A 47,341-nucleotide genomic window follows, 5' to 3' on the forward strand; every position below is an offset into this window, starting at 1 on the left:
GGTCGACGTTCAGGCCGCGTTCGGCCATCATCTCCTCCGGACGCGCAGGCCGAGATTGTAGGCCAGATACCAGCGCAGGCACAGCAAGATCACTGATCGGTCGAAATGACAGCCTTTGAACATACAAGCGCGCTCCCGAAAAAGAGAGGGCTTCGTGCCAGATATGGCTGCCATTCCGTTTGCGACAGAATCACCGAGCCTCCATCATTAAGTTCCGCCAGTTCAGCGGAAGGCCGACGCTTTCGCGCTCGCCGGAGCTGACCACTGCATACATTGCGCGATTCATACTTGGCACGGCGATGGGCAGCACGTGCAGAACAGCGAGCAACAAGAAGAGTCCGCATGTAGCATTGTTCCACAGTGGGACAGGAATCCACGCTGCGATAAGCAGAAGAACTGCCATGAGCGGAACGTCGTAGGAAAGCGGAACGCCGGTGAAATACCCTTTTGTGGACATCCCGAAATTGCTGAAATAACTTAATCGCAAAGCACCAGCGAGTATTAGAGCGAGCCCCGTTACAAACGGCAAGACACCGCCTGTTCCGATTTGCATGAGTACCGCAGCCGGAATGACGGCGCCGTACAGGAGATCAGCAAATCCATCCAGACTCTTCCCCATACTGGCCGTCTCTGCTGACCGGTTTTTCGTTCGCTTCGCGACCACTCCGTCGAAATGGTCTGCTAAGACCGCCCAGAGCGCTGCTGCGATTGCAAGCTCCGGTTTGCCCGATTGCGCAAAATAGAGCGCGGTTCCTGATGCCAGGAGGCCAAGCATCGTGATCTGGTTTGCGCGGTCTGAAAGATAGATAATCATTGGAAGCCGTCCGATCCTATCTCGACGCGATTTGATGCCGGAGAAGGCGATCCGCATAAGGGTGAGAATATGTTCTCCGCAGTCCTTAGATCGGCCTCGCTGTCTATCTCGTACCATCGCAGCTCATCGCAGCGGGCAGCCGCAAGCCGGAGGCCGCGGCTTTCGATAAGATGAGCAAGAAACTCCTCCATGTAAGCCTTGATCGCACCGGAACCGATGAGATCATCAAGGGCAGGCACGATTATCGTGCGCAGTGTCGCGTCGGAGAAGCGCATGAGATTCACTGTCTTGAAGAGAGCCGGGCCGCCGGAAACCAGGTCCGCAGCTGTTTGTTTAAGCCGAAACTCGGAAATAAATCCGCCTTCGGACAAAATTACTGCAGAGCCCTCCATCGACGGATGGAAAGGCGCTACTGCGGCTGAATTCGCCGCGTCATCTATCGTCAAGCGCCGAAGCGCGTCTTCCTCAAAGAAGACGTCGCCCTCAAGAAGATAGCAGTCTCCCGAGAGTAACGCGTCGCGTGCCAGCCAGAGTGAATAGGCGCTGCCCGTGCGGTCGAAGACCGTCGACTCGACATAATTGATATCGAGCCTACCGAAGCGTCGGCCGCAGGAATATTGGATCGCGTCTTTGCGATAGCCGACAACGATCGTCACCTCCCTTACGCCGACTGCCTCGAGGTTCTGCAAGGCGTTGTGAAGGATCGGCGTGCCGTTGACTTCGACCAGCGGCTTCGGCCGCAGATCGGTGAGCGGACGCAGGCGCGAGCCAAACCCGGCGGCAAGAATCACCGCCTCTCTCGGACCAATTGCAGTCATGGGTCTAAGCCCTTCTATTTTGCTTGCTGCGACGATTCTTTCGGTTCCAGCCGTTAAGGACGCCGACCACACGCTCGAGGCCCACCTCGAGTTGCTTCGGCGGAACGCCATAGGAGAGCCTGAGCCCCATGGGATCGCCGAAGGCAGTGCCTGACACGCCGGCCACGCCGGCTTGGGCGAGCAGCGCGGCCACGATGTCGTCGGCTGTCCTGGCGTCATCATTGGCGAGCGTCGGCCGCAACAGGCCGGACAGATCGAGATAGAAATAGAACCCGCCCTGTGCTTCAGGTATCGGAACGCGCTGCAGCTCGGAGAGGGCAGTAAGCCCAGCCTGCCGCGCCGCCGTCAATCGACACTTGAGCCGGGCCTCAAAGGCGCCATCTCCCTCACGGAGGTGGTGCAGCACTGCATGCTGGGCAACGACATTCGGGTTCGATGTCGTGTGCGACTGAAGCGCCTTGACAGCCGAGATCAGTTCTTTCGGCGCAGCGAGATAGCCAACGCGCCAGCCGGTGAGGGCCAGGCTTTTGGAGAAGGCATTGACGATCACCGTCCGGGCCCGGACCTCGGGGGTCAGTGACACAACCGGATGATGCCGATGGCCATCATGGGTGAAAGGGCCGTAACATTCATCGAAGATGATCCAGAGGTTTTTATCCATCGCCAGCTGGGCGATGCCCGAAAGAGTCTCCGCGTCGTAGACGGCGCCGCTGGGGTTGGCGGGCGTGTTGACGACGATGGCCCGGGTCAGCGGCGTGATGACGCGTTGGATGTCGTCGATCCGTGGAACGTAGCCGTTTCCTCGCGTGTCGATATGGACTGGGGTGCCGCCGGCGATCTGGATCTGCGCTGGGAATGTTGTCCAGTAGGGCGCGGGAATGATGACCTGGTCGCCGGGATTGATCAGCGTCATCGCCACGTTGAAAAGAGCCTGCTTGGCGCCGTTCGTCACAGCGATCTCGTGGGCCCGCCAGAGCTGCCCCGTTTCGACCGATACCTTCCGTGCCAGCGCCTCGCGCAACTCCATCGAGCCGATGGTGTCAGTGTAGCGGTTCAGGCCTTGTCGAATCGCCTCGATCGCTCCGTCCCGGATCGTCGGGGCCAGATCGCTCCAGATCTCGCCGGCCGTGAGATCAACAATCTCCATCCCAGCATCAGCGGCAGCCTTCGCCGCGGCGCGGGCGGCCGCGGTTCCCGACGATTTAAACAAGTTTGTCCGTTGCGCCAACATGCGCGTCTCCATCCATCCTTTTCGAAGGAACCTCTCGCTGCGGTCCTTGGCCGTCCACTGCCCGCGGAAGGTATTTCTCTTTTGCCGCTGAGAGCTCGCCGTAGTTCATCAGTTCAAACAGCTCGTCGAGCGTCGCGACTTCACCTTCGACACCGGCAATGCTCTCCTCCTGGATGATGCGGTCGCACACCTGACGCATCGCCGAAATCGCGGCGCGCAGGTTGTGGTTGGCCCAGATGACCGTGGAAATACCGGCCGCGCGATAATCAGCAACGGGCGTACGGTAGTATTTTGTCGGTACGATCACGACGGGCAGTCGGTTCTGCCAGGCTCGCGTGAAGGTGAAGATCTCCTCCGCATCGGACTTGCAGGAGTGAATCAGGATCGCATCGGCGCCAGCGTCCGCATAGGCGTGCGCTCGTGCAAGCGCCTCCTGCTGACCGTATCCGGCGATCAGCGCCTCGATTCGAGCGACGAGAACGAACTCCGGATCCGGAACCTGATCCTTGACCGCCTTCAGGCGACCGCAGAACTCGCCGATCTCCGCCAGCGGATGGCGGTCCCTGACGAAGGAGTTCATCTTCGGGAACGCCTTGTCTTCGAGGCAAACGCCGCTCGCGCCGTGCTGCCGCAGCTTGCGAGCGACCAGACGGGCATTGTTGAAATTGCCGAATCCGCTATCTCCGTCGACAAGGATTGGAATTTCCGCTGCGTCCGCCATCCGTTCCACGACGTCGACCACCTGGGTCCAAGAGGCCTCGTTCGCATCGCGGTAGCCGAGGCTGGAGGAGATCGAGAGGCCGGACGCCCAAAGCGCCTTGAAACCGGACCGCTGCGCGATCGCCGCGGAGAGCGCGTCATGGGCTTCCATAAGGAATGACGGTCCGTCACGGATGCAAATGAGATCACGAAGCGTAGAGACATCTTCGCTTCTATTGCCGCCCGGATTCCGCAGGTGACGCCCTTTTTGCGATAGTGAACACACCCGACGCAGATGTGGCATGCTGCTTTCCTCCCTTCGTTCCACCGATCGCGATATCACCACGACGTCACATCGGTCGGCAGCTCTGCCGCCATCTAGAAGGAAGCATCAAAAGTCGTGCCAACTGAGCAGGAAAGCCTCAGAAAAAGTGTTCTCGATACTATTCAATAACTTGAATGATGGTGAGAGCAGGAGCCAAGCCGAACAACCTGTGTCGCTCACTCGACAACCCGGCAGTAGTGTCGGTTGCCCACCGCCTTCCCAGTTCCCAGGCCCTGATGCCTGCCTTTTTTGCTGCCGGCTCGTTTCCTCGGCGGCATCCAGAATGGCCCGGGTCCGGCGCGGCACCGCTTGGCCAAGGGCTGGCACTTCAGGGGCTGCGCATCTCGGCGACCTCGCGCATTTCCGACAGATCGAATGACGGAGCGTCTTTCGACCTCCTAGCCCTCGCATGGAAAATATTGATCTTTTTTCGGTCCCTGTTACTCAGTTTGTTACACAGCAACACAAGCTCCGTTTCCAAGTAATCTATTCAGAGCAACGCTCCTATCGGCGGTCCCAGTAGCCGGCGCAATCGCGCCGATAACCTCGACAATTGGGGCATGTAAGGGTATTCCGTTGAGCCCGAAATCGCTGTCATAGTTCACGCGCACATGCTCAAAATCCCGCAGACGGATCTCCTTGAAAAAGGCTCTACTGCTTCGCGCGAGCGCCTCGAGCTACCAGCCAAACTCTCTAGACCGCGTTGATGCCCCGAAAAGAGCAGAGGGAAGCGGGTAGATGGCCGCTTTACGCAGCATTCTGGCGCCAACGCTGATATCCAATATCCGAAAAACGTCCGTTTTGTTCATCATTGCCCGAAGCGGTGAACCATTTTCCTTGCCTTACCGGCAGGCATCATCTTTAAGCACTTGACCTTCAGACGGGCTCCCGTCAACTTCCTGATCGGGGTGGGAATCTTGGCAAGTTCCGCAGTATCTTCAGTATCGGATGCGTCGCGTCCGCAACTTTTCGGTCAACTTGGCCCAGACATCTTCACGGTGTTTTCTGGCGGGAACCGGCTGCTATATGAGCGTGCGATCCTCGCCGTCTACGACGACTTCTACCGGTCCGACCTCCTGTTCCCGACCGAGGCAGAGGTAGTCGGCGTGATCTACAACTGCATCACGAGGGAGCCTAGCCTCTGGGCCGAGGACGAAGCCGCCGTCGATCTCGACCGCCTCGTGACGCGGACCGGTCGGCGGGTCAGGCGTCGACGCGTCCTAGGCGTGGACAATCAAGCCACCGGGACCGCGATCAGCCAGTCCCGGCACATCTACAACCGGATGCTGCAGACGGGATGGCTGGACGAGGCGAGCTATGGCCTCAAGACAACCGTAGAGATGCCGTCCGGAGCGATGCGTCTCGCCGAATTCCTGTGCTCCTTGAAGGAGGGCGGCGCCGAGCAACTCGGCGGCCTTGTGGTGGAGGTGAGGAATGCGATCCGTGCGGTGCGGGAGAAACCGGCGGAGAACGCTCTCGGCCTCAACAAGGCCGCCCATGACTCGGCACGTTTCGGACGCTACATGAGAAGCGTGCTCGCGGCCCTGCGGGAGGTTGATCGGCAGGTGCTCTCCTCGGACACGCTTGCCGAGCGGCTGCGACACTACTTCGAGGACTTCGTCGAGCGGGTGCTCCTGCGAGATTACACGTCCATCTCGACCACGGCGCATCCCTATCGGCATCGGCGGACCATTCTCGCCTCGCTCGACGAGTTGGAGGATTCCGAGATTGACTTGGCCGCCGTAGCCGACGCGTATCTAGAATCCCGGCTCGTTCCCGATGGGCAAGCGGCGCGCGACCTCGTGCAGGAGGACCTGTTCCGGATTCGCCGCGTGTTCGAACGGATCGAGGAATCCTTCGAGGCGATCCAGCAGCACCGGTCCAGGCTCGAGACGCGGCTGCGTAACGTGGTCAGGTACGCAGGGCGCCGGACCAACTTCCTCCAACGCAGCGAGCATGTGATCCAGGGGCTCGACGATGCTCTCTCGCGGGGCATGGACGATCTTGCGGTACGAGGATTGATTGAGCCCCGGATGACCGTGGTTGCGCCCGAGCTCCTCGCGAAGCCGCGCGGCTCGCGGCCGGAGATCGCCGACGCCGACCTTGCCCTTCCGCCGCCAGATCCGATACGCGAATTCAGGCGTCAGCTCGAGCGGGAATACTTGGATCGCCTGACCATCTCGCCGGCAAAGGTTAGCCGTTTCCTCGAAAGACGGGTACGGCCCTTTAGCGAGACCACGGCGGCTTATTTGAGAATCGAGACCGTCGATGATTTCCTGGCCTTCGAAGCCATCCGAGTGATGGTCGCCGGCGGCCTCGGTGCCGACGCCGACTCGCGGCTCGCGAAGACGCTTAAGGACCGGTTCGAGTTCGTGGTGTCCGACGACGCAGTGTCAAACGAGTGGCTGGACTGCGGCGGCTTTCATGTGAAGCGCCTCGACGACAGCATCACTCTCGAGGTCGGGCATGCTGCTTGAGTTCAACGCCCTCGAAAACTCGAACCCGCGCGGTTTCCTAAAGGTCACGCAACTCATCGCACATCTGATGCGAAACCAGTTCGTCCACGTGGAAGACCGTGGGGCCGCGACGCTGCTGGAAACGCTGCACCGGTCGGAACTCGCAAAGCTTGTCGAGGCTTACTTTGATGTTGGCGGCTACCGTCTCGTCCACCGGGAGACCGAGGGCTGGGCGGGGATCTTGCCCGATCCGGAGCGCACGGCGCTGCCGCGGCTGCGCATTGATGAGACGATCGCGTTACTCATCATGCGACGGCTCTGGGAAGAGGCACTCCAACTCGGCGAAATCTACACCAACGGAACCACCCGCACGACACTCAACGAGGCGTATGCGGCCTATCAGGGGATAGTCGCCGGCAGCCGGCGCGCGGCGCTTGCGCCAAACGAGTTCCGCGACGTGCTCCGGATGCTCGAACGCAAGGCGATCGTTCGCCTCGGTGAGTTCGACGCGGACGCGCAGAATATGGATCTCGACATTCGCGCGCTCGTCACTAGCGTCGCCGGCGACGACTTCGTCGCGTCGCTCGAGCAGATCTTGTCGCGTCCAGTCGCCACCACGCCCGACGCAGACGATCAGGTCGTGGGAGGCGAGGCATGATGGAACTGCGGCGCATCGTCCTAGTGAACTGGCACATGATGGTACGGGCCGACCTCGATCTGGCCGGCGATGCGGCCATCCTCGGCCAGAACCGATCCGGCAAGTCCACAATAATCGATCTGATACAGGCGATCATGGCCGGCGGTTCGTCGCGTCTGTACCGGTTCAACCGGTCCGCTGGCGAGAGCAGCGGCCGTTCGGACCGCACGCTCGGGGGCTACTGTCTCGGGCAACTCAACCAGGACATTTTCCTCAGGAACCAGGCTAGAAGCCACATCGCGCTTGTCTTCGAGGACACGGAAAGGCGGCGGATGCCTGTGAGTCTCGGGCTGTCCATTGAGGCCGCCCGCGGACAACAGACAGAGGTACTGGGACGGTTCGTCGCCGAGGGTATTAGCGTCGACACCTCGATGCTGCTGGATATCAGCGAAGACGCGTCCCGGCCGACCGTGTGGCCTGTCGTCCGCCGTCGGCTCGACCAGGCCTGCAGTGAAATGGGCGGTCAGCTTCTCACGCCGGACGACGCCAAGACGTTCATTCGCGAGTACATGCGCGCGCTGTTCACAGGGCGCCGCGCGTCGGATCCCGAGCGGTTTGTCCGCACTTTCGTGGCCGCGCTTTCCTTCACGGACATCTCGTCTGTCGAGCAGTTCGTGCACCGCTACCTGCTCGAGCCCAAGCCGATCGACATCGCCGAGCTACGCGATTCTATCCGCCGCTACCGCGAGATCCAGAAGACCATTGCCGACCTCAATCGAAGATTGGAGGCGCTTCGCGCAATCCGCGCCCAGATAGAGGAATTCGACCGGCTTCTCGCCGAGGAACTTACCTGCCGCGCGATTGGGAGGACCGCCCTGCTGGTCGAAGGATTCGCCAGGCTGTTGACGAATATCGGTGAAAAAAGGTCGAAGGCGCACGAGATTCACGTGGTCATGGAGGATTTTGCGCGGATAGAGGAAGAAATGGAACATCAGACCGAGGCGCTCGCATCCGTCCAGCGACAGCTCGCTGCGACCGGCGCGCAGGGACAACGCGCCATCGTTGAGCAGGAGATTAGAGGGCTGGAGCGGGACCATGCGGGCGTCATGGAGCGCCTCCTGACTCGGCACCTCAGCGCTGCGCGCGCGATCCAACTCCTGGATTTGCGCGACAAGCTGAGCGTCATAAACCCAGGCGAATTGTTCCGTGCGCTCGAGCGCGTTGAAGAGGCCAGCCGTGGGATCGCGCCGCCCGGTTGGCCACGCGATCCGGCGAAGATGGACCAACTGCTGGGTGCAGTCTCAGAAGCCGCGAGCGCCCGGATGGAAAAGGCGACCGACCAACGAGACGAGGCCATCGTCTGGGTCAAGCAACTTGAGGCTGAGGCAGCCGAGGATAGCAAGCAGCTTGCCAACGCCAGACGGGGACAGATCACCCTTAATGCCGCAACTTCGAGACTTATGGAGGCCCTGCGACGCGAAGGCATGACGCCACGCACACTCTGTGAAGTCGCTGACATCGTCGACGAACGGTGGCGCAATGCGCTAGAGGCGCTGCTCACCCGCGACCGCGAGGCCATTATTGTTGATCCAGAGCACGCGTACCGTGCGACCGAGATCCTGCGGCATGGACGCGACGCTTATCCGGGATGCCGCGTAGCCAACACCCGCAAGCTCCAGTCGAGATCCACCGTGCCCGAGGGCGGTACGCTAGCTTCGATGATCCGCAGCGACGATAAGCTGGCCATGGCGTTCGTAGTCTTCAGGATAGGCAACGTTCGGCTTGCGGAGAACCAGGATGAGCTTCTATGCAGCGGCCGCGCAGTAATGGCCGATGGTGCGTATTACGACGGCCTGATCACCGAAATGCGCCGACCGGACGGCCTTAAGATTGGGCGGGCTGCGGCACCACTGATGGAGACCACGCTCCGGGAGCGGATCGAACAGCGTTCGCAGTTTTTGAGGATTCATCTTGAGAAGAAACGCTTCTTCGAGGACGCGATGCGGCGGCTCGAGGATTGCAGCAGACCGGTCGATGAAAAAGACAAGTTGGAAGCGCTCACATTGGCGCTGGGGGATCTGGCAGACAGGCGTGCCGACGCGCGGCGCCGACTCGATCGGATATCGGCCCAGGTCGACCCTGAACTACTCGACGCGGAGAAGCGGTTGCAGGCCTTATTGAACAGCCTCAAGACAGATCGCGATGAACTGATCGATAGTCGCGCGTCGCTCAGAACGAAGATTGAGGAGGTCAAGGAGAGGCTGGGCGCGGGCGAGCAGAGCGTCGGCTCTTACCTGTGCCTCGCCCATCGCCGTCGACAGTTCCGCAGTGTCGTGACCTCCGCGGCACAAATGCGATCGCTCCGACAGCGATATAGGGGGCATCCCGCTAGAAATCCGGCCAGGATTGCTTCCGACATGGAGAAGGCTGCGGACGATGCGAAGCAGGGGTATCGAGAGCTCAGTCACGACATCAGGGCGGCCCTTGGGAGGTATGCCATCGACTTCCCCGACGCACTCGAGGGCTATGCGGACGTGCCGATCATCGGCACGGTGAAACCGTGGGTGTCAGACGGCATTGCGATGCTGGAAGACAACGAACTCATCCGGTACCGCGAGCAAGCGGACGAGGCGGCAGATCGGGTTTCACGTCTCTTCAAGACGACCTTCATTCATGAGCTGAACAGCCGCTTCGGGCAGCTTCATTCGGAGATGGAGAAGCTTTCGGCGGCGCTCCGCACACGCCCCCTTCACGGTGAGATCTATCGTCTGGCGGAGCTCGTCAAACCGGAGTTCGACGACCTCTATCATCTCGCCAAGGACAGTGAGGCCGACGAGCGCGTGCTGGATGCTCTGTTCGGCCGGGCCGAGCCTCGCGACGAGCGGCACGCGCGGGCGCTCAGGCAGATAGAACAGCTTCTCGCCGACGAGTCCTTCGACTTTACCATCTTTCAGGACTACCGCAGCTATTTCACGTACGATCTCAGGATGCGCGACGTCGCCACCGGGCGGACGACGAGCTTCGACCGCCGACGCGGCGTGGCCAGCGGTGCCGAACGCCAGGTGCCGTTCTACGTCGTCATCGGAGCGGCCCTCGCCAGCGCCTACCACGGCGTCCGCCAGGCAACCGCTCCAAGCGATCTTGGAATAGGGCTTGCGGTGTTCGACGAGGCCTTCAGCAAGATGGATGGTCCCAACCAGCGGACGCTGCTCGAATTCTACCGGGCGATCGGCCTTCAGGTCGTCATCGCCGCGCCGACCGAGAAACGCGCGGTCGTCTACGAGAACCTGGACTACATCATCGACGTATTCCGCAGCGGCGACGTTTCCCTCGCCGAATCCATCCGGGTCAAGGACCGCGTCCGCGAGGAGATGCGCGCCATCAACCCCCAGCACGCGACGGATGACGAACTCGCGGAGCGGCTTGGTCTCGAGGCGAAGGCGGCCGAATGAGACGGCGCGGGTTTTCGACCGTCATTTCACTCATCGACGATCTGCTCACGCGGCATGAACGCAACCCCGCCGTGCGAAACCTGATCGCCTTGATTGACAATGACGGCTTCGCCAACATGGACCTGCGGGACGCCTTCGATGAGGAACTCGCAGCGTTAGAGCGAGCAGGCGGGATCGAGCTGGTCCAAACCGGCCCGAAGACGGAGCGTCGGGTGACCGGTGCAAGGCTGAAGGATGCCGGGGTGCTCTACCGCAAGGTCGAACGACGGCCGGCTGGCGAACTGGCATACCGAGCCGTCTCAGAACTGCGGTCGCAGCCGGGGCTGCCGGCCGGCGCCGCCAGTTTGATCGATGACGCCGTCGCGGCCTGGACGCGGGGCGTTTCCCACATCGGAATTCGGAATGGAGACGGGCGAACGCTTGCAAACGTGATCGGCCTCGCCATCGCAGCACGCGGTCGCATGTCGGGCGATCCGCAGGGGGAGCAGGACTTCCGGACGTTCTCGCGGTTGACGGTCGGCGACAGTAAAGCGCTGGAGAAGAATGTTCGGCAAGTCGCCGCAGCAATGGCGAAGATCTTCGTGGGCATGGAGGAGCAGACTCGCCTCGATCCGGAGGAACTGCTTGCCAGCGCCGGTATCAGGCGGTTGCCGCAACCAATCCTGCTGCACGGTGACGTATCGCTGGACGGGCGGTCCTTTCCGGCGATGCCCTATGTCGGAATACCTACCGACTGCGCCGGCGGGATCAGTCTCCTGACGAAGCCCGACTACGTCCTGACGATCGAGAACTTCGCGTCATTCGTCCGGCACATTCGGGAGGTCGCACGGTCCGAACGGGCCCTCGTCATCTATTCCGGTGGCTTCCCTTCGCGACCGACGCTCGCGACGGTCACAAGGCTGGCGGCCCAAGCGCAGGTGCCGACGTTTCACTGGGGAGATATGGACGCCGGAGGGGTCCGAATCTTCCGGCACCTCGAAAGACATCTTGCCGGTGTCGACATTCCGCTGCGCGCCCATATGATGAACGTCGAACTGCTCCGCCGCTTCGGGAGACCCGCACCGGGTGTGGCCGGTCCTGTCGGCGACATGCTCGCAAGCGCGATCGCGGGCTTGGCGGACCTCCTCACCACGAGTGGTCTCGTGCACGAGCAGGAGGAGTTCGATCCCATAAGCCCGATCACGGAGACTCTTGCTACCGCGGAGCTCGGAAAAAGCTTCTAACGCTTGGGTGAGGAGGTGACGGCTGGGGCCGAACGACGGCGCTTCTGCTAAAGTGCCCGACAAATCTCAGGTGGCAGAATGGACGATCTCTCATGGCAAGATCTGCGCCACCTACTAGATAGCCAATTCAGCGGTAGGACTGGAAAATTGGCTGAATTTCTCATTCGCGACATGGTGAAGTTGTTCCGGGATGATCAGTCGCTACGGGAGCATCTAAGGGCTGCAATCTACGATCCAGATACATTCGCTAACATCCGGGATTTTCTAGCTCTGAAGAGATAGACGGAGATGACCGCGGGATGCCATCAGAGCTGGTAGGCGGCACGGATCCGGTCTGCAACATCCTCTCGCGTCATATTCACCTTAAACTGCTCGGGGTTATAATCGACCTCCGCTGTCGCCAGCTCGACGAACGCCCGCATGTCTTTTGCAACGGTCTCGGGCAGCGGATAGCTGGCTTCGGGGCTTAAGACTTGCAGCAGCCGTGCCACGTCGTTGCGATGTTTTTTGATGTTCTTTTCGTCAACCTTGCCGCCCGCATCGCGCTCCCAGCTAAGGTCGAGCCACGCGCGGGCCTTGAACGGGATGATCGCTGCCTCGTTGAGCACCGGGATGCCGCCGGCATCGCGCACCATCGACTTGAGAAAGGCGTAATAGTCCTCGTCGAGCAGGATCGCCGACAGACTCGCGGCCGCTTCGTCGATAGGAAGCGGCGTAAGATGCGAGTCCTCGGCAAGCGTCAGCCCTTCGGGCGACCGCGAGAACAGCTCGAGCATGGCAGGGAAATCTTCGGTCTTCGGCTTCTGGAAGCGGTAGAGGACTTTCTCCCCCTGGCTTCGCTCTCTGATCTCGTACCCACCGTGCTCGACAAAGGCCCAGAAGCGCTCCGCGAAGGCAGCGTCCAGCGCCTCGACGATCAGCACGATGTCGAGATCCTTGGTGGCGCGGAAGTCCAGGCCGACCTCGTTCATGATAAGCTCGCAGGCGGCACCACCGATCAGCACATATTGATGTTCATGGCCCGCGAAATGAGCGCGGAAGCGGTCCACCCCGATCACCATTCAAACCTCTCCAATAGTTCTTCCGCCGCTTGCGCGACGCGTTCGTCCGTGCTCCCCCGAACACTGAGATACAGCGAGAGCCGATCTATGACAGCATCCCGCGCGAGGATCTGCGGGTCGTAGGTCCAGGTCTGAATCTCTAACCGGTCGTCATCGAACGCCGTGGCTGGGCTGAGTGCGAGCCTCTCCTTGAGGCGCTTCCAACGCATCGACAGAATGGCGCGCGTCTGGACCCTTGGCGCCGCCAACATGGTGTAGCGGGCAAGCGCGCTCTCGCCAGCGAGCGGTGCGATTTGGTTTTCGACCCGGCCACTAACAAGGCGAACCTTGCGCACTGGGGATTGCAACCGCTCTTGGATTGCCTCCCATAGTTCGTGACCACCCAGAAGCATGTGCAGACGGCGTTGTCGGCCGACATGGCGAGCCTTTGCAAGTTGGAGTGCCTCAAGCTCATCAAGTGTTCGGCTTATGCTCATGATCGACACATGGAGTCGCTCGGCAAGGTCGGTGAGGTGTTCCTCCTCAAGGGCGATACCCTGCAGGACCGCGAGGAGCACCAATTGCGTAGTAGGGCTGATCTGGTCTGCGGGGGCGATCGCGGTCGTCCGCGCTCGCTCGCGCAGGTCGAGCAATGCTTCCGGGACATAAAGCTGCGCACCCGGCGCGATGAAGCCGATCTGCCGCTCCACCATCTGGCGCCGGACGGCGTTCGGCACATGGTCAAGCAGCAGCAGAATGAGATCGACGCCAAGTTGGCGACGGACAAGATCACGATGCTTGAGGTAATCCGTTGTGGCGCCTTGCCGGGGTTCGCAAATCGCCATGACAACCAGAGTGCGACCGTCCAGCAACCCTTCCCACAACATGTAGCGGTCAAGCACGAAGTGTGGGACGTTTGTAGGCGCTATCGGCGTGAGTTCGAGCCGCCGCCCGAAGGCGTGCTGGACATACGCTTCCGCCGCCTGAGCGAGCGCTTCTAACCGCGCGGCAGGAATTCTTTCTAACACCATGCCCCTATTTAACAGCGCTTCTGTTAAATGTACATGCACTGTTAGGTATGGGTCGCTTTCTACGACACCGGCTCAAGAGAGAATAGGATTTCGACAAATCAGCCGGATCGGGCGCAGTGGATGATCGGCTGGAACGAAATCCTCCAACCGCTTCATCGTGAACAGCTGCTCCATGAACACATCGCTCCCGCGCATCGAACCGCTTCGCCAAGGTGGATCAGTAGTCTATGTTTGGCGTAGGTATTTCAGCAGCGTGCTAGGCGCCCGCCGCCACGTGCGGGCGACGCCGGCATCAACCGGCGGGCAGATGCGCCGAGGGCAACAATCGCGCCTGACGCAGCGCCGCCAGATCAGCCGAGCCGGTGCAGAAGCAGGCGACGGCCAACTGGCGGATGACGATCTCGAAATGTGCGACAACCGCCTCGGTGGACACCGTCGCCGCGCGCAGCACGCCGGCCGCCTGCCCGGCGATGTCCGCGCCCAGGTGGATGGCCTTGGCCACGTCGACGCCGTCGCTGATCCCGCCCGACGCGATCAGCTTCACCGTTGGCAGCGCCCGACGTACCGCCTGCACGCTGGCCGGGGTCGGAATCCCCCAATCGGCGAACGCCATCGCCACTGCACGGTCGGCAGCATCGCGGGCGCGCTCGCCCTCCACCGCGGCCCAACTGGTGCCGCCGGCGCCGGCGACATCGATCACCGCCACGCCCGCCTCGACGAGCGCACAGGCCACCGAGGCGGACAGGCCCGCCCCCACTTCCTTGGCCACGATCGGCACGCCCACGCTGCGCGCGGCGCGAGCGATCTGCGCCAGGACGCCGCGCCAGTCCCGGTCGCCCTCCGGCTGTACCGCTTCCTGCAGCGGATTGAGATGGACGATGAGTCCATCGGCCTCCAGCGCATCCACCGCCCGGCGCGCCAGGTCCAGGCCGTCGGCCTCGCGCAGTTGCGCGGCGCCGATATTGGCCAGCAAGAGAATGTCTGGGGCCAGGCGGCGCAGCGCGCGCGTCAGCCCCTGGAAGTTGCGGGATTGCAGGCTCACGCGCTGCGAACCGACGCACATGGCGATCCCCAAGGCTTGCGCTGCTTCGCTCAGATGCCGGTTGACGGCCTCGGCGCGTGGCATGCCGCCGGTCATGGAGCTGATCAGCAGCGGCGCGCGCATGGTCTTGCCCAGCAGCGAGGCGCGCAGGTCGATCTGCGTCAAGTCCAACTCGGGCAATGCGCAGTGTTCGAAACGGATGTACTCCCAGCCGGCGACCGTGGCCGGCGCCGTTCGCCGATCCAGCACGATGTCCAGATGGTCGTCCTTGCGCCGGCTCAGGGCGGTGTCGCTCATGCTCGCTCCATCGTCCCATCGGGCGACGGCGTTGCGTCGGATCGGACCGACGGCAGCGCGCGCACGCCGCCGTCTCCCGCGCGTTCAGGCCGGCGCACGCTGGCCTCCCCCGCAGCGTCGCTGTGGTAGCGGCTGGTCGAGGTCTGGTAGTACTGCGCGCGGATGGCCGCCATGGCCTCAATCAACCGTCCCCACGGCGCGGGAAAGCGTTCTTGCGCCATCACCCGGTGCAGCATGCGCGTATGGCCGGCCAGCTCGTCGTTGAGGAACTCCACCACAGGCATAGCCGGATAGCGCTGCAGCAGCAGGATCGCCGCGTTGTCGGCCTCGCCGGCCGACCTGTCCTTGTCGCGTCCATGCAGATCGTTCTGCAGGCGCCCTATCGCGGAGATGAGCCGCAGGACCTGGCGAAACGCCGGACGCGCGCGCAAGGTCGCCATGTCCAGCCCCCACAGCAACGACAGGCAACAGAACACGTTCGCGTAGGCGATCGAATCGATGCCGTTGTGCAGGTACTCGGCGTAGGACCAGCGTTCCGCCCCTGCCGCCTGCGCGGGTCCGGCGTGCAGCGCCGCGCAGTAGCACTGGGTATCGTCGAGAAGCTGAGCATAGTCGCGACGATCGTAGGCGAGCGCGGCCAACGAAGCGCGCAGCACAGCGCAGCCCTCGAATCCGGGGAGCACGCACGGTACCCCCCGCCCCAGCGCCTGCTCCACCGCGGCGAGCTGCTCCGGCGCGATCAGGCCAAGGTCGTTGCAATCGTCGAGCCAGAACAGCAGCGCCAGTTCGCGATAGAACGCCACGATCAGCGTTTCGTCCTGCGGATCGCGGCCGGTGCGGGCGCTGGTGTCGCGCAGGCTCGGTTGGATACGCTGCAGGATGTACTGGCCGCCCCTGACCGCTTCCACGGCATGCTCGTCGGCGAACCCGGTCAGGGAACGCCCCCACTCCAGCACCTGCTGCAGCGCGCGTTCGGTCTGGATCATGGCGTCGCTCCTGGTCCCTCGGCCAGGACGCGCCGCCCCCAACGAAGCGCCAGCAACAACCCGGCAAGTTCGGCCACGCGCACGACCCGGGTGGGGCAATACAGTTCCTTGCCGATCCACAGCGGCGTCTGCGGCAGTGCATGCGCCGAATGGCGGGCGAGCATCCACTCCAGCGCACGCGCCACCGCCTGCGCGATGCGCCGGCGCCCTGTCGGCTCTTCGCTCCCGTCCATCACGTGCAACGCGAACAGCGCATAGGCGGTTTCCTCGAATGTGGACGCGCGACCGGTGCCCCAGCCGCCGCCGTCGCGTTGCGCCTGCAGCAGCGCCGCCAGCGCGCGCTCGTCGCGCCACTGGGGGTTGCCTTGCGCCAGCGCAGCGACCGCATGCGCGGTGGGATACAGCCACGAAACGTGCCATTTCTCGTTGTCCCATAGACCGTGCGGGTTGCGATTGGCCTCGACGTAGGCGCTGGTCCCGGCGGCGGGCTTTCCCAACAGTCGCAACGCATGCAGGGCATGGATGTTGGTCGACACCGAGGCATTGCGCTCGCCGGGGAAGGTGACGAACAGCTCGCCGATTTCGAAATGGCGCAACGCATCGACCGCCGGGTCGCGGCCTGCAAGGCGCAGGACGCACAACGCAACGGCGGTGTCGTCCGCATCGGCCGCGAAGTGCAAGGCCGGGCCCAGACCGCGCACGCCCAGGCGGGCGTCGAGCTGCGCGACGATCACGCGCACCGCCTCGGCGAGCGCGGGATGCGCGAACAGCCCGGCCAGATGCAGGGTGTACAGCGACCAGCATGGCTCGAACACATTGATCGGCCAGACGTTGGGCACGACACCTTCGATGCCGCTGCGCGTCGCCCGCGATGCCGCCTGCAGATACGCGTCGGCGCGCCCGACCTGCGGCATGCTCCCCTGTGTCACGGCGTGCGCACGCCACGCGGCGGTGGCCGCCGGACTGATGCCGATGCTGCCGTCGTCATCCGGGCATGCGGTGGTCGGCGACGTCCCCCAGGCTTCCCAGGAGTGCAGCAACGGATGGCCGCTCGGCAACGTCGCCGCCGCCCCCAGCTTGACCAGGCACGCTTGCCGCAATGGCAACAGCGCCGGGTGGCGCGGAAACGCCGCGCCGCCCATGAAGGATGCGGCCTCACCGCACAACTGCGGCAGGATCAGCTCCGCGCCGATCGGCGCGTCTTCCGGCACCGCATGCGCGTAGGGATCGGGCTGGCGCTCGAGGAACCGGGTTGCAGCCTGGACTGCGTCGGCAGCGCCGGGAAGAGGATCGGCACGCTGCAATGCCAGCAACGCCGCCCACGTGGGCGCATGGCGGAACAGCGGGAAGTCCGCGCTTCCCCATCCGCCATCGGCCTGTTGCTGCGCGATGAGCCACGCGTATGCGTCCTGCCGACCGGTGACGTTGCCGTGGAACTGCAGAGCTCGCGCCGTGTCGTAGACGGACGGACCGACGCTGCCACCGTCGCTCATCTCGCTCAGCAGGTGGCGCAATTCGGAAAGGATCTGTTCGGACAGCGCGTTCAAGCGGGATGTTCCTTCTGCAGAAGGTTGGGGAGAACCAGGATCGGGCAGACGCCGGGCACGTCGCCGCAGGCCCGTCGCGGCCCGGCGCACGGGCAGCGCCGGACGGTCGCCCTGCTCCGGCGCGGCGACGCGCCCCGATGCTGGCGCCGGTCCGACGCGTGCGCCGCGGCCGTGCTGGGCAACCGCTGCGATCGGCACCGCGGACTCGGACACAGTGCAGCATGCACCGCTGCCGCCGGCCGATCGCAGCAGCACAGGGGCGACTCCATGCGGACGCTCATGCGCAAGGCGCGTGCTTGAACAGATACGCGTTGGCCCGCTGCAACATCTGCGCCAACCGTTCCGCACGCGGCCCCATCGGGGCGATGGCCTCCCCGGCGTCGCGCAACAGATCCAGCGCGAACTGGCGCGCTGCCTGCAGCCCCATGATCGACGCGCAGGTCGGCTTCTGCGCCGCCGCGTCCTTGCCGGGGGTCTTGCCCAGCATCGCAGTATCCGCTGTCGCGTCGAGAATGTCGTCGACCACCTGCAACGCCAGGCCGAAACAGGCGCTGTAGCGATCGAGCGTACAGTACAGCGCAGCGTGCGCGGCATCCTCCGCGATGGCGCATAGCGCGCCCATGCGAACGGACGCGCGCACTAGCGCTCCGCTCTTCATCCGGTGCATCGCCACGATCCTGTCCAGCTCGACGTGCTTTCCGACCAGCGACAGATCCATGGCCTGCCCGCCTGCGGCACCCTCGGCGGACACCGCCTGCGCCAGTTCGCGCACGAGCGCGATACGGTTGTGGCCCGGCGCATCCAGGCTCGCCAGGGTCAGGAAGGCGTGCGCCTGCAACGCATCGCCGACCAGGATCGCAGTGGCTTCGCCGAACTTGACGTGCACGGTCGGAAGGCCGCGGCGAAGCACGTCGTCGTCCATCGCGGGCAGGTCGTCGTGGACCAGGGTACAGGCGTGCATCATCTCGATGGCGGCGCCGACGTCGTCGAGCATGTGCGCCGGCGTGTCGGCCAGTGCGCCGGCAGCCAGACAGAGCAAGGCGCGGGTGCGCTTCCCGCCATGCAAGGTGGCATAGCGCATCGCCGTCATCAGCTCGGTCTCACCGTCGTCTTCGGCGCAGAGAAGACGCGCCAGCGCCTGTTCGACCCGCTTTGCACCGTCCTGCATCCAGATCTCCGGCAGCAGCCTGCCGGACGCGCCGCGCGCCTGCGCGCCCAATCCGCCGAGCGAGGAAACGCCAGTTCGGTCGTCGTGTAGCGTGGAACCGGTCTGCATGTTGTTCATGTCCTTGTACCTGACACGGCCACGGCGAGCGCCGAGCCGCCGCGGTGTTGCCGGTGTCGCACCGAGCGCGCGCGCCGAGGCAGCAATGCCGGGCGTCGCCGGCGCCGCTGCCTCGCCACACGGGGCGTGCGATTCCAGCTCATGAGAATCCGATGCGGATTGTCATGGACGGATGTGCGGTCGGGTAATAACGCCGGCCCTTTTCGACGCCGCTCAGCAACCGCGGCCGCACCCCAGCCTTGTGCATGGTCAGCGCCAAGGCGACGGAGAACTGCACCAGTTCCAGCCATACCAGGTGGTAGCCGATGCAGACGTGTGGGCCGGTACCGAACTGCAGCATGTCCACCGGCCGGATCGGCTCCGTGCGTTGCAGCCACCGCGCCAGGCGGAACTGATCAGGCGCCTCGTGCAGCAGCGCCGAGGTCGAGAAATGCAGCAGCGGGATGCACAGATGGGTGCCCGCGGGAATGCGCCGTTGGCCGAGCTGCAATTCCTGCAGCGCGCGACGGGGCAGGACCGTGGTCGCCGGATGCACGCGTAGCGTTTCGCGGAACAGCGCCTCGGCGACCGGACACTGCGCCAGGTCCGCGTGCCGGGTCGGCACCGCGCCCACGCGTTGCGCCTCCTCGACCAGGGCGTCCCACAGCACAGGCTGCCGCGCCAGCTCGATCACCATCCAGGCCATCGTCGAGGCGGTGGTGTCGTGACCGCCAAGCAGCAGCAAGCGGATATTGGCGACCAGGACGTCATCGGAGAGCGCATCATCGCTGCGATCGAAGGCGCTCACCATGTCGTTGATCAACCCGGTTCGCGCGGCATGCGCGCGCGCGTCCCGGACGAACTGGCGCAACTGCGCGTCGATCCAGTCGCGGGCTGCGCGGCCGCGCCGCAAGGGCAGTCCGGGCAGGTCGATCGGGGGCGCGACGATCAACTGCAGCAGTTGCCGGTACTTGCGATGCCATCCCGGCAGGTCGTTCGCGGGGATTCCCATGAGGCTGAAGATGAGCTTGAGCGTCAGATCGCCGGTTTCGCGCAGGATGGTTACGTCGCCGCGGTCGCGCCACGCCTGCACCCGCGCCAGGATGATGGGCGCGAACAGGTCGCCGATGCCGGCCTGGGTCAGCCCCTTGGGCAGGAACGCCGCCTTGATCGCATCACGCGCCTGCCGGTGCGCGCCGCCGTCCTGGGCGACCAACGTTCCGCGAAGCAATTCGGGCGCGATCTCTTCCATCAGCGCCGAGGACACGTCCTTGTGCCGGAGCAGTGCGAACGCATCCAGATCCGTGCAGGTCATCAGGTGGCCGGCAGGGCCGAAATCCAGCCAGAAGTGGCTGCCCAGCGTCCGTTCCGCGCGCCGCAGCAGGCGCGGCAGGTCGCAGACGATGGCGGGAAGATGCCCGACGAGGGGGAAAGCGCCGGGCACGACCGGGATGTCGTACCGCAGCCGGTGCCGACGGTCCAGCGGGTTGAGCAGCATGTCCATCAGCAGCGCGGCGCCGCGGCCGCTTCGGCGATGTCGCCGGCAGGCCGCGTGGCGCGGCTGTTGCCACCGTCGGCGTATGTCGGCACATGCGCCAGCATGCCGCCGTCGATGCACACGACCTGGCCAGTGATGAACGCAGCATCATCGGAGAGCAGGAAAGCTACCAGCGCGGCCACGTCCTCGGGGCGGCCGACGCGCGGCAGGAGCTGGTGCCGGCGCAGATGCCGTTGCATGCACTCGTCCAGCTTGGCGAGGAGACGCTCGGTCATGATGAGACCCGGCGCAACCGCGTTGCAGCGGATCTGCGCGTGACCGTACTGGGTGGCGAGCGAGGCCGACAGCATGTTCATCGCCGCCTTCGACGCGGCGTAGGACGTCTGCGCGGTGTCACCGCTGAGCCCCTGGCACGACGACATGTTGACGATCGCGCCACCGCCGCGGGCGATCATCCGTGGGATGGCCTGCCGGCAGCAGAGCAGCGTGCCGCGCAGATTGGTCGCCATGATCTGATCCCAGACCGCCAGGTCCAGGTCGAGGATCGCGTGGTCGCGCGGGGTCAGATGCATGGCGCTCGCGTTGTTCACCAGCAGGTCGACCCCACCTAAGTGCCGCTCCGCCGTCTCGAACAGCGCTGCCACCGCCTGCGCATCGGCAATGTCCATGGCCAGGGCCAGCGCGTGGCCGGCTTCGGCCGCGATCTGCGCGGTGCAGGCGATGGCCGCCGAGCCATCAATGTCGGCCACCACGACTCTGCCGCCCTCGCGCGCGAGGGCGAGGGCGCATGCCTTGCCGATGCCGGCGCCGGCGCCGGTCACCACGGCCACCTTGCCTTCAAACCGTCCCATCGTGTCCTCCTGGATCGCGTTGGTCTTTCGCGGCATGCCGATAGGCCTCCGCCGGAGAAGGCGCAGGGTTGGCGCTGGCGCGCTCGCCATCGCCAGAGTCGCTTTCGATGACCCGAATGGCGGCGACCGGGCACTGGCTGGCCGCGAGCCGCACGGCGGCGTGCAGCGCCTGCGGGACCGTCACCATGCACACTTCAGCCACGCCGTCCGGTTCGCGCTGGCGAAAGGTCCCCGGCAGCGTCAGCACGCACTGCCCGGTGGTTCCGCACAGATCCTGGTCGACCACGACGCGCATCTCAGCCCCCCTGCGCATGCAGCCGCACCGGCAGCGCGCGGAACGTCCTAAGGAACGCGGAGGGCTCCCGGGTCGGCTGCTCGGCCAATGCCAGCGTGGGGAAGCGCGCCTCGATCCGCGGCAGGCTCTCGGCCAACTGCACCCGGGCCAGTTGCGCACCGAGGCAGAAGTGGATGCCGTGACCGAAGCTCAGCATGATCTTCCCGTCGCTCGACATGCCAGGACTGGTGCCATAGAACCGCACGGGTTCGAAGCGGTCGGGATCGGCGAAGGCATCCGGGTCGCGATTGCCTGCCGCGATCAGCACGCGCACGTCCGCGTTCTTCGGAATCACCACGCCGCCCAGTTCGATGTCGCGCTGGGCGATCCGCGGAATGGAGCTGAACATGGCGGGCGCGTCGCAGCGCAGGACTTCTTCCACGAATGCCTTCACCCCCACGGCGTCTCCCTGCAGCCAGTGCCGCTGTTCGGGATACGCCAGCATCGCCAGGACCGCATGGTCGATGGTCGCAGCAGTGGTGGCGAAGCCGCCCAGCAGCATGCCCCACAACATGCTGATCAACTCCGCATCCGACAGCGTGTCGGCATCGTCGTCGTGTGCGCCGACCAGCATCGACACGATATCGTGGTGGGGGTCGGTGCGCTTGCGCTGTATGAGGTCGCCGAAGTAGGCCTGCACCTTGTCGCTGGCCGCGTCCGCCGCGGCGAGCTGGGGATCGCTGGCGTGCGGGCTCAGGCCTTCCAGAATGGGGCCGATGCCGGCGGCGAGCCCGAACATGTCATCCTGGGGCATGCCGAACAGTTCGGCGAAGACCAGCATGGGCAAGGCCAGCGCGAATTCCCGATGCAGGTCCACCGCCTCCCCGCGCTCCAGCGCGGGCGCCATGCCGTCCAGGCGCGCTGCGACGATGCGCGCGATACTCGGCCGCAGGTTGTCGATCTGGCGCATGGTGAAATCGCGCGAGATCAGCCGGCGCAGACGCGTATGCGTCGGGGGGTCCTTCATCGCTAGCGTGGACGCCAGCAGATTGAGCGACAGGCTGGTCGCAGCACGCGGGAAATAGCGCGCCAGTTCGCCCGGCGCCGGTCCCCGAAACGCATCGCCCGTGGCCTTGAGCGCCCAGCAAATGTCGACGTGGCGGCTCAACAGAAAGAGGCCCGACGCCGCGCGATGCACCGGATCGTGCTCGCGCAACCACCGCATGAACGGATACGGGTCGTGGATGCACGCTGGCGACGCCAGTTCGGCGAAGGCGTCCCGGCATGCTGCTTTGGTTTCTTGCACGTCCATCCTGGTTACCTGTTGGCTGGCTGATCTGACCGGTGCGCACCCAGGCGCGCCGGCAAATTGCGGAGAAGATCCCGATCCCGGCGGCGTCCGCGCGTCACCAGAGCACCGGGAGCTCCTCGAACCCGCCAGTGATGATCTCCTTGCGCAACTTCAGTTCTTCGGGCGACACGGCTAGGCGTAGCGCGGGAAAGCGCTGGAAGATCGAACCGAACACCACCTTGAGTTCCAGCCTGGCCAGCGCCGCGCCGATACAGTTATGCGGCCCGTAGGAGAACGCCAGGTGCGGGTTTTCGTCGCGTCCGATGTCGAAGATTTCCGGGTCGTCGAAATGGCGCGGATCGAACGACGTCGCCGGCAGGCCGACCAGCACCTTGCTCTCCGCGGGAATATGTACGCCCGCGATGGTCACGTCGGTCCTCGGATAGCGCATGATGCCGTCCCAGCCCGCGCCCGGCGGGTACATGCGCAGGATTTCCTCCACCGCCTTGTCCACCAGGGACGGTTCGCCGACCAGGCGTTCGCGCTGTTGCGGATGGCGGAACATGGCCAGCAGGCCGAATTCGATCTGCGCGACAGTGCTCTCGTGCCCCGCCACCAGTATGCCCGCCGCCAGGCCGATCGCCTCTTCCTCGGTTGCCTTGCCTTGGTCGACCGCTGCGAGCAGATCCGTCAGCAGGTTGTCGCCCGGATCCTGGCGCTTGTCCCGCATCTTGCCGCGAATGTAGGCGCGCAGTTCTTCCCAGGCCAGGCGCGACGCGGTGCGCGGGCCGCTTTCATGCTGGTGCGTCATCACCTCGTCGGACAGCCCGGCGAAAAAGGCGTGATCCTCGTAGAGCACGCCCATCAGCGCGCTGATGACCATGGCTGGAAGCGGAAAGGAAAGGTGGCGCCGCAGGTCGGCGGGCTGGGGCTGGGCCGCCAGCGTCTCGAACAACTGCGCGGCGATCGCCTCGACCTGCTGCGCGAGCAGCTTCACCCTGCGGTTGCTGAAGGCTGGCGCCACGATCGTGCGTAACCGGGCATGCTCGCCCCCCTCGTGCGAGACCAGCCACCCCGGCGAACCGAGAATCACCGAATCCGGGGTGAATGCCGCCGGCGGCATTCCCGCGGGCCGGAATGCCGCGTCGGACAGCACCGCCTTGGCCTCGTCGTAGCCTGTCACCCACCAGCCTTCGTGCCCGGACGGGAACCGCACGCGGTGGATCGGACCATTGGCGCATAGCGCCAACATCTCGGGCGAGGGCTCGATGTGATCGACGCGCCACATCGGCAGCGTCGGCAAGGGTTGTTCGGACATGGTGGCACTTCACTCTCTAAGCGATGGTCGGGCGGAAGGTGACCGGCAGGCGCTGCGGGCAGCGAATGACGTAAGACGGCATGTAGACGACGTCCTCCGCGGCGATGCTCAGCGCCAGATCCTCCAGCCGCCCGAACAGCGCGGGGAAGGCGCAGCGCAATTCCAGACGCGCCAGCTCAGCGCCCAGGCAGGAATGCGGCCCCTCGCCGAACGACAGGTGCGGGTTGTGCCGCCTGGTGACATCGAACCTGTCGGCGCCGGGACCGAAGGCCTTTTCGTCCCGGTTCGCCGCATGGAACGCCATCAGGACGGCGTCGCCGCGGCGGACCATGCATCCGTCGATCTCCACGTCCTGGGTGGCATAGCGGAACGGCAGATTGGCCACTGCGCTGCCCCAGCGCAGGATCTCCTCGATCGCCTGTGACCACGGAACTTGGCCGCTGCGCACCAGGTGCAGTTGCTGCGGATGCGTCAGCAATGCCAGCACGCCATTGCCGATGACGCCGGTGGTGGTCACGAAGCCCGCAGAGAGCACCATGAACAGCATGTCGATGAGCTCGCTGTCGGAAACGAGCTCGCCGTTGTCGCGCGCGACGATCAGGGCCGAAGCCAGATCGTCGCCGAGCTGGCCTCGCTTAAGCGCGATCAGGCGACGGAAGAACTCCGGGATGCGCTGCCGCGTCTGTCGCACCTCTGCGGCTGTGGCGGAGGTGTTGGCCCGGCTGTAGGTGAGCGCGACGATCTCCTCGCGCTGTTCGTCCGGCAAACCGAACAGTTCGGCGATCACGTTGGTGGGCAGCGGAACGGCGAACTCGCACATCAGATCGGCACTGCCGCCGCGCTGCGCCATCTCGGCCAGGAGTCGATCGACGCATTGTTCGATCCGTGGCGCCAGCAAGGCGATACGACTGGGCGCGAAGCTCCTGGACAGCAGGCCGCGCAAGCGCCGGTGATCGGCGCCATGCGCCGTGACCATGTTGTCCACTTTGCACATCCCGATCAGCGGATGATCCTCGGGAATCTCGCCGTCCTGCAGCGCCCGCCACTGTCGCCAGTCCCTGTTGAAACGCTGGTCGGAAAACATCCGCCTGAGCGTCTGGTGACGGCCTGCCGCCCAGGTCACCACATTGCCTGGCAGCGACACTCGCGCCATCCCCCCTGCTGCAGAATCGCAGCAGACAGACTATTAAGTTGCGTGGGAGCGACCGACACGCCGATCACATCGCAATGATCGTTTTCTACGCGCATGCAAACAACTCCATAAAGAACCATTATGTAATACAGCTACAAAATCAGTTGCAGCTTCGCGCAAATGCGTAGCGTCTCATCCCTCAACAAGCACCAGAAAAATTGGATTTCGACTAACCCGCTTGATCTTGCTGGGTTCGGGCGCCCTATTTAATTGAATAACAAGCCCCAAAATTCAAGTGAAAAGAATGTTAACTTTATTTGTTGCTGAGATTTCAAAAATTACATAATGCCGCAATATATTTCACAATTCTGGCCCATTATCCAATTCCTCTCACGGCGTATCAGAACCGCGCTCGGCAGGGCTTCGGGCCCGAGAGCCGCAATACGCGAGGGCCGCGTCTTGTCGCAACAGCCCTTGAAGCCTTCGGCGGCGAAGCGCTCTGCCAACGCCATATCCAGCTCTTGGACTTGCCGGTCTGCCGGATCATGTCGACGGTGCCGACGTCCATCGTCGATCCAGCCGGTTCGGAGCCACCTCAAGAACATGGAGACTTCTGTCATCAGACATTGGCGCAGAGAGAGAAATTGACACCGTAAGCTCCCCCGGCTCCTTCAGTGTCATCATCTCTCGCCTATCGTGTCATGTCACGCAGATGAGATCGCGCCTGCTTCTGTTGTCGCATTCCATTGTCAGGATCAGAATCAGAAAGGGTTACTTGCTTTTCATGCGTTTGAAATAATCCGTCCATAAATTGACAGTTTATATCTTTGTTTCAAATTATTGACACGATATGGAGTTGTCTCTCACTCAATCAGAAAAAAGATGCCGTCCGCAGCGGTCCCTTCCTTCCAGCATTGGGCAAGGAACGTTTCAAAGTACCATGGTGATGTGGGGTTCAATGCTGCTCGCCGCCTATCTGGCGGAGCCTTGAACTTGAGCCACTTCGCTACGCTGCGACGCTCATAGCCGGTCCGTCGGGCGATCGCGCTGTAGGATAGACCCTCCTGGCGTAAGGCGTGGAGCATCTCGAATATCTCCTGGCGAGACTGCCTATGCGCGAGACGCGCGCGCCGGCGATGTGTCGCAGCGTCGACAATAGCGTCCTCGGACAGGATGGATCTTCCTGAAGCACGTCCACTAAGGCTGATCTGTTCCTCGATTGCCGTACGAAGATTCTGGACCAGATGAAACCGGTCGGCCACCTGGTGAGCCTGCGGTGCGCCTTCACGGACGGCCTGCGTATACAGGCCGCAGCGGTCTCGGCTGACGACCTCGACGGAGGGATGATCCGCAGCCACCTGGCTGCGCTATCGACACTCCGATCATCGAGAATGTCGACGACCGACTGACGCTCGAGATCAACCATGATAGTGCCGTATCGCGTCGCTCGCCGCCAGCTCCAGTCATCGATGCCAACCACCCGAATCTCGGAGGCGCGGTGAGTAACCGCGGCATCCCGCTTCAGTTGCCGCAGGATGGTGTCGTCACTGACCGGCATGCCGAGCCGTTGCATGAGGCGTTCGCCAGGACGTCCACCCGTGCTATGGCCGAGCAAGCCGACAATCTCCACGACCCTCGTCGTCCTGCGCGCATAAGGGGAAGCAACCGTCGGGAGTCGATCAGTGAACGTTTGTCGCTCACATTTCTGATGTGCACATCGCCAGCGGCTCAGCAGGAGCTTCACCGTCACGGGCTTGCCCTGGACCGGCAGATCCTGAAGGCTGCGGTTGGACCAGCCATGCCGACTTCGGCTTCGCCGGCCGCAATCGGGCAAATGCCGATCGCTGGTCCGGCAGCGAAAACAACCCAACTGTGATCATCAGTGAGCGCGACACCAGGAGCGATTGCGAAGAACGATCGCCATACGCGGTGCTGCCGGTGGAGACCTAGATGTTTCCGCTGGGTGGCGGCCCGGAACAAGGCGGTAGACATGCATCGACTAATGGCCATTACCATGATGGCCTTTCTTGCTGGCTGTTTCGCGCCGGGCCGTAATGCCTGCCAATCGAAGGCCGCGATGAAGGCGGCCTATCGCAGGATTGTCGGTATGGGCGGTCTTGGAGCGTGCCTGATCGTGTCAGGCTGCACGACCGTCGCCAGCGTTCAGGAACCTGATTTGAAGATCGCGAATGCCTGGCACGCGACCTTTCCGCATGGCGGCCGGACCGGCGATCTCGTGTCCTGGTGGTCCACGTTTTCCGATCCATCGCTGACGGCCCTCATTGCATCTGCGCAGGCGGAAAGCCCCAGTCTCGAGTCCGCCGTTGCAGAGATCGAGAGGGGGCGCGCCACGCTGGCATCTACGCAGGCGAGCCTTTTTCCGGGGCTTGGCGGCTCGGGATCGCTCGCCCGCGGCAACAAAGCCAACCAAGTTGCTGCCGTTACGACGGTGAGCGGCAGCCTCGACGCTTCTTGGGGAATCGATCTGTTCGGCAAGACACGGCGTAAGAGCGAGGCAGCGCGGCTTCGGGTCCACAAACGGATCGCCGATTGGCACGATGCGCGCGTCTCGCTCGCGGCCGAGGTGGCGGACTATTATGTGCAATACCGTGCCTGCCGGCAGCTGGAGCAAGTTTATACCACCGAACTCGCCTCGCAGCGCAAGACGATCCGGGCAATGGAAATGGCCACAACCTCTGGCCTTACGTCGAGCGCCGACCTTGCGCTAGGGCGGGCGAGTGCTGCTACCTCGGCCTCGACACGGACCGCGCAGCGTGCCGAGTGCGAGGTTCTCGTCAAATCTCTCGCCCGCCTTATCGGCGGTGACGAGCCTCACGTCCGCGATATTCTGGCGATGGGCAAGCACGGGTTACCCACGCCAAGGACCCTCAAGCTGTCCGACGTGCCTGCCGACGCCTTACGGCAGCGCCCCGACATCGACGCCCTTGAACTCGAGGTCGCTGCATCGCTCGCCGAGATCGGCGCGGCAAAAGCCGATCTCTATCCGAGCCTCAGCCTCGGCGGCTCGGTCAAGATCGACAGTTCATCGCTGATGGGAACCTCTCTGCCCTGGTCCTTCGGCCCGGCCGTCTCGATCCCGCTTTTTGACGGTGGCTCGCGCCGGGCGGCAGTGGGCAGCGCGGCAGCCGCATATAAGGTGGCGGTGGCCGCCTACAAATCAGGTGTGCTGGACGCGGTGGCCGAAGTCGAGACCGCACTCGTGCGGATCGACAGTACGCGACGGCAGATCGGCGACGCCAGTGTCGCGGCGCGCAACTACCGCGCCTACTTCAAAGCCGTGCATTCGAACTGGAAGCCAGATGCAGCGTGATGAAGCCTTATGGCGAACGCGCGTGGCGGGCGCCTTTGGCTCGACGTTTTGTGGGAGGGCAAAAACTTACGGTGACGGCAAGCAGTCGGCAACCTCGCCGAATGCCGTCAGAGCGTGTGCAACAGATCCACAGCCTTGATGTATGGCATTCAAATAATCGATTTTACGAATTAGCGGGCATGCTCCATTAGAAGAACAGCAATTGACCGAAGCAAGTACGCCGACACCTGCTGCCGGCAACTTTCTTAGTTATATTATGGGCGAGTGCGGCAGATCGGCCGGATTCGATCCAGCGGATGATTCTAGAAGGGCACCATTTTCACATCGTTGGTGCGAGGCCTCAGTTCATCCAATTAAACCGGGAATTTCATCAGGTCTTCTATGCCGCGAGACTTTCGAGCCGATGTCCAGGCCTTGCGGGGTCTATCTGTCCTGCTGGTTGTCCTTTATCATACCCAAATCGCGCCGTTTGGTTATCTCGGCGTTGATATTTTCTTCGTAATTTCGGGCTTTCTGATCACCGGCCTCATCGCGACCCAGCTTGAGCAGTCACGGTTCAGCTATTGGGAATTCTATTATCGTCGTGCGAAGCGCCTGTTGCCCGCGGCCTATGTGGTCATTGCGCTCACGACGGTCGCTGCACCCTTTTTCCTGTCGGATGTGGGCCTGCGGGACTTCCGAAGTCAGGTCCTCGGGGCGCTCACATTCACCGGCAACATCGTTCTCTGGTCTCAGGCGGACTATTTCGGCGAATCCGCCGAAACGAAGCCTCTCCTGCATTTCTGGTCGCTCGCTGTCGAAGAACAGTGTTATCTGCTGCTTCCTGCTTTCTTGGCCTTGGCTCCCAAGAGATGGCGGCTCACAGCGGTTAGTTTGCTCCTGATTGCCAGCCTGGCACTGTGTCTATACGTGGCCATTCGTCACCCATACGCTGCATTTTATCTTTTGCCGACCCGCTTTTGGGAAATAGCGATTGGTTCGCTCGGGGCATTGCTTCCCGCAAGCGCTCGCGTGGCGGCCAAGTTTGCGGCGCTGCGCCTCCCGGCGCTCGTGCTTATCCTCCTTATTCCCATTGGACTTAGTTCGCAGAACCCGATCGTGGATGCCGCTTTGGTTTGCTTGGCAACCCTGATCCTCCTGCTGTCGCCCAGCAGGGATAATGTGGCGGTTCGAAGCATGGCAAGGATCGGGGATATCTCGTACTCGCTCTATCTGGTCCATTGGCCGGTGCTTGTATATGTGCGGGCTGCTTGGCTGGCAGAGCCTCCCGCGCTTGCGATCTATGCGGCAGTTGCCTTCTCAGTTGTAGCCAGCTTAGTTCTTCACCGGCTCGTGGAAAAGCCGTTCCGGCAGGGATTCGTCGCATCTCGTGGACGGATGGCCTCAGGACTCGTTGCCGCAACGGTTCTTCTCGGCTTCGCACGGTCAGTCGACATTGGCGCAGCCGAAAGTAGGGTTGGCTTTTCCGAGAGCCGACCGATCAATTACGGCCTGGGAAGGGCATGTGATCTCACATCTGGATCGCCTCCCCAGGGCATTCCCGAGGCCTGTCAGACGACGGGCAGGCCCGAATTGCTGGTTTGGGGCGATTCATTTGCCATGGCACTGGTTCCCGGCTTGGCCAAAACGATCGGAGAGGCCGGCCTGGCTCAGCTCACAATGAGCGGGTGCTTCCCCGCCATCGGCGTTGCTGCCTTCTCCAAGCGCGCAGCGTCTCCCTCCTTCGCCGAGGACTGTATTCGCTTCAATGACAGTGTTTTGGGTATCCTGAAAAATCGGCCGGGGATAAGGACCGTTGTCATTTCGAGCCCATTTGACGCCCCTGATTCAAAAGACTTCATGCTGCTTAAGAGGCGTGACGGGACATTCACGGAAGTTGAAACTTCGGTAGATGGAGCCGTTGAGGGTATCAAGTCCCTCGTCGACGCCGTTCGCGCTTTGGGCAGGCGAGTGGTCGTAGTTGCTCCCCCGCCAGTCGCAGGCTTCGATATCGGCGATTGCCTTGAGCGAAAGGTGAGGGGAAATCTTATGCTCGGGCGGCACAGTGATTGTGAAATTTATGTCACCGATTACCGCCGGATGCGATCCCGCACTCTTGAGCTCTTGAACCATGTGGCTGTGAAAGCTGACGTAGAGGTTGTCTCTTACCACGACTTTCTCTGCGACGACACAAAATGCAGAACCGAGATCGATGGCAAATTCCTCTACCGGGACAGCGGCCATCTTTCCTATGAAGGATCAGAAATCATCGCTCGAAAGACAAGACTTGCTGAGAGGCTGATCAGGGCTGCTCGTTAGAGCGAATTTTTTAGGCGGAGTGAACCGCGAGCACTTTCGCGTGGCTCGCAATGAAAAGCGCATGAGGATTTCGGACGCCCGCCGCGCCGACCTGAAAGCGCACGAGGCGACGGCCCGCAAGGCTGCCAAGCGGAACGCGTTCCGGCACGGCGCTGATGATGAGCCGATCCGTTCCGGAGATCCGGCCGCAATGCAGCGGATTGTTACCCGCATTGAGGAATTGGGGCGCTCTGCCAACCCCATATGCAGCTCTTGGACTTGCCGGTCTGCCGGATCATGTCGACGGTGCCGACGTCATCGTCGGTCCAGCCGGTTCGGAGCCGCCTCAAGAATTGGAAACCTCTGTCATCAGACATAGGCGCAGACGTAGAAATTGACACCGTAAGCTCCCCCGGCTCCTTCAGTGTCATCATCTCTCGCCCATCGTCTCATGCCACGCAGATGAGATCGCGCCTGCTTCTGTTGTCCCATTCCATTGTCAGGATAAGAATCAGAAAGTGGTTACCTGCTTTGCATACTTTTTAACAATCAATTCATAAATAATTATGACGATTTATATCTTTGCTACATACTATTAATACAATAATATAATATGTACTCACTCAATCAGAAAATGTCTTTGATCAATTATATATCTCTTGACAGTTAACTGGAGAATGCAGTCGTTTAGACCAGGATTGGCATTTAATTTGAAAATATCGAAGTTCGGATTCAAATTGATGCAATCGAATGGAGGGTGATATGCTAGCGCTCGGATATGTCGCCGACGTGTTGGGGCTGCCCGTCAACGAGGTGGCGCCACACGCCAGACACGCTTCAGGTTGGAAGCGTAGAAATAGCGGCAAGCCCGTAAATCGTGTCTTTGGCATGATGCACGGCAAGCGGTCAATAGCGCGGTTCAGGTGGCGCATTAACGGTTAGCGCGATATGAGGCTATCGATGACGACGTCCTGGTCGCGGCCGAGGCCATCGCCCGGCAGCAGGATCGCAGCCTTGGCGAGGTCATCACCAATCTCGCCCGGCGCTCGCCGCGCCGGCCCCAAGCCGGCGGCGCAACGGGATTCCTCTCCTGTCGCCTCGGCCGGATGCACCTCCTGTCACGCTTGACGCGGTAAATGCCTTGCGAGACGAACTGCCTTGACGTTCCTGCTCGATGTCAATGTCCTGATCGCACAAAGTTGCGGGCATTGCACGGGCACAGCTTCTGGCCCGACGATGTGAGCCTGGTCGGCTCCGGCGACATCGATGCAGCGAAAATCCTGACGTCGACACAGGTCACGGATACGTATCTTCTCACGCTCGCCAAGGCGCGCTGCGGCCAACTTTCAAGCTGGCCGCAAGCTGTCGGCGGCGGCCGTGAAGGGCGGGAAGTCTGCATTGCACCTGATCCCCACTGCGTACCACGGCTGGACCCTATCTATCAGGGCACCATCCCGGTACAGGATCAGGCGTTGAGCGCGTCCTTGATGGCTTTAGCCGGCGTGAAGGACAGCTTCTTCGAGGCGGAGATCTTGATCGTCGCGCCCGTGGACGGGTTGCGGCCCTCGCGTTCTGGCGTTTCCTTCACCTTGAACTTGCCGAAACCGGGCAGGCTCGTCTCGGCACCGCTCGCCGCCGCATCGGAGATCGCTTTGAACACGTTGTCGACGATGCTCTTGGCCTGCATCTTCGTCAGGCCGTTGTCGGCTGCAATCTTTTCTGCGATCTCATTTGCCGTCGTCATGGAATATGCTCCTTTATTTTGTTACCTGCCACTGTTTGCACACAACACACCGAGGTGGTAGTCCGCGCGCGGCGCAACGCGTTAAAATAAAAATCCCCGGAAGCTGGGCTGTCGGCCTGAGTTCCTACGTCGAAAAGGTTTTTGGAAGCTTGGCAGACTGGGTCGGGCTAAAGACCAGTCGGGCCGGACTGGCTCCCGACCCGATCACCGCAGAGACCGCCACGGCCAAGATTCCCTCCAACGATGCCTGCTTCGGGTCTTACTGTGTCACTCGTCTGACGATCTCGTCAGCAATGACGCCGGCATTTGCCCATCACGTCAATCAACCCAGTTGAAATGAGCAGCATTGACTGGCATGCCGCGCTCAGCCGAACCATTTTCGGTGATCGTAATCCGCAAGCTTTCACCCATCGCCGCCAGCGCTCTCGATCCGTGGTGTAATAGCCGGATAGATTTCGCGTAGGCCGCCACGGAGTTGAAGAGAAGGTCCGTTGGGATCCTTGTGATCGGCCCATACAGCAGAGCGACAGGTGTGGATCAGGTTCTCCTAAGTTGTGTGCGTCAAGTTCTTGTGTGGATGCCAGCCATTTTGCAAGGAGGAACCTGAAGCATTGGACATGTGATCGAGTGCGGTCATGTGTCAGGCCTTGATTTGCGGCCGTTCCATGTGCCGCGGGCCGGTATGGTGATGCGCGGATCAGGTCCAAATCAGCAAAGCGAGCTTGCGTGGGCTCTCAACTTGACTCTGGTTTTCCTGACCCCGATCTGATCGATCATTTGCCCATGCAGTTCATGCCTTCCTCACATCTCCGACGTCCCGGTCTCAGGTGCGTTGTTGCAAATCACGCAGGCACCGTCGCCGGATTCCGGTAGTCCTCCTGTTTCGTCAGCATGGCCCAGATGCCACGCGCCATCTTGTTGGCCAGCGCGATTGCCACCAGCATGCGCGGTTTCTTCAACATCAAGCGGGCAAGCCAGGAACCGTCGGGCGCGCGCCTCCGAGACGCCCATTGAACCACAGCCATGGCGCCGATGATGAGCAACCGCCGAATATCGCGCTGGCCCATCTTCGATACCTTCCCTAGTCGTTGCTTGCCGCCGCTCGACTTCTGCCGAGGGACCAGCCCGAGCCAGGCGGCGAAATCGCGACCGCCCCGACACCGATGGCTACCCACGCACGGCTTTAAGACATGTTCAGGGTAGATTTTTCATTACCAGCGCCCTGCTTGCGATGGCGGCCTGCAAATTTTCTCTGCTTGATCAGCGCAGCAGCCGGGGTCGTTCCTGACGTGTTGTCTCGCTTTCCGCAAATGTGTCGGCGGTGGCGGGCCTCGGTTCCAACTTCACGCGAGCCCCAAACCTTTTCCGACCGGCTCCGTTCCAAAAAAGGGGGCGGCATTGCTGCCGCCCTTTGAGATTGGTGAGAGGCGCAGACCTTAGAAACCCATACCGCCCATACCGCCCATGCCGCCGCCGCGATGCAGCCCTGAAAGAGTCGAGCGAATCGACGGTGTTCGGAAGCTCGAGCCACAGGATGAATCCACCCTGCGGATTGGTAACCTTTGTGCCTTCCGCGACCGCCAGCGCGCTTCGTCGCACCGTAGAGAGCGAGTGTGAGGCGCTGAGCATCTAGCAGCGCTCGAGACGTGCCGAGCTTTTGCGTGGAGTGGCCATGCGGGATACCTCCTGTAGCATTATCTGCCGAAACCAGAGGCTTACCGGATCATTGAAATGTATCTCTATCCACAGCGTGGATGCGTCTCATCGAAACAAACGATTTTATCAATCCTCCGGAATCTCGCATTGACGACAGCACCTCACACGCCCTGATCACCCGCTACCCTTATCGTGTGACGACTGCGAAAAAGAGCCCGAAATGAGAAAATCTTTCCATGAGCTCAGACGTGCGATGGAAGTTGCCCCGGGAAAATGAGTTGCAGTTGGATGCCAACGCCTCAAACCAACCGGAACTCATCCGGTTTCTATAATCCGACTGTTGTTGGTGAGTGGCACAAGCCTGGTCAGGGACGATTTTCGCGACGTGACTGGCAGAGGTATGGCGCCGCACCCACGTCAAAAGGCATTGCTATGGAAAGGAACAGAATGGCTGATCAACTTGCAACGGAAATCATTGCCACGATCAAGAAGCGCGTCGAATTGGAAAGCGGCGAGGGAAGTGTGTCCACCATCGGCGAAATAACGACTGCCACGGAACTGACCTCGCTCGGCGTCGATTCGCTGGGTTTGGCGGATCTCCTCTGGGATGTGGAGCAGGCCTACGACATCAAGATCGACATGAACTCGGCCGACGCCTGGTCGAATCTCAAGGATGTCGGCGACATGGTGGAAGCCGTCCGCGGTTTGCTCGCGAAGGAGGTCTGATTGGACAGGCGAGTCGTCATTACTGGGATGGGCGGGCTTTGCGGCCTAGGCAACAACGCCGCCTCTATCTGGAAAGAGATGCGCGAAGGCCGCTCCGCCATCCGCCCGATGGTCACTTCCGAGCTTCATGAGATGAAGGGCACTGTCGGTACCGAGATCAACGAGCTGCCCAAGCACGACATCGGCCGCAACCAGCTCGTCTCCATGGATCGCCTCAGCTTGCTCGCTGTGCTTGCAGCGCGCGAAGCCGTGCAACACGCCGGACTTTCCTGCGACGAGGGAAATCCGTATCGCTTCGGCGCGACAGTGGGCGTCTGCGGCTGGGGCTGGGGAACGGTCGAAGAAACCTACCGCGCCCTCTATTTGGACGGCGCGAAGCGTACTGGCCTCTATGCTGCACCAAAGGGATTGCCGAGCGCCGCTGCCAGCCAGGTCAGCATGAGCCTCGGCCTGCGCGGCCCGGTCTTTGCCATCGCGTCTGCATGCGCATCAGCCAACCATGCGATCGCTTCGGCGGCGGATCAGATCAGGCTCGGCCGGGCCGACGTGATGCTTGCCGGAGGCGCCGAAGCGCCACTCGTATGCGGTCAGCTGAAGGCATGGGATGCAATGCGCGCCCTCGCTCCGGATACTTGCCGGCCCTTCTCCGCCGACAGGAAGGGAGTGGTGTTAGGTGAGGGTGCGGGCATGGCCGTGTTGGAAAGCTATGAGCATGCCGCGGCGCGCGGTGCCACAATGCTTGCCGAGATTGCAGGCATCGGCCTTTCCGGCGATGCCTTCCACATCGTCGCGCCGTCCATCGAGGGGCCGGAGGCCGCGATGCGCGCTTGCCTTGCGGACGCCGGGCTGAATGCTGAGGACGTGGATTACCTCAACGCCCACGGCACCGGCACCAAGGTCAACGACCGAACCGAGACGGCGGCGATCAAGCGCGTCTTCGGAGACTATGCCCATTCGATGTCTGTCTCGTCCACCAAGTCCATGCACGCGCATTGCCTCGGCGCGGCGAGCGCACTTGAAATGATCGCCTGCGTGATGGCGATGCAGGAGGGCGTCGTGCCGCCGACCGCCAATTATCGCGAGCCAGACCCCGATTGCGATCTCGACGTCACGCCCAATGTGGCGCGCGAGCGCAAGGTGCGCGTGGCACTGAGCAACGCCTTCGCCATGGGCGGCATGAACGCAGTTCTGGCGTTCAAGCAGGTGTAGAAGCCATGCGAGGTGCCTCCCGTAACTCTATCTCTCGTATTCAAATGCTTGCCGGATCACGATTGTGAAGGACGTGGCCTTGGACCGGCTCGGTGAATGCGCCAAGTGGCAGCGGAAGCTCGACGAACCGGGGCCCCGTTTTTGCAAAATTCTCAACTGTTGAAGCGGCGTGGACGTACCGCTACCCGGAAGGTTAAGCCATGCCCTTCGGTTCGGCTCGAGGTGTGTCCAAAGCTTTACCCGACAATGTCTGGAGGCACGCAGGGCCGCCAGTGGCCGCTTCCATGCGAAGCCGGTCCTCAGAAAGGGAATCGATAACAATGTTCGATCTGACCGGCCGCAAGGCGCTCGTCACCGGAGCAAGCGGTGGAATCGGCGAGGCCGTGGCGCGGGCGCTGCACGCGCAGGGCGCAACCGTCGGCCTGCACGGCACGCGTGTCGAAAAGCTCGAGGCGTTGGCTGCCGAACTTGGCGGGCGGACAAAACTGTTTCCAGCGAACCTCTCGAACCGCGACGAGGTCAATGCTCTGGGCGCAAAGGCGGAAGCCGAACTCGAAGGCGTCGACATACTGGTCAACAATGCCGGCATCACCAAGGACGGGCTTTTTATCCGCATGTCGGACGCGGACTGGGACGCGGTCCTCGAGGTCAACCTGACCGCCATGTTCCGGCTCACCCGCGAACTGACCCATCCGATGATGCGCCGCCGCAACGGCCGCATCATCAACATCACGTCCGTGTCCGGTGTAACCGGCAATCCCGGCCAGGCGAACTATTGCGCCTCAAAGGCTGGCATGATCGGCGTGTCGAAATCGCTGGCGCAGGAGATCGCGACACGCGGCGTGACTGTGAACTGCGTGGCGCCGGGCTTTATCGAATCGGCCATGACCGACAAGCTGAACGACAAGCAAAAAGAAGCGATCATGGCCGCCATTCCGGCCAGGCGCATGGGCACCGGCGTGGAAGTCGCCTCAGCTGTGGTCTACCTGGCCTCGAACGAGGCCGCCTACATCACCGGCCAGACCGTTCATGTGAACGGCGGTATGGCAATGATTTAGCGTGAAAAGTTCAGTGCGCCCCGATGACGCGTATCAACAGTGAAGGAAGTTTCCCACCCAGATAGCAGTCGGTTGGTCTGGCAACTGACGAGTGGGTCGGTCGGGCAACTGGCCGGGTCGAAGCCTCGTGATCAAGGCCGCCTTGGGCGGAGGTTTAGATCAAGCTCTTTGAAACGCATGTCTTTCTTATCCATCGCGTGGAATGCATTCATCGAAACAAACGATTTTGCCAATTCCGCAGAACGTCGCATAGCAAGATTTCAAAGATGTGAGCCAAAGGTAACTATCGATGTTTGTATTGGCTCCGAGCAGCATTTTCCTGGTGTACGCCTTCCGGTGTGCTCGCAACACAGCGGAGTCGCATGTTCATTGCGGCTAGTTTCTTCGGCGACCTGCACAAGCTACATCGAGCCGGCTCGATGCGACAAGCGTTCCCCCTGCTAGGCGCTTCCCCAACAAAACAGCAACAAAGATGAGGTTTTTCCATGTGCTCTGACGTGCGGTGGAGGTTGTGCTGGGAAAGTGACTTGCAACAGGCCGACCATGTCGAACTTTCCGAGTTTTTCCGAAAGACCTACGGACCGACTGGGGCCTTCAACTCAGAGCCATTCGAAGGCGGCCGTAGCTGGGCCGGTGCGAGGCCGGAGCTCCGCGCAATCAGCTACGACGCGCACGGCGTAGCGGCTCATATCGGCATACTACGCCGCTTCATCAAGGTTGACGAGGTCGATCTCATGGTGGCCGACTTGGGGTTGTACGGGGTGCGTGCGGATCTTGAGGGACAAGGGATCGGTCATTCAATGCGCGTTTTATATCCAATATTGCGGCAGCTTGGAGTTCCATTCGCTTTCGGCACCGTTCGGCACGCGATGCGGAACCATATGGAGAGGTTCTGCAGAGACGGCCTGGCGGCGATTGTGTCGGGCGTTCGCGTGCAGTCCACTCTCGCAGATGTGTATCTCGACCTGCCGCCCACGCGCGTCGAGGACGTGCTCGTCGTCGTTGTGCCGATTGGACGCTCGATGAGCGAGTGGCCATCCGGCACCCTGATCGTTAGGAACGGTCCGGAGCTATGAAACATCTTGAAGTGCCGGGTGATCGCGCTGAGGGCACCAGAGCGGCGGGTTTTTGCCGAGCTACTCGGACTGAATACGCGATCCCATTCAAGTTAGCTGTGGATGATCAAGGCTGAATTAACATGCAAAATCTGCGCATCTAAATCGATCCGAGCCCGAGTTTCCGCGCGCACGGACGTTCCGGACCTGAATCGCCGTCACCCTGAAATCGACAAGACATCGGCTATCCCAAAATCGAGCCCTTCGAGGTGCACAGGATATCTGGAGAGATGTTCGCCTGTTCGCAGGCGAACATGGTTCCGGTGCGCTCCCCAACCGGTCATCACTTCGTCGGCGATCAGGAGCGTGCCGAAGGCCTCAGTGATCTTCTTCAATTCGGTCAGAACCCAGGCCGGGTACATCAGCATGCCGCCGGCGCCGAGCACGAGACCGATGTCGAGAATGGGCGCGCTGCGGGTAAGCCAGCCACCGATATGCGGTCCACGCCGGTCGCCGCAATTGCCGGGCGCTCGCCCGCGTTACTCAAGCCCAAGGCCTCGGTGATCGCGCTGCGCCCGACATAGGCACAGCCTGCGCAAGCTCCTCGACCGACATGTTGTCGAGGAGCATGCCGTCGACGCCCACTGTAAGCGCTATCTCCAACTGGTCCAGCCTGTCCACCTCTACCTCGATCTTGACCATGTGACCTATGGCGCTAGGCGCCCGCTCGATTGCGGTGCGGATGTCGCCGGCAATGGCGATGTGGTTGTCCTTGAGCACCGCGTCGTCGAGCGCGAAGCGGGTGATTGGCGCCTGACCGCGTATCGCTTCGACAAACAACGCGGCCGTAGCCGTAGCAATGCCGCTCAGACGGCACAGAAAATTGAGCGCGGTCCGCTCAGCAGGCTTCGCGCCGGCCCGTTTACCATCGCAATGGTTTGACCTGCTCGACATCGCTGCCGTCCGGCCGCCGGATTTGCACATCGATTGCTGGATCGACGAGCAAGAAAGAAAACGCCACAGGTCGAGCCCGCACCCACGCCCGCTTGGCGCGCGTTAAGCGAAAGCGTGGCTTTGCATCGGCGGCGATAATTGCATCGCTCGTGATATCGCCGGCTCTGCCCAGGTCTTCCAGCAGGGATGATGATCTGAGGAAGTGTGCAAGTGAAGTCATGTCAACGGCTCCGTCGGATGTCGTCGTTGCAGTCGCGCTCATGGCCGGCTGACTTGGGTCATGCTGCGTGCTGCCGCCGTAAGGTTCCGCTGGGATTAGCAGTGACGCACAACGAGAGGGTTCAGAGGGTTCAGGTCAACGCCCTGGAACCCATGTCACTAGCCATCCATCACGTGGATGCGTTTCATCGAAACAGACGATTTTACGAATGTTGCGGCACGTTGCATAGAACGAATTCAAAGATGTAAGCCTTTCGGGAAAGTCGTTGATGTCTGCGTTGGCTCCAAAGAGCATTTTCTGGTGTGCGCCGAATACCAGCCTAGGCGCGCGTCCATCGCGGCCAGGCACTTCCGCGATCGACGCAAGCTACATCGCATCGGCGCAGCACGACAAGCTCCCCGAATTGCGCAGGCGCTTGCCTCAAAGGCAGCAGCAAAGCTGAGGTTTGTGGTTGTTTTGGAAAGAGGCAATTTAGATGCTTGTTGATGGCTCAAGGATGGATCGGTTCGTTGTTTCTCGACGGCGCGAGGGTCTCGGTGATTGCCTGTGGTCTCTCGCGTCGGCATGGGACTACGCACATCGGACGGGACGGGCTTTAGCAATAGATTGGCGCGGCTCTTGTTACCTCGACAACCCGTTTGCGAATGCCTTTCCGGCTTTCTTCAAGCCAATTGAAGAGATCGGTGGTGTACGGGTCATTTGCGATGACGAGATCAACCACGTCTCATTCCCCGGTCCCTTCTTCCCGTCGTGGTGGAACAAGCCATCCATCGACTGCGTGTACCGTCCGGATGAACAGATTTTCCAAGAACGTGACGAGCTTAACGATCTTTTCCAGGCCCAAGATGATTGTGAAGCCAACACGGTAGTGTGTGATGCTTGCTTGATGTGGCGCTGCGATGAGCAAGCCGAGCGAACGATATTTCGGAGCATCAGACCGAGGGTCGAAATTGAGGATCGGATTGAAGCGCTCTACCAGGAACACTTTGCCGGGCACAGCATAATTGGGGTCCATGTCCGCCACGGCAACGGCGGAGATATTATGGATCACGCACCTTACTGGGCTGATCCAAAGGTTGCCTTAGAGCAGGTATGCACTGCCATTCGCATGGCCAAAGCGCAACCGCATCCAAGGCCTGTAAGGGTGTTCTTGTGTACAGACAGCGCCCAGGTTGTTGATCACTTGTCGGGCGTATTTCCCGAACTTTTCACCGTCCCAAAACGCTTCCAAGCGGATCAGGCCGGCCCCTTAAACAGTGCAGCACTGGGCATTGACGGGGGTTTTTCCGCTCTCGTTGAGATGTATCTCCTTGGTAGATGCGACACTGTAATTCGGTTTCCTCCGACTAGCGCCTTCTCCCGCTATGCCCGCCTCTTCGTGCCACGAATTGTCGAATTCGATCTGAAGGACCCGCGTCGTTTGATCTTGATTGATAACTCTTTCGACCGTTCCCCGACCCCATGAAGGGGTTGGCATCCCGCTCGAACTCTCCCTTGCCTTCGCGCAGAGGCCCCGTTCGCCCTGCCCAATGCGCCCCTTTCTCGCCACGCAATCCCGCCGCAGGCGAGCATTTTCTTCGGCGCGTCAAAATCAAAAGGATTCAAGCTTGTCAAAGAGAAAAGTCGCTTTAATCACCGGGGTCACGGGGCAAGACGGTTCCTACCTCGCAGAATTGCTGCTGGAAAAGGGCTATTCTGTGCATGGGATAAAAAGACGATCGTCTCTTTTCAATACGGGCCGTATAGACCATCTCTATCATGATCCTCATGAAAGTGGCGTTGATCTTACACTTCACCACGGGGACTTGACAGACTCGTCCAGCCTTACGCGCGTCATCCAACTGGTTCAGCCGGACGAAATTTACAATCTGGCAGCTCAGAGCCACGTTGCAGTCTCCTTTGAACAACCAGAATACACCGCGAACTCGGACGCGTTGGGTGCGCTGCGTATCCTCGAGGCAATTCGGATCCTGGGGCTCGTCGAGCATACGCGCTACTACCAAGCCTCGACGTCTGAGCTCTACGGGCTGGTGCGGGAAACGCCACAGACCGAGACGACACCGTTCTACCCCCGATCACCCTACGCTGTTGCGAAATTGTATGCTCACTGGATCACCGTAAATTATCGAGAAGCTTACAATTTGTACGCATGTAACGGCATTTTATTTAATCATGAGTCACCCGCGCGCGGAGAAACATTTGTAACGCGAAAAATCACGCGCGCCCTGGCTCGGATTAAGCTTGGAATGCAGCCGAATCTATTCTTGGGCAACCTTAATGCTCTTCGCGATTGGGGGCACGCTCGAGACTACGTCCAGATGCAGTGGTTGATGCTGCAGCAGGAGCAAGCTGAAGACTTTGTGATCGCTAGCGGTGAGCAACATTCGGTGCGCGAATTTGTCACCGTCGCGGCCGCTGAACTCGGCATTGGTGTTCGTTGGGTTGGGGAAGGGGTCGACGAAGAGGGATACGATGCAAAGACGGGAGCTTTGATCGTAAAAGTAGATCCCCGTTATTTTCGTCCTGCAGAAGTCGAGACACTTCTCGGCGATGCCCGCAAGGCCAAAGAAAAACTTGGATGGGAGCCAAAAATCTCCTTCATTGAATTGGTTAGGGAGATGGTTCGGGAAGATTTGCGCATGGCAGAGCGTGACGCAGTGCTGATGACGCAGGGTTATTATTCATACAGTCCACGAGAGTTATGATGACAACGGCGGCGCCATGCTGGCTTGTTGTCAGCGTTAGGGTGGCCTTCTTAAGGAGCGTCCATAGCGTTATCACATGGGAAACAAAAAGATGAAGAAAGTCTATGTGGCAGGCCATAGCGGCCTTGTTGGATCCGCCACAATGAGTGCCCTCGAGGCGTTAGGATCGTATGAGATAATAACACGTACTCACGACCAACTGGATCTATTTGACCAGACCGAGACGCGCAGGTTCTTCATGTCGCGGCGGCCCGATTACGTCATTATGTGCGCCGCAAAGGTTGGTGGTATACTGGCGAACGCTAGCTCTCCTGTCGATTTCCTTCATAACAACCTCGCGATCCAACTCAGTGTTTTTGATGCCGCTTACGCTTCAGGCGTCGAACGGATGATTTTTCTTGGCTCCTCATGTATCTATCCACGCGACTGTCCGCAGCCGATACGGGAGGAATACCTTCTCACCGGTCCGCTTGAAGCGACGAATCGTCCCTTCGCTTTGGCAAAAATCGCAGGAGTCGAATCATGCTGGTCTTTTAACCGGCAGTACCAGACGCGCTATCTCGCGTTGATGCCGACCAGCTTATATGGTCCCGGCGATAATTATCACCCCGAAAAATGCCACGTTCTGCCTGCTCTGATACGCCGTTTTCATCAAGCTAAAATAAACGGCGACTCCTCGGTGGGGGTCTGGGGATCCGGAAACCCTCGGCGAGAGTTTATGTATTCGTCGGATGTAGGCGATGCCATTGCGTTCCTGCTTGGCCTGCCAGATTCGGTTTTTGACGCCTTGACTGCCCCCGACACTGCGCCCCTGATTAATGTTGGCGTTGGCGAGGATGTCACAATTCGCGAGGTGGCGGAACTCGTCAAGGCAGCGGTCTGCTGGGAGGGCAATCTGGTATTCGACACGACGAAGCCAGACGGTACTCCGCGCAAGTTACTGGACGTAACGCGCTTGCGTAAGCTTGGCTGGAAGGCCAAAACGTCTCTTGGTGCCGGGTTGCAAGCGACGTATGAGGATTTTCTTCGCCTTCATGGGGCTTGATGTGGACGCGCGCATCCTGGTTGGACTGCGTGTCCGACCGGGTGCAAGCTTGTTCAGTCAGGCCAAACAGAAGAGAGGGACGCATACATGTGCTAACGGTGCAAACCGGACCTCTCTGCGACCGGCGGTGCTGAGGACCACCCAAAAGCTTGCCCAGGCCAATGGGAAGGGCGAGGGCCGCATAACGGGCTGCACCTGGAACGGCTGTGCGTGAGCGCCGTCGACTCAAGCCGCCAGTTAGAACTGCTCGACCTCACGGGAGTCGCTGCTTAGGAACCTGCCGTCGATACGAACGCCAACCGGGGCCCCGCCATGCCTCGGGGCAGGCCTTATCCAAGGCGGTGCATGCGGTAATGGCGGACGTGGACGTATGCTTTTCAACTCGCGCCGCAGGCGGGATCGTGTCCGGATCGTGTCCTCCCTAGGTGGTGTAGCTGACGGCATTGGTCGCCGTGCTCTCCGGCATGGGCCGGGCTGATCGGCTTGCTTCAGTCTGCGTTGTTAGCGCCGAACTCACTCGCCTCGAGGTCATAGCGCCACAAGCGCGGATTCGCGGCGCGATGGTGCGGGCGTTTACAACTCCTGCAGCAGCGGGTCTCGTTGATGAACCGGCTCGCCCTGAACAAATCGCTCGCGTGTGCAGCGCGCCAAGCTATCGCGCAGAGCATCCTGACGCTCTGGGATGGCAGTGGCAGGTGACCGCCTATGCGGTGAGCACGCTTGGCCTTAGCTTGATTGGCATCGACCCCAACCACCCCTTATCATCGTGCCGTGCGCACAGCTTCTGCCGCCAAGTGAAGCCGATCAGCTGCGACCGCTCGCCGCGCCAACTCCGGCGCCAGACGATGCTCTGCTCGGCTGGTTCGAGCCCGTCGCCGCTGTTTATCCGCAGCATCGAATGTCCTAGCAGCTGAAGCCTCGAATGAATAACCGTCGCAGCTCTTCCAGCGCTGGCTCGAAACAGCAGCGCCTCTCGGAGTTGTTGAATAACCCGGAAGACAATGCCCATTTTACTTTTTCGGCAATGTTGAGGCGTCTGGGAATGGCTCAACGATTGCCCGTTAGGCCTCATGCAATGTCTCGCCCAATCCGACGAGACGGGCTGCGGCTTGACCCGTCGGCATGTCAATGACCGTGATTGCCCTTTCTGCAAGGCAGCGACGCTCGTTCTTGGTCAGCTTTGCTGTATCGATTGCCGCAAAATGTGGGCCATGGGAGCGCTTCATGATCTGTCGGGCATAGCCAACGCGCTGGCGGCACGCTGATGGCCGGCTTTGATGACAGCTTCGACATCATTGTCGTTGGCGCCCGGCCGGTCGGACTTTCTTTCGCCGCATCGCTTGCCACAGCGAGCTCAAACTGGCGGTTGTCGAAGGGCAGTCCCTGGAAAGACTGGAAAATCCGGCTTTCGACGGTCGCGAGATCGCGCTCACCCACGCCTCGATTGGGATCCTTCGCGAGCTCGGCGCTTGGGATGTTATCCGCGGCTCTGACAAGTCACCGCTTCAAGGCGCACGCGTCCTCAACGGATCGAGCCCTTTTGCGCTGTGTTTCGATTCCCCTGGCGGATCCGCGGAACCACTGGCGTTCTGGTCCCGAATTGCCGGATCCGCGATGCCCTGTTCAGGATCATCCGCTTGCAGGGCCATGTCCGGCTGCTGTGCGGCCACTCGGTCGTGCGTGCAACAAACAGTCACCAGGGAGCAGTCATAACGCTCTCCAATGGCAGGCAGCTGACCGCTCGGCTTCTCGTTGCCGCCGATTCGCGTTTGTCCGCCACCCGCAATCTGCTCGGCATCCGCGCCGATATCAATCGGCTTGGCAACTCGATGCTGATTTGCCGGGTGAGGCACGAGCGCCCCCACCACCAGATCGCGATCGAATGGTTCGATCATCATCAGACGGTAGCGATGTTGCCCCTCGCGCGAGGCATGTCGTCGCTGCTTTTGACTTTGCCTTCAAACGAGGCCGACGGACTGCTTGCCCTCGACGACGAGTTGTTCCTGATGGAGTTGACGAAGCGCTGTCGAGGGCGCCTCGGCAACATGAGCTTGGCAAGCAGCCGCCATATCTATCCGTTGGTCACCACCTGGGCGCACAGGTTCCGGGCGCCGAGCGCCGCATTGATAGGCGACGCTGCCATTGGCATGCACCCGGTGACCGCGCATGGCTTCAACATCGGCCTCGGCGGCCAGAGGCAACTCGCCCGTGGCATCCTGACAGCATGGCGCGACCGTCGCGACATTGCCGATCCCGACATGCTCCGCAGATATGAAAGCCGACTGCGCCTGTCTTCGGCGCCGCTCTATCATGCTACGAATATCCTCGTCGGACTCTACTCAAGCGAGCATCCGGCGGCACGTCTTGCAAGACATGTGGGGCTGCGCTTCGGCCAACATCTTCCCTTTGTCCGTCATGGCATTGCGGCCATGCTGAGGCGGTGAACCCCAGTCACCATAGTGTCATCATCGGCGTGCCGGCGTAGCAGGCTGGCGAGTTTGGTTCGATGTGAGCGGTCGCGGCTGCGCGGGATCCTCGATCCCAGTGAAGAGCATGACGCCTTCCTCCCCTTGTATGGGCGGAAGCGTGATCTGCTCTTTCAAGCGTTCGTTTTCCTGGTGCGGACGACGACGTATCTGGGCCGGTCAATCGGCTTTCGGTGCTGATTATGGCAGGGCCGCCCCTCTACGGAGCGATCGGTCAGGATTGCTCTGTCTTGGAACGAGAGAGGACCGCCGCGATTTTCGACCCGCGCAGCGCCCAGCCGGTTCCGTGGTTGCACGCTTGTCGCTCCATGGTCAGCCGCATCCGGCGCAGCCGGCACACGAGGTGGGCGGCCGAACGAACCTACACCTGTCCACCGCCCGAATTGGAAGCAGCGATCCACCGCATTTCCGCCTGGGGTCTTTCAGGAATCCGGCTCGCTCCGCGAAGCCGACAAAGGCATCGCGGGCCACGCCCATCGGCGTGCGGCGTCTTGTGCTTGGTAGCACCGGTGAAGGGCTGTTTCATGGATCAGACTGCGGCGTTCCTCCGGCCACTCCTCAAACTCGATCGCGTCTACGAGATCGACAACGCACAAGGTGGGCTCCATGCTTGATGAAGACGGGGCTGCTGAATGCCGCGAGCCTCTTCCGTCGCGGATCGTCAGCGTGTCAATCGCTGTGTGTGCGGAATTCCCGACCGCCGCCAAGCGTTTGTCGGCCAACGCCACACAGGCGCGGACCCAGCCACGCCCAATTCCACCTTCGATGTGTTTAGGGCGTGGATGGTTGTCATCCGAACAATCAATTTTGCCAATCCTGCCGACCCTATTAGGGGTGTGACCGAAATCAGGTGCCTCGGCCTGCAGGCACGCCCGACGAAGAAGCCTGAGCACCAACCACCTATGCCCATAGGAGTACAGAAGGCAACGATCCGAAGACAGTGGAAATTGGTGCCGGGACGTTCTTCCTCATCCGTGTCTATGCGCGCGTCAAACGGACTCTCATTCGCTGAATGGTCCCAGAAGCGCACGAGGTGGGCAAACCACACGGTGAAGCGTGGTGGTGTTTTGACATCGGGTCTCACGAACGGCCCCGCTTTCAGAATTAGGTGCAACTTTGATGTAGAAGCTCGTTCGCCGATCACGGCAAGTTGAACACGGCCTTGCGCGCAACGCGCCGAGTTAGAAGACGCGGCCCGGCCGAATCCCGCGCACTGGAAAAAACGACGATGCCGAAGTACAGGTTTCACAAGCTTGCAGCCATTGTTGTGCTTGTCGGTTTCGCTGCGTGGATGGCGACGGGCGAGTTCTCGTCCGTCGGCAGCGCGGCCGCCGACAAATCCAAAGCGGGGGAGGTCGAGCAGCCAAAGGCGGCTGACGGCGGCAAGGCCAAGCCCGCTGAGGCAGAACAGCCCAAGGCGACCTTACGCACCGTCGCGACCATAACCCCACCCAGGCGTACCTATGCGCGCGCCATCCGGATTTCCGGACTGACCGAAGCCGACAAGCGCGCGGTCCTGGCGACGCGCGTCGCCGGCGTCATCGACAAGCTGCCGGTCAAGCAGGGACAGCGCGTCAAGACGGGCGACCTCGTGCTGATGCTTGCCACCGAGGAAAAGCTTTCGGCGCTCAGCAACGCCAAGCAGCTTG

At 61.6% G+C, this 47,341-nt stretch carries 30 protein-coding genes and 11 pseudogenes; 17 read left to right on the top strand and 24 right to left on the bottom strand.

The genetic code is table 11. The features are described 5' to 3' along the window. The 5 genes and pseudogenes from AC0L2Z_RS29660 to aepX form a co-directional block, all read right to left on the bottom strand. Nucleotides 1-123 (bottom strand): annotated as a pseudogene (locus AC0L2Z_RS29660) (IS6 family transposase); the annotation flags it as partial. Nucleotides 124-190: 67 nt separating this feature from the next. Next, complete coding sequence (locus AC0L2Z_RS29665; RefSeq protein WP_473482949.1) at nt 191-814, bottom strand: CDP-alcohol phosphatidyltransferase family protein; 624 nt, start codon at nt 812-814, stop codon at nt 191-193. Continuing rightward, nucleotides 811-1,632: a phosphocholine cytidylyltransferase family protein gene (locus tag AC0L2Z_RS29670; RefSeq protein WP_473482951.1), complete on the bottom strand. Its 822-nt coding sequence runs from the start codon at nt 1,630-1,632 to the stop codon at nt 811-813. Before AC0L2Z_RS29670 ends, AC0L2Z_RS29665 begins: the two co-directional genes overlap by 4 nt. Before the next feature lie 4 nt (nt 1,633-1,636). Then, on the bottom strand, nt 1,637-2,863 hold the full coding sequence (locus AC0L2Z_RS29675) for an aminotransferase class I/II-fold pyridoxal phosphate-dependent enzyme (RefSeq protein ID WP_473630032.1): 1,227 nt from the start codon (nt 2,861-2,863) through the stop codon (nt 1,637-1,639). Beyond that, nucleotides 2,835-3,734: a phosphoenolpyruvate mutase gene (gene aepX, locus AC0L2Z_RS29680; RefSeq protein WP_473630033.1), complete on the bottom strand. Its 900-nt coding sequence runs from the start codon at nt 3,732-3,734 to the stop codon at nt 2,835-2,837. The genes AC0L2Z_RS29675 and aepX overlap by 29 nt, the downstream gene beginning before the upstream one ends. Nucleotides 3,735-4,804: 1,070 nt before the next feature. Between aepX and AC0L2Z_RS29685 the strand changes: the two genes are divergently transcribed. The 4 genes from AC0L2Z_RS29685 to AC0L2Z_RS29700 all read left to right on the top strand — a co-directional run bounded on the left by AC0L2Z_RS29685 (nt 4,805) and on the right by AC0L2Z_RS29700 (nt 11,655). Next, nucleotides 4,805-6,364, top strand: coding sequence for a Wadjet anti-phage system protein JetA family protein (locus AC0L2Z_RS29685; protein ID WP_473482522.1), 1,560 nt, complete (start codon nt 4,805-4,807; stop codon nt 6,362-6,364). Continuing rightward, the gene (locus AC0L2Z_RS29690; protein ID WP_065010983.1) at nt 6,354-7,001 is read left to right on the top strand and encodes a DUF4194 domain-containing protein; all 648 of its coding nucleotides are present in this window, start codon (nt 6,354-6,356) and stop codon (nt 6,999-7,001) included. Before AC0L2Z_RS29685 ends, AC0L2Z_RS29690 begins: the two co-directional genes overlap by 11 nt. Beyond that, nucleotides 6,998-10,432 (top strand): SbcC/MukB-like Walker B domain-containing protein, encoded by a 3,435-nt coding sequence (locus AC0L2Z_RS29695; RefSeq protein WP_473518161.1) that lies wholly within the window; start codon nt 6,998-7,000, stop codon nt 10,430-10,432. Before AC0L2Z_RS29690 ends, AC0L2Z_RS29695 begins: the two co-directional genes overlap by 4 nt. A 71-nt stretch (nt 10,433-10,503) precedes the next feature. Then, nucleotides 10,504-11,655, top strand: a complete 1,152-nt coding sequence (locus tag AC0L2Z_RS29700; protein ID WP_473482518.1) for a Wadjet anti-phage system protein JetD domain-containing protein — start codon at nt 10,504-10,506, stop codon at nt 11,653-11,655. A gap of 305 nt (nt 11,656-11,960) precedes the next feature. On the opposite strand, the gene AC0L2Z_RS29705 is transcribed toward AC0L2Z_RS29700, so the two are convergent. The 13 genes and pseudogenes from AC0L2Z_RS29705 to AC0L2Z_RS29765 all read right to left on the bottom strand — a co-directional run. Beyond that, nucleotides 11,961-12,716 carry a hypothetical protein gene (locus AC0L2Z_RS29705; protein WP_065010987.1) on the bottom strand — a complete coding sequence of 252 codons (756 nt, stop codon included), beginning with the start codon at nt 12,714-12,716 and terminating at the stop codon, nt 11,961-11,963. Beyond that, nucleotides 12,710-13,726 carry a helix-turn-helix domain-containing protein gene (locus tag AC0L2Z_RS29710; RefSeq protein WP_065010988.1) on the bottom strand — a complete coding sequence of 339 codons (1,017 nt, stop codon included), beginning with the start codon at nt 13,724-13,726 and terminating at the stop codon, nt 12,710-12,712. The genes AC0L2Z_RS29705 and AC0L2Z_RS29710 overlap by 7 nt, the downstream gene beginning before the upstream one ends. 292 nt (nt 13,727-14,018) lie before the next feature. Then, the gene (gene fni / locus AC0L2Z_RS29715; RefSeq protein ID WP_473630034.1) at nt 14,019-15,065 is read right to left on the bottom strand and encodes a type 2 isopentenyl-diphosphate Delta-isomerase; all 1,047 of its coding nucleotides are present in this window, start codon (nt 15,063-15,065) and stop codon (nt 14,019-14,021) included. An 84-nt stretch (nt 15,066-15,149) separates the two neighbouring features. Then, a pseudogene (locus AC0L2Z_RS29720) lies at nt 15,150-16,051 on the bottom strand (terpene synthase family protein). Continuing rightward, complete coding sequence (locus AC0L2Z_RS29725) at nt 16,048-17,598, bottom strand: hypothetical protein (RefSeq protein WP_473482512.1); 1,551 nt, start codon at nt 17,596-17,598, stop codon at nt 16,048-16,050. Before AC0L2Z_RS29725 ends, AC0L2Z_RS29720 begins: the two are co-directional and overlap by 4 nt. Before the next feature lie 277 nt (nt 17,599-17,875). Then, the gene (locus AC0L2Z_RS29730; RefSeq protein ID WP_473518172.1) at nt 17,876-18,874 is read right to left on the bottom strand and encodes a polyprenyl synthetase family protein; all 999 of its coding nucleotides are present in this window, start codon (nt 18,872-18,874) and stop codon (nt 17,876-17,878) included. Nucleotides 18,875-19,022: 148 nt separating this feature from the next. Continuing rightward, nucleotides 19,023-20,366, bottom strand: a complete 1,344-nt coding sequence (locus AC0L2Z_RS29735; protein WP_473482510.1) for a cytochrome P450 — start codon at nt 20,364-20,366, stop codon at nt 19,023-19,025. Beyond that, nucleotides 20,366-21,211, bottom strand: a complete 846-nt coding sequence (locus AC0L2Z_RS29740; protein ID WP_473518171.1) for an SDR family oxidoreductase — start codon at nt 21,209-21,211, stop codon at nt 20,366-20,368. The genes AC0L2Z_RS29735 and AC0L2Z_RS29740 overlap by 1 nt, the downstream gene beginning before the upstream one ends. Then, the gene (locus AC0L2Z_RS29745) at nt 21,198-21,506 is read right to left on the bottom strand and encodes a ferredoxin (protein WP_473482508.1); all 309 of its coding nucleotides are present in this window, start codon (nt 21,504-21,506) and stop codon (nt 21,198-21,200) included. The genes AC0L2Z_RS29740 and AC0L2Z_RS29745 overlap by 14 nt, the downstream gene beginning before the upstream one ends. Before the next feature lies 1 nt (nt 21,507). Then, nucleotides 21,508-22,797 (bottom strand): cytochrome P450, encoded by a 1,290-nt coding sequence (locus tag AC0L2Z_RS29750; protein ID WP_473630036.1) that lies wholly within the window; start codon nt 22,795-22,797, stop codon nt 21,508-21,510. Nucleotides 22,798-22,891: 94 nt separating this feature from the next. Beyond that, on the bottom strand, nt 22,892-24,094 hold the full coding sequence (locus AC0L2Z_RS29755; RefSeq protein WP_473518155.1) for a cytochrome P450: 1,203 nt from the start codon (nt 24,092-24,094) through the stop codon (nt 22,892-22,894). A gap of 16 nt (nt 24,095-24,110) precedes the next feature. Beyond that, nucleotides 24,111-25,178, bottom strand: coding sequence for a cytochrome P450 family protein (locus AC0L2Z_RS29760; RefSeq protein WP_473482502.1), 1,068 nt, complete (start codon nt 25,176-25,178; stop codon nt 24,111-24,113). A gap of 918 nt (nt 25,179-26,096) precedes the next feature. Next, nucleotides 26,097-27,131: pseudogene (locus tag AC0L2Z_RS29765) on the bottom strand (ISL3 family transposase); the annotation flags it as partial. An 85-nt stretch (nt 27,132-27,216) separates the two neighbouring features. On the opposite strand from AC0L2Z_RS29765, the gene AC0L2Z_RS29770 reads away from it, so the two are divergent. The 4 genes and pseudogenes from AC0L2Z_RS29770 to AC0L2Z_RS29785 all read left to right on the top strand — a co-directional run. Further along, complete coding sequence (locus tag AC0L2Z_RS29770; protein WP_473630037.1) at nt 27,217-28,557, top strand: efflux transporter outer membrane subunit; 1,341 nt, start codon at nt 27,217-27,219, stop codon at nt 28,555-28,557. A 381-nt stretch (nt 28,558-28,938) separates the two neighbouring features. Further along, nucleotides 28,939-30,855 (top strand): acyltransferase family protein, encoded by a 1,917-nt coding sequence (locus tag AC0L2Z_RS29775; protein ID WP_473482498.1) that lies wholly within the window; start codon nt 28,939-28,941, stop codon nt 30,853-30,855. Between the two features lie 935 nt (nt 30,856-31,790). After that, nucleotides 31,791-31,996 (top strand): annotated as a pseudogene (locus AC0L2Z_RS29780) (CopG family transcriptional regulator). Between the two features lie 34 nt (nt 31,997-32,030). Next, a pseudogene (locus tag AC0L2Z_RS29785) lies at nt 32,031-32,310 on the top strand (hypothetical protein); the annotation flags it as partial. Here the strand turns inward: AC0L2Z_RS29785 and AC0L2Z_RS29790 are convergent. Together AC0L2Z_RS29790 and AC0L2Z_RS29795 are read right to left on the bottom strand one after the other, a co-directional pair. Continuing rightward, nucleotides 32,300-32,578 (bottom strand): HU family DNA-binding protein, encoded by a 279-nt coding sequence (locus AC0L2Z_RS29790; RefSeq protein WP_473482496.1) that lies wholly within the window; start codon nt 32,576-32,578, stop codon nt 32,300-32,302. The pseudogene AC0L2Z_RS29785 and the gene AC0L2Z_RS29790 sit on opposite strands and share 11 nt — an antisense overlap. 842 nt (nt 32,579-33,420) lie before the next feature. Beyond that, nucleotides 33,421-33,735 (bottom strand): annotated as a pseudogene (locus AC0L2Z_RS29795) (transposase); the annotation flags it as partial. Nucleotides 33,736-34,681: 946 nt separating this feature from the next. On the opposite strand from AC0L2Z_RS29795, the gene AC0L2Z_RS29800 reads away from it, so the two are divergent. The 4 genes from AC0L2Z_RS29800 (at nt 34,682) to AC0L2Z_RS29815 (ending at nt 38,303) form a co-directional block, all read left to right on the top strand. After that, the gene (locus AC0L2Z_RS29800) at nt 34,682-34,960 is read left to right on the top strand and encodes an acyl carrier protein (RefSeq protein WP_473482526.1); all 279 of its coding nucleotides are present in this window, start codon (nt 34,682-34,684) and stop codon (nt 34,958-34,960) included. Beyond that, complete coding sequence (locus AC0L2Z_RS29805; protein ID WP_473489883.1) at nt 34,961-36,169, top strand: beta-ketoacyl-[acyl-carrier-protein] synthase family protein; 1,209 nt, start codon at nt 34,961-34,963, stop codon at nt 36,167-36,169. A 320-nt stretch (nt 36,170-36,489) separates the two neighbouring features. Continuing rightward, entirely contained in the window at nt 36,490-37,227 is a 738-nt protein-coding gene (gene fabG / locus AC0L2Z_RS29810) for a 3-oxoacyl-[acyl-carrier-protein] reductase (protein WP_473630038.1), read from the top strand. 485 nt (nt 37,228-37,712) lie between these two features. Then, entirely contained in the window at nt 37,713-38,303 is a 591-nt protein-coding gene (locus AC0L2Z_RS29815; RefSeq protein WP_473489885.1) for a NodA family N-acyltransferase, read from the top strand. Nucleotides 38,304-38,541: 238 nt separating this feature from the next. Here AC0L2Z_RS29815 and AC0L2Z_RS29820 read toward each other — a convergent pair. Continuing rightward, nucleotides 38,542-38,734, bottom strand: a pseudogene (locus AC0L2Z_RS29820) (aminotransferase class III-fold pyridoxal phosphate-dependent enzyme); the annotation flags it as partial. Then, a pseudogene (locus AC0L2Z_RS29825) lies at nt 38,717-39,456 on the bottom strand (beta/alpha barrel domain-containing protein); the annotation flags it as partial. The pseudogenes AC0L2Z_RS29825 and AC0L2Z_RS29820, both read right to left, overlap by 18 nt. 475 nt (nt 39,457-39,931) lie before the next feature. On the opposite strand from AC0L2Z_RS29825, the gene AC0L2Z_RS29830 reads away from it, so the two are divergent. The 3 genes from AC0L2Z_RS29830 (at nt 39,932) to AC0L2Z_RS29840 (ending at nt 43,206) form a co-directional block, all read left to right on the top strand. After that, a complete protein-coding gene (locus AC0L2Z_RS29830) occupies nt 39,932-40,921 on the top strand; it encodes a nodulation protein NodZ (protein WP_473482488.1) in 990 nt (329 codons plus the stop codon). Between the two features lie 142 nt (nt 40,922-41,063). After that, a complete protein-coding gene (gmd, locus tag AC0L2Z_RS29835) occupies nt 41,064-42,161 on the top strand; it encodes a GDP-mannose 4,6-dehydratase (RefSeq protein WP_473482486.1) in 1,098 nt (365 codons plus the stop codon). A gap of 91 nt (nt 42,162-42,252) precedes the next feature. Beyond that, nucleotides 42,253-43,206 carry a GDP-L-fucose synthase family protein gene (locus tag AC0L2Z_RS29840; protein WP_473518150.1) on the top strand — a complete coding sequence of 318 codons (954 nt, stop codon included), beginning with the start codon at nt 42,253-42,255 and terminating at the stop codon, nt 43,204-43,206. A 703-nt stretch (nt 43,207-43,909) separates the two neighbouring features. Here the strand turns inward: AC0L2Z_RS29840 and AC0L2Z_RS29845 are convergent. Further along, nucleotides 43,910-44,215: a hypothetical protein gene (locus AC0L2Z_RS29845; protein ID WP_473489886.1), complete on the bottom strand. Its 306-nt coding sequence runs from the start codon at nt 44,213-44,215 to the stop codon at nt 43,910-43,912. 52 nt (nt 44,216-44,267) lie between these two features. Next, nucleotides 44,268-44,447, bottom strand: a pseudogene (locus tag AC0L2Z_RS29850) (SIR2 family protein); the annotation flags it as partial. Nucleotides 44,448-44,470: 23 nt separating this feature from the next. Between AC0L2Z_RS29850 and ubiM the strand changes: the two are divergent. Beyond that, a pseudogene (ubiM, locus tag AC0L2Z_RS29855) lies at nt 44,471-45,650 on the top strand (5-demethoxyubiquinol-8 5-hydroxylase UbiM). 1,270 nt (nt 45,651-46,920) lie between these two features. Further along, nucleotides 46,921-47,341: pseudogene (locus AC0L2Z_RS29860) on the top strand (efflux RND transporter periplasmic adaptor subunit); the annotation flags it as partial.

Source organism: Mesorhizobium sp. WSM4850 (genome assembly GCF_055811735.1).

Excerpts from the sequence above, each read along its gene's own strand:
- AC0L2Z_RS29665 (WP_473482949.1), bottom strand. The coding sequence starts at position 814 with ATGATTATCTATCTTTCAGACCGCGCAAACCAGATCACGATGCTTGGC.
- AC0L2Z_RS29670 (WP_473482951.1), bottom strand. The coding sequence starts at position 1,632 with ATGACTGCAATTGGTCCGAGAGAGGCGGTGATTCTTGCCGCCGGGTTT.
- AC0L2Z_RS29675 (WP_473630032.1), bottom strand. The coding sequence starts at position 2,863 with ATGTTGGCGCAACGGACAAACTTGTTTAAATCGTCGGGAACCGCGGCC.
- aepX (WP_473630033.1), bottom strand. The coding sequence starts at position 3,734 with ATGGAAGCCCATGACGCGCTCTCCGCGGCGATCGCGCAGCGGTCCGGT.
- AC0L2Z_RS29690 (WP_065010983.1), top strand. The coding sequence starts at position 6,354 with ATGCTGCTTGAGTTCAACGCCCTCGAAAACTCGAACCCGCGCGGTTTC.
- AC0L2Z_RS29695 (WP_473518161.1), top strand. The coding sequence starts at position 6,998 with ATGATGGAACTGCGGCGCATCGTCCTAGTGAACTGGCACATGATGGTA.
- AC0L2Z_RS29705 (WP_065010987.1), bottom strand. The coding sequence starts at position 12,716 with ATGGTGATCGGGGTGGACCGCTTCCGCGCTCATTTCGCGGGCCATGAA.
- AC0L2Z_RS29710 (WP_065010988.1), bottom strand. The coding sequence starts at position 13,726 with ATGGTGTTAGAAAGAATTCCTGCCGCGCGGTTAGAAGCGCTCGCTCAG.
- fni (WP_473630034.1), bottom strand. The coding sequence starts at position 15,065 with ATGAGCGACACCGCCCTGAGCCGGCGCAAGGACGACCATCTGGACATC.
- AC0L2Z_RS29730 (WP_473518172.1), bottom strand. The coding sequence starts at position 18,874 with ATGCAGACCGGTTCCACGCTACACGACGACCGAACTGGCGTTTCCTCG.
- AC0L2Z_RS29735 (WP_473482510.1), bottom strand. The coding sequence starts at position 20,366 with ATGGACATGCTGCTCAACCCGCTGGACCGTCGGCACCGGCTGCGGTAC.
- AC0L2Z_RS29740 (WP_473518171.1), bottom strand. The coding sequence starts at position 21,211 with ATGGGACGGTTTGAAGGCAAGGTGGCCGTGGTGACCGGCGCCGGCGCC.
- AC0L2Z_RS29745 (WP_473482508.1), bottom strand. The coding sequence starts at position 21,506 with ATGCGCGTCGTGGTCGACCAGGATCTGTGCGGAACCACCGGGCAGTGC.
- AC0L2Z_RS29750 (WP_473630036.1), bottom strand. The coding sequence starts at position 22,797 with ATGGACGTGCAAGAAACCAAAGCAGCATGCCGGGACGCCTTCGCCGAA.
- AC0L2Z_RS29755 (WP_473518155.1), bottom strand. The coding sequence starts at position 24,094 with ATGTCCGAACAACCCTTGCCGACGCTGCCGATGTGGCGCGTCGATCAC.
- AC0L2Z_RS29760 (WP_473482502.1), bottom strand. The coding sequence starts at position 25,178 with ATGTTTTCCGACCAGCGTTTCAACAGGGACTGGCGACAGTGGCGGGCG.
- AC0L2Z_RS29770 (WP_473630037.1), top strand. The coding sequence starts at position 27,217 with ATGCATCGACTAATGGCCATTACCATGATGGCCTTTCTTGCTGGCTGT.
- AC0L2Z_RS29775 (WP_473482498.1), top strand. The coding sequence starts at position 28,939 with ATGCCGCGAGACTTTCGAGCCGATGTCCAGGCCTTGCGGGGTCTATCT.
- AC0L2Z_RS29790 (WP_473482496.1), bottom strand. The coding sequence starts at position 32,578 with ATGACGACGGCAAATGAGATCGCAGAAAAGATTGCAGCCGACAACGGC.
- AC0L2Z_RS29800 (WP_473482526.1), top strand. The coding sequence starts at position 34,682 with ATGGCTGATCAACTTGCAACGGAAATCATTGCCACGATCAAGAAGCGC.
- fabG (WP_473630038.1), top strand. The coding sequence starts at position 36,490 with ATGTTCGATCTGACCGGCCGCAAGGCGCTCGTCACCGGAGCAAGCGGT.
- AC0L2Z_RS29815 (WP_473489885.1), top strand. The coding sequence starts at position 37,713 with ATGTGCTCTGACGTGCGGTGGAGGTTGTGCTGGGAAAGTGACTTGCAA.
- AC0L2Z_RS29830 (WP_473482488.1), top strand. The coding sequence starts at position 39,932 with ATGCTTGTTGATGGCTCAAGGATGGATCGGTTCGTTGTTTCTCGACGG.
- AC0L2Z_RS29840 (WP_473518150.1), top strand. The coding sequence starts at position 42,253 with ATGAAGAAAGTCTATGTGGCAGGCCATAGCGGCCTTGTTGGATCCGCC.
- AC0L2Z_RS29845 (WP_473489886.1), bottom strand. The coding sequence starts at position 44,215 with ATGGGCATTGTCTTCCGGGTTATTCAACAACTCCGAGAGGCGCTGCTG.